At 63.1% G+C, this 54,799-nt stretch carries 58 protein-coding genes and 2 tRNA genes (2 of these 60 running past the window's edge); 21 read left to right on the top strand and 39 right to left on the bottom strand.

Going from position 1 to position 54,799, the window contains the following annotated elements:
- A protein-coding gene (locus tag ACYHH6_RS17375) for an amino acid ABC transporter ATP-binding protein (RefSeq protein ID WP_352592263.1) crosses the window boundary here: on the top strand, positions 1–22 show its final stretch. It extends 707 nt beyond the left edge of the window; only the last 22 of its 729 coding nucleotides appear in the window; the start codon falls outside the window, past its left edge; its stop codon occupies positions 20–22.
- Between the two features lie 55 nt (positions 23–77).
- Here the strand turns inward: ACYHH6_RS17375 and ACYHH6_RS17370 are convergent, their stop codons facing one another.
- The 4 genes from ACYHH6_RS17370 to ACYHH6_RS17355 form a co-directional block, all read right to left on the bottom strand.
- Positions 78–1,274, bottom strand: a complete 1,197-nt coding sequence (locus ACYHH6_RS17370; protein ID WP_352592188.1) for an NAD(P)/FAD-dependent oxidoreductase — start codon at positions 1,272–1,274, stop codon at positions 78–80.
- 128 nt (positions 1,275–1,402) lie between these two features.
- Positions 1,403–2,197 (bottom strand): amino acid ABC transporter ATP-binding protein, encoded by a 795-nt coding sequence (locus tag ACYHH6_RS17365; protein WP_352592191.1) that lies wholly within the window; start codon positions 2,195–2,197, stop codon positions 1,403–1,405.
- Between the two features lie 4 nt (positions 2,198–2,201).
- On the bottom strand, positions 2,202–2,942 hold the full coding sequence (locus ACYHH6_RS17360; RefSeq protein ID WP_352592194.1) for an amino acid ABC transporter permease: 741 nt from the start codon (positions 2,940–2,942) through the stop codon (positions 2,202–2,204).
- A 16-nt stretch (positions 2,943–2,958) separates the two neighbouring features.
- Positions 2,959–3,873, bottom strand: a complete 915-nt coding sequence (locus ACYHH6_RS17355; RefSeq protein WP_352592197.1) for a substrate-binding periplasmic protein — start codon at positions 3,871–3,873, stop codon at positions 2,959–2,961.
- A gap of 131 nt (positions 3,874–4,004) precedes the next feature.
- Between ACYHH6_RS17355 and ACYHH6_RS17350 the strand changes: the two genes are divergently transcribed.
- Positions 4,005–4,679, top strand: a complete 675-nt coding sequence (locus tag ACYHH6_RS17350; RefSeq protein WP_435053452.1) for a GntR family transcriptional regulator — start codon at positions 4,005–4,007, stop codon at positions 4,677–4,679.
- A 141-nt stretch (positions 4,680–4,820) separates the two neighbouring features.
- On the opposite strand, the gene ACYHH6_RS17345 is transcribed toward ACYHH6_RS17350, so the two are convergent.
- The 7 genes from ACYHH6_RS17345 to ACYHH6_RS17315 form a co-directional block, all read right to left on the bottom strand.
- On the bottom strand, positions 4,821–5,867 hold the full coding sequence (locus tag ACYHH6_RS17345) for a glutathione synthetase (protein WP_352592203.1): 1,047 nt from the start codon (positions 5,865–5,867) through the stop codon (positions 4,821–4,823).
- An 11-nt stretch (positions 5,868–5,878) separates the two neighbouring features.
- Positions 5,879–7,741, bottom strand: a complete 1,863-nt coding sequence (locus tag ACYHH6_RS17340; RefSeq protein ID WP_352592206.1) for a flavohemoglobin expression-modulating QEGLA motif protein — start codon at positions 7,739–7,741, stop codon at positions 5,879–5,881.
- Positions 7,738–8,553 carry an N-formylglutamate amidohydrolase gene (locus ACYHH6_RS17335; RefSeq protein WP_352592209.1) on the bottom strand — a complete coding sequence of 272 codons (816 nt, stop codon included), beginning with the start codon at positions 8,551–8,553 and terminating at the stop codon, positions 7,738–7,740. The genes ACYHH6_RS17340 and ACYHH6_RS17335 overlap by 4 nt, the downstream gene beginning before the upstream one ends.
- Positions 8,554–8,607: 54 nt before the next feature.
- Positions 8,608–9,009, bottom strand: coding sequence for a GFA family protein (locus ACYHH6_RS17330; RefSeq protein WP_352592212.1), 402 nt, complete (start codon positions 9,007–9,009; stop codon positions 8,608–8,610).
- 118 nt (positions 9,010–9,127) lie between these two features.
- Entirely contained in the window at positions 9,128–10,186 is a 1,059-nt protein-coding gene (locus ACYHH6_RS17325; protein WP_352592215.1) for a Gfo/Idh/MocA family protein, read from the bottom strand.
- 102 nt (positions 10,187–10,288) lie between these two features.
- Complete coding sequence (locus tag ACYHH6_RS17320; RefSeq protein ID WP_352592218.1) at positions 10,289–11,074, bottom strand: ThuA domain-containing protein; 786 nt, start codon at positions 11,072–11,074, stop codon at positions 10,289–10,291.
- A gap of 189 nt (positions 11,075–11,263) precedes the next feature.
- Positions 11,264–12,793 (bottom strand): tlde1 domain-containing protein, encoded by a 1,530-nt coding sequence (locus ACYHH6_RS17315; protein ID WP_352592221.1) that lies wholly within the window; start codon positions 12,791–12,793, stop codon positions 11,264–11,266.
- A 231-nt stretch (positions 12,794–13,024) separates the two neighbouring features.
- Here ACYHH6_RS17315 and ACYHH6_RS17310 point away from each other — a divergent pair, with 231 nt between their 5' ends.
- From ACYHH6_RS17310 to ACYHH6_RS17300, 3 genes are all read left to right on the top strand, one after another.
- A complete protein-coding gene (locus tag ACYHH6_RS17310) occupies positions 13,025–13,330 on the top strand; it encodes a hypothetical protein (RefSeq protein WP_352592224.1) in 306 nt (101 codons plus the stop codon).
- An 8-nt stretch (positions 13,331–13,338) separates the two neighbouring features.
- Positions 13,339–13,878, top strand: coding sequence for a cytochrome c (locus tag ACYHH6_RS17305; protein ID WP_352592227.1), 540 nt, complete (start codon positions 13,339–13,341; stop codon positions 13,876–13,878).
- A gap of 133 nt (positions 13,879–14,011) precedes the next feature.
- A complete protein-coding gene (locus tag ACYHH6_RS17300; RefSeq protein WP_488500452.1) occupies positions 14,012–14,434 on the top strand; it encodes a hypothetical protein in 423 nt (140 codons plus the stop codon).
- Between the two features lie 94 nt (positions 14,435–14,528).
- On the opposite strand, the gene ACYHH6_RS17295 is transcribed toward ACYHH6_RS17300, so the two are convergent.
- The 3 genes from ACYHH6_RS17295 to ACYHH6_RS17285 all read right to left on the bottom strand — a co-directional run bounded on the left by ACYHH6_RS17295 (position 14,529) and on the right by ACYHH6_RS17285 (position 17,518).
- Entirely contained in the window at positions 14,529–14,708 is a 180-nt protein-coding gene (locus ACYHH6_RS17295) for a hypothetical protein (protein ID WP_352592233.1), read from the bottom strand.
- A 252-nt stretch (positions 14,709–14,960) separates the two neighbouring features.
- Positions 14,961–15,893, bottom strand: a complete 933-nt coding sequence (locus ACYHH6_RS17290) for a dimethylarginine dimethylaminohydrolase family protein (RefSeq protein ID WP_112560964.1) — start codon at positions 15,891–15,893, stop codon at positions 14,961–14,963.
- Between the two features lie 32 nt (positions 15,894–15,925).
- Positions 15,926–17,518 (bottom strand): zinc-binding metallopeptidase family protein, encoded by a 1,593-nt coding sequence (locus ACYHH6_RS17285; protein WP_352592266.1) that lies wholly within the window; start codon positions 17,516–17,518, stop codon positions 15,926–15,928.
- A gap of 83 nt (positions 17,519–17,601) precedes the next feature.
- Here ACYHH6_RS17285 and ACYHH6_RS17280 point away from each other — a divergent pair, with 83 nt between their 5' ends.
- From ACYHH6_RS17280 to ACYHH6_RS17255, 6 genes are all read left to right on the top strand, one after another.
- Positions 17,602–18,486 carry a LysR substrate-binding domain-containing protein gene (locus ACYHH6_RS17280; RefSeq protein ID WP_352592236.1) on the top strand — a complete coding sequence of 295 codons (885 nt, stop codon included), beginning with the start codon at positions 17,602–17,604 and terminating at the stop codon, positions 18,484–18,486.
- A gap of 253 nt (positions 18,487–18,739) precedes the next feature.
- Positions 18,740–19,831 (top strand): ABC transporter ATP-binding protein, encoded by a 1,092-nt coding sequence (locus tag ACYHH6_RS17275; RefSeq protein ID WP_352592239.1) that lies wholly within the window; start codon positions 18,740–18,742, stop codon positions 19,829–19,831.
- An 84-nt stretch (positions 19,832–19,915) separates the two neighbouring features.
- Complete coding sequence (locus ACYHH6_RS17270) at positions 19,916–21,031, top strand: ABC transporter substrate-binding protein (protein WP_352558061.1); 1,116 nt, start codon at positions 19,916–19,918, stop codon at positions 21,029–21,031.
- Between the two features lie 22 nt (positions 21,032–21,053).
- Positions 21,054–21,887: an ABC transporter permease gene (locus tag ACYHH6_RS17265; RefSeq protein WP_352592242.1), complete on the top strand. Its 834-nt coding sequence runs from the start codon at positions 21,054–21,056 to the stop codon at positions 21,885–21,887.
- Positions 21,887–22,702: an ABC transporter permease gene (locus ACYHH6_RS17260; protein ID WP_352592245.1), complete on the top strand. Its 816-nt coding sequence runs from the start codon at positions 21,887–21,889 to the stop codon at positions 22,700–22,702. The genes ACYHH6_RS17265 and ACYHH6_RS17260 overlap by 1 nt, the downstream gene beginning before the upstream one ends.
- A gap of 60 nt (positions 22,703–22,762) precedes the next feature.
- On the top strand, positions 22,763–23,392 hold the full coding sequence (locus ACYHH6_RS17255; RefSeq protein ID WP_352592248.1) for a LysE family translocator: 630 nt from the start codon (positions 22,763–22,765) through the stop codon (positions 23,390–23,392).
- 105 nt (positions 23,393–23,497) lie between these two features.
- Here the strand turns inward: ACYHH6_RS17255 and ACYHH6_RS17250 are convergent, their stop codons facing one another.
- The 7 genes from ACYHH6_RS17250 to ACYHH6_RS17220 form a co-directional block, all read right to left on the bottom strand.
- Positions 23,498–24,559 (bottom strand): glycosyltransferase family 2 protein, encoded by a 1,062-nt coding sequence (locus ACYHH6_RS17250; protein WP_352592251.1) that lies wholly within the window; start codon positions 24,557–24,559, stop codon positions 23,498–23,500.
- A gap of 408 nt (positions 24,560–24,967) precedes the next feature.
- Complete coding sequence (locus ACYHH6_RS17245) at positions 24,968–25,858, bottom strand: alpha/beta fold hydrolase (protein ID WP_352585203.1); 891 nt, start codon at positions 25,856–25,858, stop codon at positions 24,968–24,970.
- Between the two features lie 9 nt (positions 25,859–25,867).
- Positions 25,868–26,206 (bottom strand): antibiotic biosynthesis monooxygenase family protein, encoded by a 339-nt coding sequence (locus ACYHH6_RS17240; RefSeq protein WP_352585202.1) that lies wholly within the window; start codon positions 26,204–26,206, stop codon positions 25,868–25,870.
- Between the two features lie 276 nt (positions 26,207–26,482).
- The gene (locus tag ACYHH6_RS17235) at positions 26,483–27,922 is read right to left on the bottom strand and encodes an FAD-binding oxidoreductase (RefSeq protein ID WP_352585200.1); all 1,440 of its coding nucleotides are present in this window, start codon (positions 27,920–27,922) and stop codon (positions 26,483–26,485) included.
- A gap of 279 nt (positions 27,923–28,201) precedes the next feature.
- A complete protein-coding gene (locus ACYHH6_RS17230) occupies positions 28,202–28,561 on the bottom strand; it encodes an ArsR/SmtB family transcription factor (protein WP_203278147.1) in 360 nt (119 codons plus the stop codon).
- Positions 28,562–28,924: 363 nt separating this feature from the next.
- Positions 28,925–29,001 (bottom strand) — tRNA-Arg (locus tag ACYHH6_RS17225).
- Between the two features lie 72 nt (positions 29,002–29,073).
- A complete protein-coding gene (locus tag ACYHH6_RS17220) occupies positions 29,074–29,379 on the bottom strand; it encodes an ETC complex I subunit (RefSeq protein WP_352585198.1) in 306 nt (101 codons plus the stop codon).
- 173 nt (positions 29,380–29,552) lie between these two features.
- Here ACYHH6_RS17220 and ACYHH6_RS17215 point away from each other — a divergent pair, with 173 nt between their 5' ends.
- The 4 genes from ACYHH6_RS17215 (at position 29,553) to ACYHH6_RS17200 (ending at position 31,985) form a co-directional block, all read left to right on the top strand.
- Positions 29,553–30,737: a flavin-containing monooxygenase gene (locus ACYHH6_RS17215; RefSeq protein WP_352585246.1), complete on the top strand. Its 1,185-nt coding sequence runs from the start codon at positions 29,553–29,555 to the stop codon at positions 30,735–30,737.
- Between the two features lie 51 nt (positions 30,738–30,788).
- Positions 30,789–30,865: transfer RNA gene (locus ACYHH6_RS17210), tRNA-Pro, on the top strand.
- Positions 30,866–31,039: 174 nt separating this feature from the next.
- Positions 31,040–31,348, top strand: coding sequence for a hypothetical protein (locus ACYHH6_RS17205; protein WP_352585196.1), 309 nt, complete (start codon positions 31,040–31,042; stop codon positions 31,346–31,348).
- A gap of 376 nt (positions 31,349–31,724) precedes the next feature.
- Complete coding sequence (locus ACYHH6_RS17200) at positions 31,725–31,985, top strand: hypothetical protein (protein WP_352585194.1); 261 nt, start codon at positions 31,725–31,727, stop codon at positions 31,983–31,985.
- Positions 31,986–32,200: 215 nt separating this feature from the next.
- On the opposite strand, the gene hdaA is transcribed toward ACYHH6_RS17200, so the two are convergent.
- From hdaA to ACYHH6_RS17185, 3 genes are read right to left on the bottom strand one after another with little or no spacing between them, the layout of a single operon-like run.
- On the bottom strand, positions 32,201–32,905 hold the full coding sequence (hdaA, locus tag ACYHH6_RS17195) for a DnaA regulatory inactivator HdaA (protein ID WP_352585192.1): 705 nt from the start codon (positions 32,903–32,905) through the stop codon (positions 32,201–32,203).
- Between the two features lie 2 nt (positions 32,906–32,907).
- Entirely contained in the window at positions 32,908–34,113 is a 1,206-nt protein-coding gene (locus tag ACYHH6_RS17190; RefSeq protein ID WP_352585190.1) for an AI-2E family transporter, read from the bottom strand.
- The gene (locus ACYHH6_RS17185; protein WP_352585244.1) at positions 34,085–34,642 is read right to left on the bottom strand and encodes a CDP-alcohol phosphatidyltransferase family protein; all 558 of its coding nucleotides are present in this window, start codon (positions 34,640–34,642) and stop codon (positions 34,085–34,087) included. The genes ACYHH6_RS17190 and ACYHH6_RS17185 overlap by 29 nt, the downstream gene beginning before the upstream one ends.
- 187 nt (positions 34,643–34,829) lie before the next feature.
- Between ACYHH6_RS17185 and purM the strand changes: the two genes are divergently transcribed.
- Genes purM through ACYHH6_RS17170 form a run of 3 tightly spaced genes read left to right on the top strand, consistent with a single transcriptional unit; the run spans position 34,830 to position 37,157 of the window.
- Positions 34,830–35,909 carry a phosphoribosylformylglycinamidine cyclo-ligase gene (gene purM, locus ACYHH6_RS17180; RefSeq protein ID WP_352585188.1) on the top strand — a complete coding sequence of 360 codons (1,080 nt, stop codon included), beginning with the start codon at positions 34,830–34,832 and terminating at the stop codon, positions 35,907–35,909.
- Entirely contained in the window at positions 35,906–36,613 is a 708-nt protein-coding gene (gene purN / locus ACYHH6_RS17175; protein ID WP_352585186.1) for a phosphoribosylglycinamide formyltransferase, read from the top strand. The genes purM and purN overlap by 4 nt, the downstream gene beginning before the upstream one ends.
- 28 nt (positions 36,614–36,641) lie before the next feature.
- Positions 36,642–37,157, top strand: a complete 516-nt coding sequence (locus ACYHH6_RS17170) for a SixA phosphatase family protein (RefSeq protein WP_352585184.1) — start codon at positions 36,642–36,644, stop codon at positions 37,155–37,157.
- Between the two features lie 51 nt (positions 37,158–37,208).
- Here ACYHH6_RS17170 and ACYHH6_RS17165 read toward each other — a convergent pair whose 3' ends face one another.
- The 8 genes from ACYHH6_RS17165 to ACYHH6_RS17130 form a co-directional block, all read right to left on the bottom strand.
- Positions 37,209–37,454 (bottom strand): DUF680 domain-containing protein, encoded by a 246-nt coding sequence (locus ACYHH6_RS17165; RefSeq protein ID WP_352585182.1) that lies wholly within the window; start codon positions 37,452–37,454, stop codon positions 37,209–37,211.
- A 193-nt stretch (positions 37,455–37,647) separates the two neighbouring features.
- Positions 37,648–37,872 carry a DUF680 domain-containing protein gene (locus ACYHH6_RS17160; RefSeq protein ID WP_352585180.1) on the bottom strand — a complete coding sequence of 75 codons (225 nt, stop codon included), beginning with the start codon at positions 37,870–37,872 and terminating at the stop codon, positions 37,648–37,650.
- Positions 37,873–37,920: 48 nt separating this feature from the next.
- A complete protein-coding gene (locus ACYHH6_RS17155) occupies positions 37,921–38,175 on the bottom strand; it encodes a DUF680 domain-containing protein (RefSeq protein ID WP_352585179.1) in 255 nt (84 codons plus the stop codon).
- 374 nt (positions 38,176–38,549) lie between these two features.
- On the bottom strand, positions 38,550–39,323 hold the full coding sequence (gene dapB / locus ACYHH6_RS17150; RefSeq protein ID WP_352585177.1) for a 4-hydroxy-tetrahydrodipicolinate reductase: 774 nt from the start codon (positions 39,321–39,323) through the stop codon (positions 38,550–38,552).
- A gap of 61 nt (positions 39,324–39,384) precedes the next feature.
- Positions 39,385–40,194 (bottom strand): agmatinase, encoded by an 810-nt coding sequence (gene speB, locus ACYHH6_RS17145; RefSeq protein WP_352585175.1) that lies wholly within the window; start codon positions 40,192–40,194, stop codon positions 39,385–39,387.
- A gap of 107 nt (positions 40,195–40,301) precedes the next feature.
- Positions 40,302–41,468, bottom strand: a complete 1,167-nt coding sequence (locus tag ACYHH6_RS17140; RefSeq protein ID WP_352585173.1) for a M20 aminoacylase family protein — start codon at positions 41,466–41,468, stop codon at positions 40,302–40,304.
- Between the two features lie 13 nt (positions 41,469–41,481).
- Positions 41,482–42,708 carry a Zn-dependent hydrolase gene (locus tag ACYHH6_RS17135; RefSeq protein ID WP_352585171.1) on the bottom strand — a complete coding sequence of 409 codons (1,227 nt, stop codon included), beginning with the start codon at positions 42,706–42,708 and terminating at the stop codon, positions 41,482–41,484.
- Positions 42,705–43,913: a diaminopropionate ammonia-lyase gene (locus tag ACYHH6_RS17130; protein WP_352585169.1), complete on the bottom strand. Its 1,209-nt coding sequence runs from the start codon at positions 43,911–43,913 to the stop codon at positions 42,705–42,707. Before ACYHH6_RS17130 ends, ACYHH6_RS17135 begins: the two co-directional genes overlap by 4 nt.
- Before the next feature lie 75 nt (positions 43,914–43,988).
- Between ACYHH6_RS17130 and ACYHH6_RS17125 the strand changes: the two genes are divergently transcribed.
- Positions 43,989–44,495: an Lrp/AsnC family transcriptional regulator gene (locus ACYHH6_RS17125; protein ID WP_352585167.1), complete on the top strand. Its 507-nt coding sequence runs from the start codon at positions 43,989–43,991 to the stop codon at positions 44,493–44,495.
- A gap of 6 nt (positions 44,496–44,501) precedes the next feature.
- Here the strand turns inward: ACYHH6_RS17125 and ACYHH6_RS17120 are convergent, their stop codons facing one another.
- The 6 genes from ACYHH6_RS17120 to ACYHH6_RS17095 form a co-directional block, all read right to left on the bottom strand.
- Entirely contained in the window at positions 44,502–46,610 is a 2,109-nt protein-coding gene (locus ACYHH6_RS17120) for a molybdopterin-containing oxidoreductase family protein (RefSeq protein ID WP_352585165.1), read from the bottom strand.
- 240 nt (positions 46,611–46,850) lie between these two features.
- A complete protein-coding gene (locus ACYHH6_RS17115) occupies positions 46,851–48,728 on the bottom strand; it encodes an ABC-F family ATP-binding cassette domain-containing protein (RefSeq protein WP_352585163.1) in 1,878 nt (625 codons plus the stop codon).
- Positions 48,729–48,862: 134 nt separating this feature from the next.
- Complete coding sequence (locus ACYHH6_RS17110; RefSeq protein WP_352558033.1) at positions 48,863–49,309, bottom strand: Ros/MucR family transcriptional regulator; 447 nt, start codon at positions 49,307–49,309, stop codon at positions 48,863–48,865.
- Positions 49,310–49,479: 170 nt separating this feature from the next.
- Complete coding sequence (locus tag ACYHH6_RS17105; protein ID WP_112560846.1) at positions 49,480–49,698, bottom strand: hypothetical protein; 219 nt, start codon at positions 49,696–49,698, stop codon at positions 49,480–49,482.
- Complete coding sequence (locus ACYHH6_RS17100) at positions 49,691–50,617, bottom strand: DMT family transporter (protein ID WP_435053274.1); 927 nt, start codon at positions 50,615–50,617, stop codon at positions 49,691–49,693. The genes ACYHH6_RS17105 and ACYHH6_RS17100 overlap by 8 nt, the downstream gene beginning before the upstream one ends.
- Positions 50,618–50,666: 49 nt before the next feature.
- A complete protein-coding gene (locus tag ACYHH6_RS17095; protein ID WP_352585158.1) occupies positions 50,667–51,500 on the bottom strand; it encodes a hypothetical protein in 834 nt (277 codons plus the stop codon).
- 111 nt (positions 51,501–51,611) lie between these two features.
- Here ACYHH6_RS17095 and ACYHH6_RS17090 point away from each other — a divergent pair, with 111 nt between their 5' ends.
- Positions 51,612–52,580 carry a LysR substrate-binding domain-containing protein gene (locus tag ACYHH6_RS17090; protein ID WP_352585156.1) on the top strand — a complete coding sequence of 323 codons (969 nt, stop codon included), beginning with the start codon at positions 51,612–51,614 and terminating at the stop codon, positions 52,578–52,580.
- 61 nt (positions 52,581–52,641) lie between these two features.
- Here the strand turns inward: ACYHH6_RS17090 and ACYHH6_RS17085 are convergent, their stop codons facing one another.
- On the bottom strand, positions 52,642–53,160 hold the full coding sequence (locus ACYHH6_RS17085) for a hypothetical protein (protein WP_352585155.1): 519 nt from the start codon (positions 53,158–53,160) through the stop codon (positions 52,642–52,644).
- Between the two features lie 192 nt (positions 53,161–53,352).
- Between ACYHH6_RS17085 and ACYHH6_RS17080 the strand changes: the two genes are divergently transcribed.
- Positions 53,353–54,799, top strand: partial view of a cupin domain-containing protein gene (locus ACYHH6_RS17080; RefSeq protein WP_352585153.1) — the 5' portion only. Its footprint extends 68 nt past the window's final position; the window shows 1,447 of its 1,515 coding nt (coding positions 1–1,447); its start codon is at positions 53,353–53,355; its stop codon lies beyond the right edge, outside the window.

Below are 54,799 nucleotides of genomic sequence, written 5' to 3'. Positions count from 1 at the left end.
GAGCAAGATCCTCAGACACTAGGTCGGCTCTCGAACAGCTGGCCGCCGTCGGCCCGAGATGGAACTTCGATCTGCGACTATGCATCAAGGATCGCACTTACCAGTCGGGCGGTGCGCGGCGCGAGCGTCAGCCCTATGTGTCCGTGGCCGAAGGCAAGGATCACATCCCGCCCACCTCTCGATGGCCTGATAACAGGCACGGAATTGGGCATTGAAGGCCGGAATCCGAGCCATGTGCGGCTCGGCTCCCCCAGGTCTGGAAAAACCCGACGCGAATTCTCCACCAGCGCCGCCAGCAACCGCTGATTGGCGGGAACCCCCAATCCACCGAGTTCTACAAGGCCTGCAACGCGCAACCGGCCTCGCATCGGGCAAAGATAGAAGCCGAGCGCTGTCGGGCAGACCGGCCGTTCAATCGGTGGGTGGGTCATGTCAAATTCAATGTGATAGCCACGTTCGGTATCGAGGCTGACCGGATCATCGATTTGGGCGGCGAGCCTTTGCGAGTGGGCACCGGCGGAGATGATAGCGGTCTGGGCGCGGATGTCGAAGGGCCCCGCGATGATCCGGATCCCATTCGCTTCCCGGGCGATCGTTTGTGCAGAGGCCTTGACGAATTGCACACCCGCCCACCGGACTGTTGCGGTCAACCGATGCATCGCTTCGCCCGGATCACTGAGATTGAGCGCGCCCGGAAAAAACAGCCCGCCACCTTCGAAGGGCGGTAGCCGAGGTTCGAGCCGATGCACTTCGTCGGCCGAAAGCAGTTCCTGACCAACGCCATGGAAGCGGCGCAGATCGATATCGGTGGCGGCCGCCTTGAAGGCCTTGGGCGTTTCGTAGAGATAGAGACAGCCCTTGGCGGAGAGCAGGTCCGATGCCCCAATTTCCGCTGCGAACTCCTCCCAAGCCGCCGATGCGTCCGATACGAGTTCGGCGATCCGGCGGGTGTTTTCCCTGAATCGGTGCGGCAGAGATTCGTATGCGAACCTCGCCAGCCAAGGGAAGAGGGTCGGCAAGGCGGAAGCGCGGATCGACAACGGACTGCGCGCGTTGAGCAGCAGGGAAGGCAGATTCCTCAGAACCGCCGGCGTCCCGACAGGGATTACCGCATAGTCCGCGATGGTCCCGGCGTTTCCGTAAGATGCGCCACTGCCCGGTTCGTTCGGTTCGATCACGACAACCTCGCGTCCGTCAGCGCGAAGCCGAAGTGCAATCGCCAAACCTATGACGCCACCGCCGATGACGGCGATGTCGGTCGAAATCCTGCTCATCTGGTCCACATGCGTTGAGGCAAAGACGGTGGCTGGCGCCCGAGACCCTGCGAAACGGCGATGGCAGTGCCGTGCCCGAATCGCACATGCGCCAATGGGTTCTGTCAGGACTGTTTGCTGGCTGGCGTTCAGGCAGGCGCGGCGTAGCGCGCGACATAGGCAGCCGTTCGTGCTTCACGCGGGTTGTCGAGCACGTCGGCCGCCGTTCCCTGCTCGATGATCCGGCCGCCGTCAATGAAGACGACCCAGTCCGAGACTTCGCGGGCGAAAGGTAATTCGTGGGTGACGAGGATCATGGTCATGCCGTCCTTTGCCAGTTCTCGCATCACACGCAGCACCTCACCGGTCGATTCTGGATCGAGCGCGGAGGTCGGTTCGTCGAACAGAAGCACAGTCGGGCCGAGGGCCAGGGCGCGCGCGATCGCGACGCGCTGCTGCTCGCCGCCAGACATGCGTTCCGGATAGGCTGTTGCCCGATGCGCGAGACCGACGCGCGTGAGCAGGCGCACCGCGCGCTCGACCGCTTCGCGCTCCCCAATTGCGGCGGCATGCATCTGGGCGAGAACGACATTTTCCACCGCTGTCAGATGCGGGAACAGGTTGAAGCGCTGAAACACCATGCCGACGCGCTGGCGCAGCTTGGCGAGGTTCCTGCACGTCACCGCACCCTTGTCGCAGATCGTCTCGCCATTTACCTCGATGACGCCGTCGTCGGGCTGCTCGAGCAGGTTGACGCAGCGCATCAGCGTCGTCTTGCCGCCGCCGCTTTGGCCGATGATGCTGATGATCCGACCAGCCGGCACGTCGAGATCTATGCCGCCGAGCACCTGCCTGCCGTCGAAGGACTTCCGCAAGCCACGGATGGTGACTGCCGGGCCGGAAGCCGTCTTGCCAAGCTCCCTATTGAGTGTCTCGTGTGCCATCGGTCTAGGCTCCGCCCGCGAGCAGCGTCTTCGCCAGCTTCAGCCGCCGCCGGCGCCCCAGCGACAGCGGTACGCCAGCCTGAATGGTCCGCTCCAGCCAGAGCAGGCATTGCGAAATCGGATAGCAGACGGCGAAATAGATAGACGCAATCACCAGATAGACTTCGAGTGCCCGAAACGTTTCGGAGGCGATCAGCTGCGCCTGGGTCATCAGTTCAACGGCAGAGATCGTCACCAGAAGCGACGTCGATTTCAGAAGGTCGACGAACATGGTGTTGGTGCCGGGCAATGCCAGCCTCAACGCCTGAGGTAGAATGACGTGGCTAAAGGTGGTGCCGCGGCCAAGGCCCAGCGCCTGCGCAGCCTCGTTCTGACCGGAATGGATGCCGGCGATCGCCGCGCGGAAAATCTCCGAGAGATAGGCGGCATAGAACAACATGAGGCTCAGCACGCCGGCGACGAAGACGCTGAGCTTGATGCCGACCGACGGCAGGCCGAAATAGGTGACGAAGATAATCGCGAGCAACGGGACGTTCTTGAATATCTCCGTGTAGATGGCGGCAGGCAGACGCACCAGACGCAAGCGATTGAGGCGCATCAGCGCCAGCACGAGGCCGAGGACAGCGGCACCGACAAAGCTGACGATCGTGTAGGTCAGGGTCCTGAGGAGACCCCAGCCGAGATTGCTTGCGTAGTCGCTCCAGGGAACCTGAAAAAACCCGGTCAGCGTGTGGAAAAGGGACATGTGCTTGCCCCGACGCTCAAGGCGCGATTGAGGGCGGCGACCAATCCGCGGGGCGATCCACGCCCCGGCGCTGAGCCGCCATCTCCGGCGAAGGAACCAGGAACTGTTTCGGATCGCCGCCCCATTTGGTGACGAGCGCGGCAAGCGAGCCGTCCTTGTACATTGCATCGATCTGGTCCGAGACAGCTGTCGCGAGCTTCGGTGCCTCTTTTGGCAGGTAAAATCCGGTCATGTAGGGCTGAAAATACTGATAGTCGGGATGGGCTTTGATCTCGTCGGCGGTTGGCGGCGCCAGATATGCGACGCGGAACTTCATGTCCGGCCGCTCCTTCTGCTGATAGATGATCAGCAGCGGGTCGAGAAAGCCGACATCCAGCCTGCCTGATGACAGGTCCTGAAAGACACTGTCGGCCGACGGATAAGTGTGCGGAGTGGCATCGGGCACCTGCGCTATCGATTTCGCCCAGACATAGCCGGTGACGGTTCCGAGATCCTTGCCTTCCAGGCTCTTGACGTCGGGATAGTCGGCAGCGCCCTGCACAGCCATCGCCGGGGGCGAATAGTAGGGCGGGTCGGTGAAGAGGCCGACCTTCTGGCGCGCATCCGACCAGGCGATGCCGCCGATCGTAATATCGGCACGGCGAGATTGGACCGATGCCAGCATACCGGGAAAATCAGTGACGCTGACTTCCATCTTGAGACCCAACTTGTCGGCGACCGCGGCGAGGATATCGCTGTCCAGCCCGACGAGCTTCTCGTCCTTCATCGCCGTGTAGGGCATATAGGGTTCGATCGTGACCTGCAGGACGCCCGGCTTCAGCGTCTCAAGCCCGTCCGCATGCGCCACCGTGGCCAGCAATCCAATTCCAACCCCTAGCAAGGCGGCAATGCCGACCTTGAATCGCGAGCGAGACAAAACACCCTTTTCCATCCCCGATATCTCCCTGTCACCGGATCAATATATTTGTGATATATTGATCAGTATATTATATGAATCCGTTGTCAAGTGATTCCTTGGCGATCGAATTCGATCCCTGTGAGGTAAGTTGGATGGATGCGCGGATGCCGGAAGACGATGCCGACAATGTCGAGGCTGGCTCGACATTGGCCGAGCGCACCTATCTGCAGCTGAGGGAGGACATCATCACGGTTAAGCTGGCGCCCGGCACCCTGCTTCGCGAAACCGATCTCATGCGGCGGCTGGACGTCGGTCGCACGCCGGTGCGCGAGGCGTTGTTGCGGCTGCAACGCGATGGCTTCGTCGACGTCAACGGCCGCCGCGGCACCTCGGTCAGCACGATCGACATCAGCGATCTATCGGCGATCTATGAGGCCAGGGCGAGAATTGAATCCTGGGCGACGCGACTGGCCGCCGAACGTCTGCGGGAGCCTGAGCGTCGGGAAGCGCGCGCGCTGATCAGCGAACTGGCCGCCTTTACAAACCCTCCGGAACTCGACCCCCTGCTTGCGCTCGACCGGCGCATCCACCGCTTCATCTACCGCGCCGCCAAGAACCCCTATTTGTTCGACACGCTCGACCACTACCACAACCTGTCACTCAGGATCTTGCATGTGGCGACACGCCGGTTTCCGGAGCTCATGTCGGGGCTCGACAAGGTCCTGCAGGAGCAAACCCTTATGCTCGAGGCGGTTTGCAGGGGAGATGGCGAAACGGCCGAGCGCATCGCGCTGCATCACGTCCTCAGCTTCGAACAGGATGTTCGCAAGATCATCTAGCCGATTTGGCGGAACAACGACCTCCAGCGTGACCGCCTGTCAGCGTCCAGAATGCGCGAAGGCTATTTGTGTGGCCGGCACGCGGCGTAAAGCAGTTATACGCGCGCCTTCACCTTTGAAAGGTCGCGACTGCCTCGCTCCTCAAAGCGTCGCCAACCGCGAATTTGTCATGGTCTTTCCATAGGCTTGCCGCAGCGTCCGCTTCTCCTCCAGCGCAGCGATGACGCTTGCGGCAAAATCCGTCGCGTACATGTCGGCCAGTCGGGTCAGCCCGCCTGGCGTGAAGACGTTGATCTCCAGAAGTTTGTCGCCGACGATGTCGAGACCGACCAGGAACATGCCGTCGCCGATCAGTTTGGGGCGCACCATTTCGGCAATGCCCAGCATCGTGGCCGTTACCTTGACCTTGCGAGCCGTTCCGGCGGCATGGATGTTGGAGCGGACGTCGCCCTTGGCCGGAACGCGGCGAAAGGCTGCGTGTTTGCCGTCGCGCACCAGCGGCAGGCCGTTCATCAGAAACAGACGCACGTCACCGGCCTTGGCTTCCGGAAGGTAGACCTGTGCGACAAGATAGCCGTCACCGCTGGCCGCCTCGAAAATCTGGTTGAGGTTGGAATCGGTGGGCTTGGCAATATGGAAAACGTTCTTGCCACCCGAACCTTGCAGCGGTTTGACGATACAGCCCTTCGGCTGTTTGTCGATGAAGGCGCGGATCTCGGCAATGCTGCGCGATATCAGGCTCGCCGGCCTGACCGCCTCGGGGAAAGACTGCAAATAGAGCTTGCTCCGTGCCTGCGCCAGACCGCCCGGATCGTTGACGACGATGGTGCCGCGTTCGGCTGCGAGCCGACCGAACATGATGCCGGCATTGGCCGCCCATGGCCGACCGGCGCCATCCAGCGACGGGTCGTTACGCAGAAACAATATGTCGATGTCGCTCATGGCGACGGTCTTCTTCTGCTTCGCGGCATCCTGCAGGGCAGCATGAAGCTTGCCTGAAGTCTTGTAGGCAGCATCGGGCAGAGCCGTCACGCTGACGGCCAGATCATCGTTAGGGCGCAGGATGAAATCGCCCGGCTCGACATAGACGACGGAATGACCGCGCTGGACGGCCGCCAGCGCCAATGCCGTCGTCGTGTATCCCGGCGTCTCGGTTTCAATGGAATTGACGAAGAACGCAATGCGCATTGTGGAGCCCCTCAGCTTTCAACCATATCGATCGGATCGATTCCCGCCATCGCTTTCCTGAGGCGCGGACGCGCCGCGTCGGAAGAAAGAAACGCAGGTTCGAGGCGCGGCGCCCGCAGCAGGCCGCGCGCGTTCAGTTCCTGGATCGCGCCGAAATGTGCGGCGGATATCTTGCCGATCCAGAACGGCGTGAGGCTGCCGCCATTCCTCAAGTGATCGAGGATCTGCAACAGGCCGCGCAGATAGATGGCGTCCTTGGCAAGGCCGCCGCCTCGATAGACGCGTAGCACGACATTGAAGGCCTCGCGATCATCAAGATCCCTGCGAAGAATGCGGAAGGTTTCCTCGAACGTTGCGCGGTCGAGCATCGCCTGACAGGCGATCACTCTTGCCGCGATCAGCCGCAAACGCGCTGCGGTCATCCCCCCGACCAGATACTCCGCCAGCACGGCCAGTCCCTCCTGCATGCCTTCATAGCCGGCGAGCCCGCAACAGAAGATGGCGAGCCCCTGCGCGGCACCATTGAAATACGTCAGCAGATGAACACCGATCTCGTGGCTGAGCAGCGCCGTCAGACGTTCCGGTGGAAGGTTGGTGTCGCGCGACACCAGCAATCGGCTTCGCGAGACCAGCAGGCCGGCCGGCAGGTCGCCGCGGATTTCGACGGAAGCATCGAAATCGGGATAGGCGGCGCGGTATCCGGCGATCATGTGGCGCGCGGCGGCGGCCACGGCGTCGGCATCGAGGCCCTTGCGCCGGGTCTCCGAGGCACTCCGCGGCAGCCTTTCGAGAATGGTGCGCGCCCTCGCCGCCAGGCTCGGCTCGACGCTGCCATAAAGGGCTCGCCCAAGTTCGACGAAGCGCGGCGTTTCGCGTGCCGCAAGCATCGACAGCTGGAGATCGAGCTCCTGCTGCTTTTCGGAGAGCAGCCTGGTCAGGAGCGTATCTTCCAGATGATCGAGCGAGATCGAATAGAGCCTCCGCTTCTGGTCGGCGACCTCGAGCTCGAGCGGCCGGTAAAGCAGTGCGGGCACACGCTCGAAAGCGCCTGCCTGGAATTCCCGCCAGGCGGGTTCGGCATTGATCGGTGTGACGGCAAGCAGAAAATCGAAGGTCGACGCGACATTGTCGATCGCACGGTCAGCGCGCACGACAGCGTCGATATAGGCGCGGCGACCGAGGGAACGATGGGTCGCCGGCTGTTCCAGGCTCGATGCCTTCAGGAAGGCACTGACGGCCTGAAGCGCGGAATCGACCATGTTGGCGACCACGAGGTCGTGGAGTTCGGGGTAGACGCGCTTGGTGCCGGCCACTCTGTAGATCGGTGCGAAGCGCACCGTCAGGCACGCCACATCACCGGGATCATCCCAGAGCCGTGCTTCGGCACGTGTGGTGGGACTGAGCTCGTCGACGCGGGGCGTGCGATATTTGGCTTCGCGCGCGGATGCAGCATCAGCGAAGCGCTTGCGTGCCGCCTTCTCCGCCGCGGTGTTGCCGCAAGCCAAAGCAATCTCGAAAGGCGGCAGGAACGGAACATCGTCGGTCAGGAACCGGTCTTCGGCCAACTCTCCGATGTCCAGCAAGAGGAATGCGCCGCAGTGATCGCGTATCCTTCGCGCCACCAGCCGCGCGACCTCGCCGGCGAACTCGATGTCGGCGGCGATCAGATAGGAAGCGTTGGCGGAGACGGCATGGAATGCCACATCCTGATGCGACCCGACATGGACACACAGAAAGGGCAGCGGCCGATCGATGTGCAAACGGTTGCCGTTGCCGAACTCGCGGCGGATCGGCTTGCCGTCGTGGAAAAGCGCGTCAAGGTCCGCTTCGATTTGCACCAGTGGAGATGGGGGTTCGACAAGCTTGGGCTTCATCGCATGGCCTGCAGCGCCTTTGCCAGGACAGGCACAGTCGACGCTAGTATGGCGCGTAGCTGATCGATTGCTGCCCAGTCGGGTTCGCCGCTCCATTCGTCCATGAAGATTTTCTTGAACTCTACCGCGATGGCGCAGCCGGTTTCCGGAAAATTGGTGTGGACGAAACGCGTCTGTTCGCCCTTGCCCTGGAAGGACACGTTCTCGCGCACATCGATTGGCTCGCCATTGATATGGTGGCCGCGAAGCGTCTCGGTGAACGCGTCGACGATAGGCGCCCAGCGCTCGCGGTCCATGGAAGACGTCCCGATGTTGATGTCGGGCGCGAGGTCGCGAGATGTCGGCACAGAATGCGGCCCATCGCGGCGGTGATTGTAGCTGTGGACGTCGACGAGAACGAACCGGCCATAGCGCTTCTCGATATCGGCGAGGACGCGCTTCAGCTCACTGTAGAAGGCGTCGTGAAAGGACAGAGACTCCTCCACGATGGCCTCGGCCGGCAACTCCCGCCAGACTTTGAGCCCCCAGGACTGGTCCGGCGACAAGTAGACGGCAGCGTCGCGCGCGCGGTTCAGATCGACCTGGAAGCGCGACCGATGAACGATGATCCGGGTCGGGAAATCGGCGATGAAGCGCTCGGTGAACGGGTCTTCTTCTCGAAGCCGGTCGGGATCAGAGAGACACATGAGCGATCGAGAAGCGCTGTCCACATCGGTGCCGCTATGGATGGCAGTACCGACGACAGGACCGTCTCCGAGCTTGATCGTCCAGCCCGACCTGCCCCGATCGGTGTTGGAAATCGTCTTGTCCATGCTCCGAAATGCGCGGAGCGTGCGGACGGTTCCGCTTCATGTCGAAAGCGGCCTTCAGTCGAACGTCGCCAGCGGCTCGGCTTTGATCTCCACCCAGTCGCAGCGCCGGCTGTCGTGGTAGAAGGACTGGAAGGGCGGCGGGAAGGATGGGTCGGCGAAGGCGCCGACGGGAATGGCGATGACGCCAGGTTGCGTGTCGATGCGGTAATGGACGCTGGCGCCACACTCCGGGCAGAAATTGTAGATGACGCGGCCACCCTGGTCGCCGGTACGGGTGAACTGCTTCGCCCGCCCCTCGATCGATACATCGCCTTCCGCAAACCGGACATTGTAGCTGAAGGCGCTGCCGGTGCGGCGCTTGCAGTCCAGGCAATGACAGACCGAGATGCGCACCGGCTCGCCCGCACAGACGACTGACAACTGGCCGCAGAGACATTGCGCGCGGCGCGTGACCATGGCTGCTCCTACCGAGCCTGTTCCATCCCGATGGATCGGGATGGGGCTCTATCTTCTTTTTGAGCATGCTTCTCCGAAAACCGGATTCCACTTTTCGGGATCATGCTGCTGAGACACGTTACTGCGTGTCGGCGCTGGCCCTCAACTCCGTACGCTTCTCGTCCGACACGACAGCCAGATCCAGCACCTTTTGCAGTTCGGCGGCATGATGGAATGACGGTTCGGTCTGCACGCCGCTTGCGACCGCATCGACGAAACGCTGGTAGTTGGTCGGCACCGTGCCGGCGTCGATCACCTGCCATTTGGCGGTCTCGATATCCTCGCCGATGCACGCCTTCAGCTCCGAGCCCTCGAGATTGTGCACGACCTCGATGCCGCCCTTGTCGCCGTAGATGCGCAGGCGCAGTTCGTTCATATGGCCGGTCGCCCAGCGGCTGGAATGCACGACGCCAAAGGCGCCGTTGGAAAAATCCAGCGTCATGGCGAAACTGTCATTGGCGTCGAGGTCGTATTCGCCGATGCGGTTGCCCGGTGCCTTGTCGAAGGCGCGCAGCCGGCAGAAGACGTGGTCGATGTCGAGTGCGGCGCCATAGCTGGCGAAGTCGAGGATATGGATGCCGACATCGCCGAGCACGCCGTTGGAGCCGTGGCCGCGCGATAGCCGCCACAGCCATTTCGGATCGGTGCGCCAGTCGCCCCAGAATTTCGACACCAGCCAGCTCTGCAGATAGGAGGCCTCGACGTGGCGGACGGTGCCGACCTCGCCGGCCAGCACCATCTGCCGCGCCTTTTGCAAGGGAGCAACGTTGCGATAGGTGAGGTTGACCATGTTGACGATGCCAGCGGCTTGCGCCGCGTCAGCCATCTCGCTCGCCTTGCCGAAGTTTTCGGCGAGCGGCTTTTCGCACAGCACCGGCTTGCCGGCCGCGATCAGCGCCATGGTCGTCGGATGGTGGATACGGTCCGGCGTGACGTTGGCCACCGCATCGAAGCCGCCCCAGTCGAGCGCTGCCTCCAGTGAGGTGAAGCGCTTCGGGATCTTGAAGCCGTCGGCGAATTCGCCGACGCGCTTCTCATCGACATCGACAGCGCCAACGATCTCGACGCCGTCGATGGCGCCAAAGCGGCGGGCATGCTCCTGCGCCATCCAGCCGGTACCCAATATCAAAAGCCGCATTTTTGCACTCCGAGCGAAATTGGTTCGATTCAATCATATGGGACGAATGCGGCCTAGGCGACTCTGTACGCAAGCCGCTACGCCTTTTTCTTGGATTTTGTTTTAGCGGAAACCAGCCTCGCCCGAGGCATGGAGCTTGCCGCCGCGCTCGACGATCGGCTCCAGCGCCTTGTCGACCGGCACGTTCGGCGCATCCAGAATAGCCGATTTCGTGCCTTGCGGGTTGTGCGCCCACTTCACCGCGTTGCGCAGCACCTTGTGCACTGCGGCATCGTGATAGGTCGGATAGGTCTCATGGCCCGGGCGGAAGTAGAAGACGTTCCCGGCGCCGCGCCGGTAGGTCAGCCCCGAGCGGAACACCTCGCCACCCTGGAACCAGGAGATGAAGACCGTTTCCAGCGGCTCCGGCACGGCGAACTGTTCGCCATACATTTCTTCATTCTCGAGCTCGAAGTACTCACTGATGCCTTCGGCGATCGGATGGCTGGGGCTGGTCACCCAGAGCCGCTCGCGCTCACCCGCCTCGCGCCATTTCAGCGTGCAGGGCGTGCCCATCAGCCGCTTGAAGATTTTCGAGAAATGGCCGGAGTGAAGCACGATCAACCCCATGCCTTCCCACACCCGGCGGGCGACGCGCTCGACCACTTCATCGGCAACGGCCCCATGGTCCTTGTGACCCCACCAGACCAGCACGTCGGTCTCGGCCAGACGGTCGGCAGGCAGGCCATGCTCGGGCTGTTCGAGCGTGGCGGTCGAGGCGGAGATCGCCTTATCGGCGTTCAGCGCCTTGGCGATGGTCGTGTGCATGCCCTCGGGATAGAGGGCGGCGACCACCTCATTGGTCCGCTCATGGATGTTCTCGCCCCAAACGACAGCGCGTATTGTCATGATGTCCTCTTGATTGTTTGAAGCTGGAGCCGCCGCAGTCCACTCATAGTATCCCCAGCCGGAATTGAAAACGCTTTCAATGCCGGCTGCTGACAATTACGGGGAACGTCGAGATCATCGATCTCGGAGTAGCCGTGCGAAAAATACCATTTTAAACAGGATGATAGCGGCTCATCCTGCTAAAACGATTCAGGCGCGGCTGCCATCCGAGGCGACTTGCTTCAGCGTTTTCGATATGCGCGGCACCACCACGAGGCGCTTGATCTTGCCCTTCTTGTAGGCGGCTAGGAAGCGCGCATAGTCCTTGAAGGCCACGCAGCCATGGGATTCCGCACGGCCGCCGCGCAGCAGGTAGGAGTGGGCGAGCAGGCCGTCCCGGCCATGGTTGTTGTTGCCGCTGGTTGGGGTGAGACGTATCGCCTCGACGCCGTAGAATCGCGATTCGCGCAGCTTCAAGTCATAGGTGCCGGGCGGTGTCGGGCCGACATTCTTGCGGTTGGCGTAGCGCGGCTGGTCGGCCATCGAGCCAATTCCCGAATGCGCCTCGAGCCGTGAGCCGTCCGGCATGTAGACGGTCTTGGCCGAGATGTCGTAAACGGCGACGCCACCGCCCATTCCGGGCGTAGCGAACAGATCCTTGAAGGCACGGCCGACACCACCAGCCGGGACATCCGGCTTGGCATAGGCCAGCATCTCACCGGCTTGCGCCTTCACGCGCTTGCCCGGCTTGGTGCGAATGGTCTCGCTGCCTGGCACGCCCGGCAGTGCGGCGACGTCCTGGGAATTGCGCGGCGAGCGCGGCGACACAAAGCCTGGCGACTGGGGTGCCGCGGTCCCGGCCGCCCTGTCGGTCTGTGGCTTGGCCGCCTGAGGCTTGGCCGCTTGCGCCTTGGGTTTGCTGGGCGCCTCGGCAGGCTGAGCGGTTTCGGCGCGCGGACGCCGACCCGGCAGTGCAATGCTGCCCGGCAGATCATCCTGCGGCGGCAACGAGGCGACCTGAACCTCGGCCTGCTCAGGATCTTGCGCTCCGACGATTGCCGCGACGGCCGGCGGCGGCGCCAGCATGTCGGCGCCCTGATCCGGCAAGGTGTTGGCCAGCGCCAGCGCAAGGCGGGACGAGCGTTCGATCTCGGCCACTTCCGGCCCAAAGCGCTCCGAGGCCGGGCCACGCTGGTCGGGCATGCGAACTTCGGCGAAACGGGCAGCGGCCGGAAGGCTGGCAAGCATGAAGGGCGCATTCGAGGCCTTGGCGAAGGCGGCAGCCAGCTTTTGCGGCGACAGCTTTGCCTTGGCCACCACGCCGTCGAAGCGCGCGTCGCGCGGGGTGACAAGTGCAATGCTGGTGTTGGGCTGGGCGTTGGTGCTTGCGGCGACCGCGTTCGGCGCGATGGGATGCGCGGCCGGCTTCAGTCGCGCCGTCTTGCCGTCATGCGCGAAGCTGGCGGCGGCGCGCCTGCAGCCGGCGTCGCATTGGCTGAGCAGCGAGGCCTGTAATTTTTGCGCCGAAAGCCGCGGCGCCCACGAATTGGCGAGGCTGCGGCGCGAATCGGCCAGCGCGGCGTTTGGCAGAAGCAGGCTTTGCGGCAAGGTGTTGGAGGCGGCGGTGAGCGACGTTCCCAGCGAATAGAGGCCGGCCATGGTCGCCACCGACCACAGCGCAAGGGCCGCGCCGATAACCGGCACCACCACCCAGCGCTGGCCGGATCTCTTCGAAGTCAAATCCCGTTCAGGATTGTCGCCCCGGTCTTTCAAACGCAAAAACGCCATACAACCACTCTCAATCGGCATGCAGGCTTGCGACCCTCGCATCCGTGACATCCACAGTTCGCTGGTGCCCCCTGCACCTTTCGCGTCTGTTGCCGATTGAATCAAAAGATGGACAAAGTTGGTTAACCAATCCCTCCACCGTTCGCACATTGTGCGGCGGTCGATACGAAAAAAGAGCCCTCCATGGTCTGCGCCACGGTAGAAATGCTCTCCCTCACCTGTGCTTTGCTGCCCGTTTTTGCGATCCAAGTCAAGGAAACGCTGCGTCAGGTCTCTGCAAGCCCGGCTGATTGCCCGCCGATCGGCTGTTTCAAGCAGTTGACCTTCCCGTGGCTGGAAGGTCTATCCGCCTCAGAGACAGAGGCCTCCGACCACGGATATTTACCGATGAGTATCGGCACCACGACAGAAGAATCCGACCTGAAGTCGAACCCCTGCCGCGGCTGGCTTATCACGGTTGGATGGGGCGGCGAGGACATTGCGCCGTGAGATGGACTGTGAAAGCGGCGCTGCTGTGGCTCGTCTGCGCCCTCACGATGGCCGCCTCTGCCGGCGATGGACCGATCGTGACGGCACGGCAGGCGTCGATGAAGGAGATGGCGGCGGCGGCGAAAACCATCGCCGGCATGTTCGACGGCAGACAAGCCTACGACGCCGCGACCTTCAAGGCAGCGGCGCAATCCCTTCGCGCGCGCACCGGCCCTGCCCTGATTGCCGAGTTTCCGAGCGCCTCGCTGGGGCCACCTTCGCAGGCCAGGCTGGAGATCGATCAGTCGCGGGCGGAATTCGAGGCGCTGGCAAATCACATCGGGACGCTGGCCGACGCGCTGGCCGCCAAGGCCGAGCACGCGCCCGACCGCATTACCGACGACATGCGCATGGGGGCCGGTCTGGCAATGGGCGGCGGCAGCCTGCTCGTCAAACGCGCGATCCCGGCGGAAGCCGATCCGGCCAAACTACCGGCGGAACATATCCTGCACCTCATCCTGCAGGATTGCTCGAACTGTCATTCGAAGTTCCGGCAAAAGGTCCAGTGAGACAACCTTGCCCGGCGGAGCAATCCCTCTTTGCTGACCCGCGCCACAGGCGCTTTGCATACAGATAAATTCGTTTGTGCTAATATATTCTCGGTCGTGCATATCCATGCATGACGAGCATCGGGAGGATGCGATGAAAACCATGAATCGTAGGTCTGCAATTGGCCTCGGTCTGGCGACCGCCGCGGTAACGCCTTTGTTCACCCTGGCGGCCTCTGCAAAAATCAAGAAATACGGCCCGAAAGAGGGCAAGGAGATTGCGCCCGGTGTCAGGATGGTTGAGGTCGGCACCGGCAATGCAGACATTCCCGCCTATAAGAGCATCGCAATTGTCGACGTGGTGTTTCAGCCCGGAGCACACGCGCCTCAGTCGGTGATGGACAACGACATGGTGTGCACCATCACCTCAGGTGCATTCACGATCAAGAAAGCCGACAGGGAATTCAAGCTCAAGGTGGGCGACATGTACACGTGCGCCAAGGGCAAGACCGACGAATTGACGAATACAAGCAAGGAGGTCGGCGTGCATCGCATCGCCGTATTGATACCTGCATAGCAGATGGGATTCCGGCCGGACGGGCGGTTGCACGCCGTCGCGAGTCCGGCCGGGCCAGACGAGGCGACCGCGTTCCGTCGTCAGCGCGGCCATCTCACGCCAGCCACTCCCTGATCGCCGGGCGGGCGAGAACGGCGCGCATCCGATCCTCGGCGTCCTTGACGGCTGGCGCCATCGGTGCGCGGGTTGGGCCGCAATCGACACCGATGACCCGGAAGGCCGCTTTCATACCCGGCAGCACGCCGGTTTCGAGCCGGCGGGCGGCATCAATCATACAGTTCGATCCGATTGTCGCTAGCCACGACAACCGAATGTCGGCCTGCGGCGGCCGCAAGCGCTCAGGGGGCGGGCTTCGACGAGATTGAAGCCACCACCGATCCGAGCTTGCCTGCTTTGGCCAGGCTCGGCTTTTCATAAGCTTTTTTCACAGAATCCCTCCTCGGATGACGGCATATGTTTCCCCTGCCGGCCCGTCTTGTCAAATGCGACAGCAGTACATCACAGGCCCCGGCAGCAACCCCCGCCCTTACGCCGGCTCGCGCTTCAACGCCTGCGCCATGCAGTGGATGCCGCCGCCGGTCTTGGAGATTTCGCTCATGTCTATCGCCGCGACCTCAAAACCGCGCGCCTTGAGCTGGCCGATCAGCGACTGGCTCGATGTCGGGGCGATGACCCTGTCCTTGCCGAGCGACATGAAGTTGCAGCCGAGCGCCATCGTATCCTGGAACGGCACGTCGATGATTTCGTGGCCCTTGCCCTTCAGCCAGTCGACGATGCCCGGCTCGGTGCAGGCGAGGCAGACGGCGGTGAGCTTTTCGGCGATCGGAACCACCATCAGGTCGATATGGACGTAGTATTCGTCGATGAAGGCTAGCCGTGTCTCCCAGCCCTCCTTGTCGAACCAGGACTGCACCTGACGGGCGCCCTCTTCCTGCGTACGGGCGCCGCCGCAGCCGATCAGCACCACGCCCTCCTCGATGACGTTGAAGTCGCCGCCCTCGAAGGTACCTGATGTGACCATGTCGTAGATCGGGATGCCGAGCTTTTCATAGGTGCGGATGGCAGCATAATTCTCGCCGCGACGCCACCAGTTGGCCATAGCGGTGATGAAGGCGCCATAAGGTGTCATGACGCTGGAATCACGGGAATAGACCTGCATCGGCAGTTCCGGCGTCGGCTCGTGCCAGTGGATGTTGACGCCAAAATGCTCGTAGGCGGCGACAAGGTCCTTGTGCTGCGCCTGCGCGATCTGGACGTTACAGGGCGCCTCGCGCAGATGTTTGCGCGACAGCGAGCTGGTCGACAGATGGCGCAGGAAATTCGGCGAGCCAAGCAGCACGTCGGTCAAGACATCGGTCTCGTTGGCAAAACCCCAGGCGGTGAGCGGCTTGGTGCCGCCGGCGGGATTGCGGCGCTGCAGCGAGAACGGTTCGGCGACGATGCGGTCATGGACGGTCATGGGGTTCTCCTCTTGGTGATATCGGTGGTCGATCATGCGGTGCCGGCGGACGGAATCCACCAGTCGAGCCCGCGCGCGGTGGTGACATATTCCGGCCAGCGGAAATTGATCGGCGGGTCGTAGTCGCAAAGCGGCGCGATCCAGTTCGAGCCGCCGATGCCGCCGCCGGTGCGGGTGGTAAATTCACCCATCGCCGCATCGCGCGCGGTCTTGTCTTCAAGCAAGCGGAGGGCTGCAAGCGCAACCGTCTTGGCGGCACAAATGACCATCGGATCGATGGTGGCCGATATGCCACCCAGCGCATTCATCGCCCAGGACGGATAGGCGTGGCCGTTCGCCGAGCGCAGCGCCGGGCGGGCGACATAGAAGCGGGCCGTCGGGGCGTGCCACGACATGTCGGTGTAATCGTCGGAGGTAGAGTTGATCTGCGACGGGGGCAAATCGCGGCGCAGGATGGCCTCGGCCTCTTGCGGCGCGACTAGTCGTTCCATCTCGTCGATGAACGGGTTTTCGGTCGCGGTGCCGCCGGCATTGACCTGCACCTCGCGGGCGACCGTCTTCGCTGCCTCATCCCAGTGCGGCGCGCCGACCGTGGACAGCGCTTCGTAGGCGATCCCGGCCATCGCGTGATTGGCGAGCCCCGGCCGCGACTTCGACACCCAATGGCGCTCGTAGCGGCAGCCGCTGATCGTAGCGGCGGCTTGCGCGTTGCGGTCGAGCACGGCGGTAACCTGTTCGGCCATGGCAATGGTCGGCACGCGGATCATGTACTGGATCTCGGAGAGCCCCGCCGGCAGATTGTCGGCCGTCGCCTGTCCTGCGGTGAGGATCGCCTCGCTGATCGACCAGCCGCCCTGGTGCGGCAGCATGGAATCGCGCAGCGCCTTGGAGGCCATGTACATCGTCATCAGCGCGTCGTTGGCGCCGGGCGCCCGCACGGCCGAATGCGCCTGTGGGATCGGCGCGCCATCACCCGCGCGCACCCAGTTTTCGGGTTCGTCGCAAACGAAACGATAGATCATCGCATAAGCGGCACCGCAATGCGTGTCCCAGCGCGCCGTGTTGCAGAGCGGCAGCATGTAGAAGGGGTGGAAGGAGATCATCCCGGCAAGGCCATCATAATAACCTTTGGCCGCATGGACCGGCTTTGAGCCCCTCACCTTTTCGGCCGGCTCACCGGTAAAGCGCAGCGTGCCCTCGATGCCGTGGCGCTGCATTGCTGCTTTGGTCGCCAGAAGCCCGCCGAGGCTGGCGACGCCAAGTCCGGAATGCGGATCGGTATGGCCGCCGGCCTCGCTGCCAAGACCCGGGCGCGGCCGCTTCACCGTTGCCGCATCCTGGCAATTGCCGGGCACGGCGTCGTATTCAGCGTACATGCCGATGGTCGGCCCCGGGCCATTCGTCCAATGAGCGCAAAAGGCGGTCGGCATGCCGGCCGAGCCTTCTTCGACCGAAAAGCCCTCATGCCTCAGACGCGCGACATACCAGGCGGCCGACTGGTATTCGCGCCAGGCGGTCTCGCCGAAATCGAAAATGATGCGCGTCCACGCCGACAGCGATGGCTGGATGCCATCGAGACAGGCAAGCGCGGTGGCTTGCGCCGAGGTCGTCACCGGTTTCTCCATGCAGCCCAAGAAAGCAGTGAAGCGGCTTTCCAAAAAGTGATATGTTTTCCCGGTTCGTGCAAATTCGGTTCACCTGAGGCCTCTTGCGAATACCCTCCACACAGGCGCTGCGCGCCCTTGATAGCTTTGCCCGCCACGGCAGCGTCTGGCGCGCCGCCGACGAACTGCACTTGACCCGCAGCGCGGTCAGCCATCAGTTGCGGCTGCTCGAACGCGACCTCGGCTTCGACCTGCTTGAGCGCATCGGCAAGGGCGTCGCGCTGACGCCACGCGGCCAGCGCTATGCCGCTGACGTGCGCAAGGCGCTGACCGTGCTTGGCGACGCGGTGACACGCCAGGCCGGCACCGGCCTCGGCGGCTCGTTCGCCGTCTCCTGCACGCCGGGCTTCGCCTCGCTGTTTTTATGCACCCATATCGGCGAATTCCGGCAGATGTATCCCGATGTGGCGCTGTCGATCCTGACGCCAAGGCGGCTGGACGATGTCAGCAATCCAGACGCCGACGCCTTCATCGCCTTCGGCGTCGGTAACTGGCCGAACCGGGCGGCAGAACTGTTGTGCGAAATCTCGTTCACACCGCTCTGCAGCCCGACCTTGCTCAACAAGGTCGGCGGCTTTTCCAAGCCGGCCGATGTGCTGCGCGCCAATCTTCTGCATCTCGGCGACACCGAGGACTGGGCGCGCTGGCTGACGTTGACGAAGGTGGAAAACCCCGACACCGAAGGCGGCATCTTCTTTTCCGACATGAACCTCGTCTTCTCGGCGGCGATCGCCGGCCAGGGCATCGCCCTGGGTGACGAGCTGACCAGCCGCCGGGCGCTGAGCGAAGGCCGTCTGGTGCGCCCCTTCGACATAGCAATCAGCTCGCCGCGCTCGTATTTCCTGGTGTCGGAACATGCCAAGGCCAGCCACCCGGTACTGGAGGCGTTTGCGAGGTGGCTAAAAGCGAAGTTGTCGGAGATTAGCTAATCTCCCCCCTCGAGGGGGAGATGTCGCCAAAGGCGACAGAGGGGTCGCCGCGCGTGAAGCGCCAGCCTCCGTCCGTAACAGGCCGAGCCCTGTCGAACCGCCCCCCTCTGGCCGCTTCGCTGCCATCTCCCCCTCAAGGGGGGGAGATTTGGCGCCATCCGTGAATCAAATTTGCCGATCAGGCGAAAACTATTCGGTTGCGGTGAGCCGGCGCCCTGCCCTACGCTCAAGGTACGACCAAGGAAGAGGCAGGATGCAGCAACCCGGCCGGGCCGCAGAGATCAAGGCAATCGGGATCGGCAAGAGCTTCGGCTCGTTCCGTGCACTGGACGATCTGTCGCTCAATATCGGCCGCGGTGAGTTCCTGACCCTGCTCGGTCCCTCCGGTTCCGGCAAGACCACCTTCCTGATGATCCTGGCCGGCTTCGTGCAGCCGACCGTTGGCAAGCTTTTCAGCGATGGCGTCGACATCACCGAGCGGCCGGCCGAGCAGCGCGCCGCCGGCATGGTGTTCCAGGGCTACGCGCTGTTTCCACATATGTCGGTCGAGGCCAACATCGCCTTCCCGCTCAAGGTGCGCAAGAAATCCGCCGCCGAGATCAAGCGCCGCGTTGGCGAGATCATCGAGCGCGTCGGGTTAAAGGGCCACGAGAAGAAACTGCCGGCACAGCTTTCCGGCGGCCAGCAGCAGCGCGTGGCGCTGGCCCGCGCTTTGGTGTTCGAACCCGGCGTGCTGCTCCTCGATGAGCCGTTCTCGGCGCTGGACAAGAGCCTGCGCGGACAGATGCAGGCCGAGATGAAGCGGCTGCACAAGGAGACCGGCACCACCTTCGTTTTCGTCACCCACGACCAGAGCGAGGCGCTGGCGCTGTCGTCGCGCGTCGCCATCTTCAACCACGGCAAATTGCTGCAGGTCGGCGCGCCTGACGAGGTCTACGACCGGCCGGACAACCGCTTCGTCGCCGAGTTCCTCGGCGAGATCAACATGCTGCCGCTGAAGGGCGTCAGGCCTGCCGACAATGGCTCGACGGGCCTGTGCGAAGACCGCGCGGTCAGCATGCACTGCAAGGCCGAGAAAGTTCGTGGCGACGCCATCCTGGCGATCCGCCCCGAATACATGTCGATCGCGCGCGAAGCGGCGTTGGGCGAGAACGGCGTTGCCGCGACCGCTATCGCCTCGACCTATCTCGGCGCTGCGACCAAGCTCGACCTGACAACGCGCCAGGGCGCCAAGGTGACGGTGTCGGTGCCAAACGAGGTCGCGGCAGCGGCGCTGAGCAAAGGCAACTCCGTCTGGCTGACCTGGCCAGCGGAAAAAGGTTTCCTCCTTCCGGACGGAGGATGACGACCAAACCGGCGAAGTCTTCCAGCAAAGAATCTGGGGCGCGCCACAACCACCGGAACTATCAACGAAAAAAGGGGAACCGACATGACAAACGAAACCAAGAAACAAGCCATGGACGGCCTGTCCGCCAGGGCAGCGCGCGGCGAGATTTCGCGCCGGCAATTCACGCAGCTTGCCGCTCTTGTGCTGGCCGGCACGCCGATGCTGTTGCGCTCGACCGGTGCCTTTGCCGCGGCTAAGGAGCTGGTGCTGGTGAACTGGGGCGGCGATGCCATCACGGCTTACGATGCCGCCTATGGCCAGGCCTTCACCAAGGAGACCGGCATCACCGTCAAGATGGACGGCTCGGGCCCGACAGAGGGCGCGATTGCCGCGCAGTTCAAGAGCGGCGCCCCGACCTGGGACCTCGTCGACGTCGACCCGTTCTCGGCCATCACGCTCGGCGCCCAGGGCGCGCTCGAGCCGATCGACTACACCATCGTCGACAAGAAGAAGATGCGTGAGGGCTTCGGCTGGGAATACGCGGCATCGACCTATTTCTTCTCCTATGTCATCGCCTATGACTCCGAGAAATACGGCAAGGACGCGCCGACCGGCATGGCCGATTTCTTCGACGTGAAGAAATTCCCGGGCAAACGCTCGCTCTACAAATGGGGCGTGTCGAGCTGGGAAGCCGCTCTGCTCGCCGACGGCATCGCGCCGGCCTCGCTCTATCCGCTCGATTTGAAGCGCGCGCATGACAAGATCGCCGCCTTCAAGGAAAACGTCGTGGCCTATTGGGGCGGCGGCGCCGAGAGCCAGAGCGTGCTGCTCAACGGCGAAGCCTCGATGGCGATCGTCTGGTCCACACGTGCCTCGCTGATCGAGCAGGACTCGGGCGGCAAGATCAAGTTCATCTGGGACCAGGGCCTGATCTCGCCCGGCGCGCTCGCCGTGCTCAAGGGCAACCCTGGCGGCAAGGACGCGGCGATGAAATTCATCGCCAGCGCTCAGGACCCGCAAAAGCAGCTGGTGATGTTCGACAAGCTTGGACAGGGCCCGGCCAATCCGGCCGCCGATGCGCTGATCCCCGCCGACAAGAAGCGTATCAACCCGGTCGATCCCGAAAACATGAAGAAGCAGATCGCGCTCGACATGGACTGGTACGCCAAGAACTACGGGCCGGCGCTCGACGAGTACACCAAGATCATCTCGGCCTGACTAAGCCGGGTGTGACCCTCAGATGAGAGGCACCCTCTCCGACAGGATGGGCGCGGCGCTGTTGATGGCGCCGCTGCTCCTGTTCCTTGTGCTGGCGTACGCCTGGCCGTTCCTCGGCGTCGTCAAATGGAGCGTCACGCTGCCGACGCCGGGGCTCGGCCAGTATGGCGCGCTCGCCACCGACGCGCTGGTGCAGTCGGTGTTCATCCGCACGCTGCGCATTGCGCTGATCGTCACCTTCGTGTCTGTCGCGGCGGCCTATGCAATCACCATGGTGTGGGTGCGCGGCAGCCCGGCGCAGCGCATAGTCGCTGAATTCTGCATTCTCGTCCCCTTCTGGATCTCGGTGCTGACGCGCGCCTTCGGCTGGGTGGCGCTGCTCTCCAACCGCGGCCTGATCAACACCTGGCTGCAATCGATCGGCTTCATCTCCGAACCGCTGGCGCTGGTGCGCAACGAATTCGGCGTCATCATCGGCATGACGCATTTTTTGATCCCCTTCGCGGTGTTTCCGCTGGCGTCGGCCATGCGCAGCCTCGACGAGCGCGTGCTGCTTGCCGCGCGCGGGCTCGGCTCCAGCCGCATGCGCACCTTCTGGACCGTGTTCGTGCCGATGACGCGCTCGGGCATCATCGGTTCGGCGATGATCGTCTTCGTCTTCTCGCTCGGCTTCTTCGTCACGCCGGCGATCCTCGGCGGCGGCCGCAGCGTGATGATCGCCGAACTGATCTATCTCAGGATCTTCCAGAGCCCCGACTGGGGGCTGGGCGCGGCGATCAGCGTCGTGCTGGTGCTGTTCGTCGGCGCGCTGATGGCGCTCTTGTTCCGCTATGTCAGACCGAAGCAGCTGATCTGATGCCGACCTATCGCCCCGGTCCCGTCTCGCTGATCCTCGCCGTGCTGGTGGCGCTGTTCCTGCTGCTGCCGCTGCTCGCGGTCATTCCGGTGTCGCTCACGCCAAGCCGCATGCTGGCGATGCCGACGGGCGAGCTGTCGCTGCGCCACTACCGCTCGCTGATCGAGGATCCGCGCTGGCTCGACGCCATCCTGCTGTCGATCCGCATCGGCATCGTCAGCAGCGTCATCTCCACCGTGCTGGCGCTCTGCTTCAGCCTTGGCGTCTGGATGTTCCAGCCGCGCTTTACCGCTGCGCTCGTTGGCTTCGTGCTGTTGCCGATGGTGGTGCCGCCGGTGGTGTCGGCGATCACACTCTACTTCCTGCTGACCTCGATCTCCGGCATGAGTTCGTTCTTCGGCTACGACACCTGGCTGGGTGTCGCCATGGCGCATTCGGTGATGACGGTGCCCTTCGCCACGGTGCTGATCCTGGTCTCGCTCAGCCAGCTCGACCGCCGCATCGACCTTGCCGCGCGCGGCCTCGGCGCCAGCGTGTGGGAGCGCGCGACGCGTATCATCATGCCCAACATCAAGTTCGGCATCGTCACCGCTGCCCTGCTCTCCTTCGTGCTGTCCTGGGAAGAAATCGGCGTCACTTTGTTCATCACCTCGGTCAACGCCATCACGCTGCCCAGGCTGATGTGGATGGGCCTGCGCGACAACATCGACCCAGCGATCGCCGCCCTTTCGGTGATCCTGATCATCATCACTGTGCTGGTGCTGGCGGTGCGCAGCGTTGTGGTCAAGGTACGCGGCGGGCACCAAGCCAAGTAGCAACAACAGCTGTGTGAACGACGTTACCGACGGAGAGCGCGGGGCACATTACGCGGCGGCATGGGAAACCTGCCGCTGGTGACATTCGCCTTCGTATCGGTGCTCGGGATGGCGGTTCCGGGACCGGACGTTGTGCTCGCCATCACCAACGGGTCCCGCTACGGGGCTCGACACGCATTTCTCGGCATTGCCGGCGTTGTGCTGTCGGATTTTGTCCTCATCAGCATCGTCGCGCTCGGCTTCGGCGCCCTTCTGCTGGCCTCGGAATTCTATCTCTCGGTACTCAGGATGTTCGGCGCCTTCTATCTGCTCGTCGTCGCCACCGGCACCCTGCGCAACGCATCTCGACCTGCGTTCAATTCGAACCCTCCCGAAACACACCATTCAGCCAAGGCCCTCATTGGGCGCTGCTTTCTGGTGGCGGTCACAAATCCGGCGGCCTGGCTGCTGTTTCCCGCAATCCTACCGCACTTTGTCCGAGCAGATGAGCCGATCGCAATCCAATATGCGATCCTGGCCACTATCGCCGCGCTTGCCGATGTCCTCATGCTGATGCTTTACGCGATGCTTGGCTCGCGGGCGACGACGCTTTTGGCTGGGCCAAACGCCGTCTGGATCGACCGCCTGTATGGCATCGCCCTGCTTGGTCTTTCGAGCACTTTGATCCTGCAGTCGCTCGGGCATCTCTGAGGCGCGTGCCGGCAAATACCGACGAGCCTGCGCACCGGCGAGCGCCGCCCTTTCGGTGGTCCCGATCGTCATCACCGTGCTGGCGGTGCGCAGCGCCGCCAGATGCTACCCCATTGCGTTGCGGATGGTCTTGGACAGGCGGGTAAGAAATGCCGGCCGGGATGAGGCGTCGAGTTTCCACGACAGCACGGCCATGGCCATTTTGGGCGGCAACATGCCTACCGACAGGAACCAGGCGGCAAGGACGGCACGCCGCCGCAAGGATGCAGTCATCTCCAGGCTGGCGACGGCACCCGCCGCCGCCAGCGCCAGCCGCGAATCGTCGGCCACCGGGTGCTGGTGGCTGTCCGCGCAGAGTGAGGCCAGCCGCTCCTCCAGATGGATCGGATCGCGGCGGACGGCATCCGACGGGACAACCGTCAGGCCGGTCCCGGAGACCTGCTCCGACAACGCCTCCAGGCGGCGGAAATCGTGCCTTACGCGCCAACGCGCCCGCTCGGCGAGTTGCTCGCCGAATATCGAATGGTTTGCGCCGTGAATCCGGTAGGCGCCGAGGCATTCGTCGATGGATTGGACGTATCCGTGGAAGGGTGCCAACGTTGCCAGATAGCCATCGGCGCCCTGGCGGAAATCCGGCTCGGGAATCGGCATGATCGTTTCCAGGGTCTCACGGTCAAAAGCCAGCCCGCTGGTCACGGTCGTCTGGTAGCGCCCCTTGTGCAGGAGTTTCGGCTTGACGTCGCCGCTGTCGAAGGGCAGTTCGGGTGGCGGAAAGACGTCCTTGATGCGCTGTTGTTCGTCGACGACATGCAGCCTGGATTGCACTTGGGCGGTTGCCGGATCCCAAGTGTCGACGATTTTGGAGACAGCAGGCGGATAGAGATAGTCGTCGGCGTCGAGGAACAGGACAATCCTGCCCGAGCTTGCGGCAAAACCGGTGTTGAACGCCGCCGCATGTCCGCCGTTTTGCGCTCGCGGGCAGGCGACGATCCTGTCGCCATAGGATTCCATAATGGTCGTGGAATTGTCCTGCGATGCATCGTCGACGACGATGACCTCGACGTCGCCGTAGTCCTGTTCCAGGGCGCTGTCGATGCTGCGGTTGAGGAAGCGCGCGTAATTGTAATTCGGGATGATGATGGATACCGGAGTTCCGTTCGACTGCATCGTATTCGACCTCGCATCTTGCTTCGGTTTCGGCGACAGCCCGCCCCATGGGCCCGCCCCCTCTCCAAGTGCCCGACGAGTTTCCCAGGGAAAAGCTGCGCTTTTCCTTCAGGAGACGGGTCACGTCTCTCATTGCGACTTCAGGCCGCCATCTGCCTTCGAGGCCGGCCGCCGAGCTGTGGTCTGCGGCAGCTAAGGCTCCGACGGTTCGACGCGGACGATGCCGCAGCCGAGCCCGGCTGCGGTCGCGATCGGATCGGACGAGCGGGCGGGCGGGCGGGAGCCGTGAAGGCATGGCGAATACTGACCTTCAAATGTGGCCGGAATAACCCCTCGGGCAGCACAGGCGATCCTGGCAGATTCGAACCTGCAACCGTCGGCCTGGTCGCCGCTTCGCCCAACCGGGCCTCACCCAGCGAAGGAATTCAACAGAATTTTCGCCGTCCCCTCGGGGTTTTCCTCCGGGAAAAAGTGCCCGCCCTCGACAGCGCCCCCCTCGACGCTGTCGGCCCATTGCCGCCAGATCGCCAGCGGGCCGCCCTCGTGCGCATACCAGTTTTCCAGGCCGCCTTCGCCGCTCCACAGCGCAAGCACCGGGGATGCTATGCGACGGCCGACGGCTTGATCCGCCGCATCGTGCTCGCGGTCAACGCCGGCGGCGGCGCGATACTCCTCGCAGATGGCGTGAATATGAGCGGCGTCGCGCAGCGCATCGATATAGGCGGCTCTGACTTCCTCGGGGAAGGCGTTCCCAGCCGATCCCCACTGCCTGATCGCATTGTCGACGATGGCGTCAGGCGCAGCGGCCAGCAGACGCTCCGGCAGCGGCTCGGGCTGGGCAAGCAGGCTCCATGGCCAGAAGGCAAGCGCCAGCCTGGCATCGGCGCGATCCCAGGCGGCGGCAGTGGGGATGACGTCGAGGACGGCGAGTTTCGACACGGCGTCGGAATGGTCGAGCGCCAGCCGATAGGCGACGCGGCCGCCGCGATCATGGCCGGCAACGATGAAACGCTCGAAGCCGAGTACGCCCATGACCTGCACCATGTCGCGCGCCATGGTGCGTTTGGAATAGGCCGCATGATCGATGTCGGAGGCTGGACAACCGCTCCGGCCGTAACCCCTGAGATCGGCGGCGACCACGGTGAAGCGTGACGCCAATGCCACGGCGATGTCGCGCCACATCACATGCGTTTGGGGAAAGCCATGCAGAAGCAGCAGCGGCGGACCTTCTCCACCAACCCTGACGAAGATCGATGTCTCCTCCACCTCCACGGTTCTGGCATCAAAACCTGTAAACATCAGGTGCCTTCAATCCTGCTGCCCGACCGCGCCGTGGTTGGAGCGGATGCGAAGCACTTGCACATCCGCCGGCAATTCGATCAGGAGCTCCTTGTCGCGGTCGAGATGGTGGATGCTTTTCGGATCGCCGCCAGTAAAGGCCGCCATCGCCTCGACGCTCTCCCAATAGGAGATGGTGACGAATTCCGAATGCGTCGGCGCGTCCTCGCGAAAGGTCTGCACGCCGAGCGCTTTCTCGATCAGCGGCTTGATGCCGACCTCGTAATTGTAGCGCTCGTAGGCGTCTGCTCTGTCGGGCAAAGTCCTGCCGCGCCAGATGCGGGCGATTGTCGGAGTGTTCGGTGCCATCTCCCATAAACACCTGAGCGCGAGTCACGTTCCAGCGGTCAGCTGAAGCTCATGACAAAAGGGCCGCAGGAAAAAAGGCGATCCTGACAGGATTGAACTTGTGACAATCAGCTTGCCTCAGGGGTATTGAGACCCGGGCCTTGAGTTCGGCCGTCCAGGCCGGCGCCATAGACGACAACCAGGCCTCAACCCGCTCCGAACCGAAGGTCAATGCAGCAAAATCGATTCCGACATTCGCACGCACGGATCTCCGGTTCGGGATCACGCGCTGCCGCCTCAAGCGGCGCGCTGGCTTTCTTTCGGCCGCAGATTCTGGTTCATGCGGAACAGATTCAGCGGGTCGTAGCGCTGCTTGATTTCCAGAAGCCGGCGATAGTTGCCGCCATAGGCCGCTTCGACCCGGTCGACTTCGTCCTCCGGCATAAAGTTCACGTAAGCCGTGCCGGCGGCATAGGGCTTAGTCGCCTCGTAGATACCACGAGCCCAATCGATGCAGGCCTTGTCCATTGCCGGTTCGCGCCAGCGGGCGTGAACGTTCATGACGAAATGCGAGTTGCGCTGCGGGAACGCCGTTTCATCTGCCGCCACACGGCCCGCCACGCCACCGACATGACCGAAGAAAATTTCACATTCGGGGCCGGGAAGCCTGGTAATCGCCGCAGTGGTGGCACCAATCGCGCCGTCCGAAAGCCCGGTCAGGTCATGGCTCTTCCAATAGTTGCGGGCGCCGGGCGCCAGCAGCGGGTCGAAGGCCTGCTGCCAGCCGGTGAACGGGCTGGGGCCGACGACATCGGCAATCGGTGTGCCGATGGCGCGAAGCTTCTGCGTGGCATTTTCGCCCGCCTGAATGTCGCCGCAATAGCACATGGCCAAAACCAGCACCTCCTTGCCATGCCATTCGGTCGGCAGGAACGGTAGCGGCGGTGCCTGCCGCATGACCACCCAGCAGGTCAGTTCGTCGGGCGCGGTTTCGAGCGCCTTGCGATAGTCCCGCAGCACCTTTTCGGCATCGGCGAAGGGATGGACGACGAGCCCCGACAGAACCTGCGGACCCATCTGGTGGAGTTGGAACTCGAACGCCGTGACGACACCGAAATTGCCGCCGCCGCCACGCAGCGCCCAGAACAGGTCCGGATTGTCCTTCTGGCTGGCGCGCAGCAACTTGCCATCGGCGGTGACCACATCGGCTGAAACAAGATTGTCGATGGTCAGGCCAAATTTGCGGGTGATCCAGCCGAAGCCGCCGCCCAGCGTCAAGCCTGATATGCCGGTGGTCGAGTTGATACCCGTCGGCACCACCAGGCCAAAAGCCTGTGTTTCCCGGTCGACATCGACGAGCGTGGCGCCGGGCCCGACCCATGCCCGCCGCGCCGCGACATCGACCCGCACCGATTTCATCGCCGATAGATCGATCATCAGGCCGCCATCGCAGACGGCACTGCCAGCAATGTTGTGGCCGCCGCCGCGCACGGAGACGAGAAGCCTGTTTTCCCGGGCGAAATTCACGGCACTGATGACGTCGGAGGCGCCGACGCAACACACAATGAGACCGGGGCGCCGGTCGACCGTGGCATTCCAGACGGTGCGCGCTTCGTCGTAGGCGGCGTCGCCCACCTGAAGCAGTGTGCCGCGCAATTGTGCCGAAAGCGCTTCAAGGACCGCAGCGTCGACGGTCGTCTTGCCGCGTTCAAGCGTGGTGAGGCTCATGCTGTTCATGGTTTCCTCCCGATTTTTTGTTTGTGAGCCGTTCTCCCCCCAACGCTTCGAACTGTGCTCTTATATTAGAAATCGCGCAAGTTTTGCACGGACCGGTGCTGCGCCCATGTTGGCGCCCAACAACGTGCGGTCTGGCCGGCATGGACGACCCAACGCTGGAGAGGCGCAGAAACGTTGAAAATACCGGCGATCAGCGCCGGGATGGCGCCGACATCGACTTCGCGTTAGCGACAATGAAGTCCGGCCTAAGGGTCAACCAATCCAGGCCGATGCCTGCCCTCAGGCTGCTCGCGCCCGGCGCAGCCTTTCGGCGACGTAATGCGGGCCTGGCCCCGTGAGCGGTCTTTCGGTCGCCAGGAAGCCATCCAGCATGGAAAGCAGTTCGCGCGCCGCACCGGACGAGCAGAAATAGTAGACCATCTGGCCGTCGCGACGGGTGTCAACAAGGCCGAAGGCGCGGAGCTTGGCAAGATGCTGCGACAGGGCCGATTGGCTGAGCAGAACTTTCTCGGCAAGAACACCGACCGAAAGTTCGCCGCCGGCCAGGTGGTTCATGATCAAAAGCCGCTTCTCATTTCCCATCAAGTTGAGAAACGCGGCGACAGTTTCTGCATTGGCGGCAAGTGTTCTCGAAATCATCGATTCCAGATCTTTTACTTTCGCGCTCACCCGGCGCCGTGCCAAACGCGACCTTTGGATACACCGTTGCGATGATTTCGTCGCATTTCGCCAACCGAGGCGACCTATGCGGCGAAAACCAGCGCCAAGTTCCAGTCGGCATAAACCAAGACTCCAGTCAGAATCATCAGACCAAAGTCCTAGCCAATGTCAGACCAAAGACTATCAGCGCTGCGCTCTTTCTACAAGACCATAACGATATCTGCCGGCGACCTGCTTTCAGGCAGCACGCAGAGATGGCGCTGACGTCCACTTCTCGCCCCGCGGAAACAGGGTGAGATGTTGGAACTTTGGAGCAGCGCCTGAGCTAAACCGTTGAATTATTGGCGATCCCGACAGGATTCGAACCTGTGACCATCGGCTTAGAAGGCCGGTGCTCTATCCAGCTGAGCTACGGGACCGCTGGCCGGACAAGCCATTTGATATCTTGGCCGGCTGATGTCTATGTGCCGGACGCTGCCCGGCGATGCCGGTCAATGCGTCCAGGGTATCCTGCGGTCATAGCGGAAATTTTCCGCATAGGAAATCTGCCGGCGCTTGGTCTCCTTCGGCTCCTCGACGCGGAAGGTCAGCCCCTGCTTTTCGGCATAAGCCACCGCCTCGTCCCTGGTGTCGAAGGTGAGCCGGATCTGGCTCAGCATGTCGCCCGATGTGGTGTAGCCCATCAGCGGGTCGATCTTCTTACGCTGGGCGGGATCGAATTCCAGCACCCAATGGCCGGTCTTGGCCTTGCCGGACTGCATCGCGGTTTTGGCTGGGCTGAAAATACGCGCGGACATGGGCACCTCGTGGCTGCGTTGGCGGTAGCGCCGCCTTATTTCAGTCAATACTGTGCAACACTGCCGACGGCAAGGCCGAAGCGGCTTGCAACCGCGCCGCTTCGGAAGCGGCATAGGCCCGATACACTGGCGTGGCATCAAAAGTCATGGTCATGATGGCGACGCATAGAGGCATGGACGCAGGGATTTTGCACGCCGAGGCCGGCCAGCAAGCGATTTTCAACGGCGTGATCGTCATCGGCGCCGGCGGGGCCGGGCTGACCGCAGCCCATGCGCTGCTCAAGGCCGGCGTACAAGTGATGGTGTTGGAAAAGGAGGCCCGGCTGGCCGAGCCATGGCACCGGCGCCACCCACAGCTTCACCTCAACACGCATCGCGATCTCTCGGCACTTCCGGGCGTCGCGTTTCCCGCCGGCACCCCTGCCTTTCCGCACCGAAGCGCAATCATCCGCCATCTCAACGAATTCCGCGCCATGCACCGGCTGCCGGTCGAGTTCGGCGTCTCGGTCGATGAGATCGCCTTCGACGGTGACCACTGGCTTGTGCAGACAAGCGTCGGGCCGCGATTGGCGCGCCATGTCATCATCGCCACCGGGCGCGACCGGCAGCCCGTCATTCCGGCCTGGAAAGGTATGAAGGCCTTTGCCGGGCGCGTCATCCATTCGGCCGAGTTCGGCGACGCCAATGACTATGCCGGCCGAAAGATACTGGTGGTCGGCGCCGGCAATTCCGGTTTCGACGCGCTCAACCATCTGGCGCGGGTGGATACGGCGCAGATCTGGCTATCAGCGCGAAACGGCCCGGCGCTGCTGCCCAAGCGCATCGGCCAGATCGCTGTCCACCGCTTTTCGCCGATTCTGGCGCGGCTGCCGTTCAAGCTTGCCGATGCGGTGATGGCAGCAACGCAGCGGCTGGTCTTCGGTGACCTCACCGCCTTCGGCCTGCCGCCGACGCCCTCGGGCGGGGCAAGCCGGCTGGCGTCGGATTATACCGCCATCGCCGCCGATGACGGCGCCGTCGACGCCATCAAGGACCGCCGGATCATCGTCGTGCCGACGGTGCGGGAATTCACCCGCGACACGGTCATTTTCGACAATGGCGTGACGATCCAGCCCGATATCGTCATCGCCGCGACCGGCTACCGCACCGGTCTCGAGGCCATGTTGGGCAAGCTCGGCGTGCTCGACAAAAAGGGCGTGCCGCTGTTCAACGGCGCCGACAGCGACCCGAAACTGCCGGGCCTGTGGTTCACCGGCATGCGGCCGAGCATCCGCGGCTGCTTCGCCAACGCCCGCATCCAGGCCAAGGCGATCGCTGCCAGGATTGCGCGGGAGCGCAAACCGCCGATACCGGTTTGACGTTTTAGGGGTTGCGCGGCAGGGCCCGGAACCTTATACGCCGCAGGGCCTCGGAGTGTAGCGCAGCCTGGTAGCGCATCTGGTTTGGGACCAGAGGGTCGGGAGTTCGAATCTCTCCACTCCGACCATTTTTCTCCCTGCAAAGTTTGTTTGTGGTCAAAGGTCGCCAACGGCTGCCTCGCCGCCGGCGCATGGCGGTGCGCGTTCGCACCCCGCAGGCCTGCATCGGTTACCCTGCAATTTGCATTGGAACGCGAACCTCTCCCGCGAGTTGAGTATTATTCGACCCAAGGAGAAATATAATGAAAACCCTGATAATCGCTTCCATGATCGCTGTTGCTGGAACGTCAGTTTTGATTGCACCGGCGCAAGCCGCCAGCGTGATCATCCAGTCGGATGACGGCGATCAATATTCACCCGACAATGATCAAATACAAATTCGCCGTTATCACGAACGCCAAAGAGTCTACGACGACGATGAATATAGCGACAATCAGGGCAATTACGGTCAGTGGCGCCGCCACCACCGCCACCACCGCTGCCATATCGAACTGGTCAAGCACTGGCGCCATCACCGCAGAGTCATCGAGCAGGTCAGGGTCTGCGGTTGATCCGATTGTCGCAGACACGCTCCGGTCGGTTGCCGGCCGGAACGCCAGGCTGACCTAGGCGCCGGCAATGAGGGCCGCACCACCTTCGCCAAGGCTGGTGCGCCCTTGATCGTCCGCTTGCCATTTCCCGAGAATGCGATCCTGAAGCCGTCGAGCATCCGCATTTGGGCAGAGGGGTCCAATCGTATCAGCGAAGGCCATGGCGCCGTCACGGACGGCATCGGCGTAAGATTTTGAACGCCGCACTGGCATCAAAGGGTTTTTGCTGCTCACCGCCCGTTCGGCCGGGTGGCGCTGAAGATTTGACGCAAAGCGCTCCGCTCGGATAATCCCATCGCTGCCATCGGTCTAGACTTTGGCAAAGGGGAGATTCCGGATGCTTGGTCTTGAGGCATGGCTGTCGCTGATAGGCCCTGCCTACTTCGCCTATATCGGCATCGCGATTCCGTTCGTGGTCGTCTGGGCCATTATTTGTGCTGCTCTATGGATCTGGAACAACCGGCCGAGCAAGAGGCAGCGTGCTCCCCGCTCATGGCCAGCCAGCCTGACATTCTTTGTCGTCGTTGCCGCCTGCTACGTGGCAGCGCATACGGCGGTCTACCTGCTGGTTCGGTATCTGGCCCCGTTGTGGGCGTGACAGGAGCGGGCGAACTTTACTGGGCACTCTGGCGACCATTCTGCCTGAAGGTAAGCTCGCCGGGCGAGAACCCCAATCATCACTCCCGGCGAGCCTACAACCCGATCAGGAACGCGATCAGGACCGGGGTCAGCCGGCAGGCGTAATGCTGCAAGATGGATGCCAGAGGTTTTTTCTCGAAATGGGACAGGAGCGGAGTCTTCTCCTTCCACTGCCTAAATTTCGAACTCCCCCTGACCTTCATCCATCGCACTGACGATCTCGGCGGCGAGTGCCCTTGTAATCGGCGTCTTGCGTTCGAGCGCGGTGCGATCCAGCCGTTCGACCACCCGCATGGCGGTGGCCAGCGAGCGCTCGATGCGGCGCACGAGATATTGCACGACATGCTGTTCGACCTCGACCTGGCGGTCGGCGAACAGTTTGGTAATGACGCCGGCCAGAAGCAGGTCGTCCGGTTCGTGGATTTCGACCGTCGCCGCTGCTTTCAGGCGCGAGGTGAGATCGGGCAGCGTCACCCCCCAGGCGGCGGGGAAGCGCCGCGCCGTCAACAGCAAGGTGGACCCGGCGCCGCGCACGTCATTGATGAGGTGGAACAGGCCCGCCTCGTCGATGGCTGTCTTGTCGACATCGTCGATCAGCGCCGGCCTGCCGCCGAGCCCGGCGATGGCATTGCCGATGCGCAGGGCATCGACCGCCACAGCGTTGGCCCGCGCCTGCCAGATCGAGCCGAGATGCGTCTTGCCGGAACCGGCCGGGCCGGCCAGCACGATCACCGGCGAGGGCCAATCCGGCCAGCGGTCGACCAGGGCCGCCGCCTCACGGTTGGTGGCCGACACCACCAACTCGTCGCGCGAATAGCCGGTGCCGTGGCCGAGATCGAGCGGCAGCTGGCGTGGCGGTTCGGTCTTTTGATCAGCCACGTTCAGCTGCGTGGCGAGCGGTGGCCCCCGCCGCGATCGGCGGGGAGCGGCGGGACGGGCTCAGTGGCGTGGCCCTTGTAGAGCGGCGATTCGAGATAGCGGGCGATCGCAAAGCGCACCAGCACGGCAACCGCCGCTGAGGCCGGCACGGCAATCAGCAGCCCAACGAAGCCGAACAGGGCGCCGAAGGCAAACAGCGCGAACATCAGCCAGACCGGATGCAGGCCGACGCTTTTTCCGACCAGCCTGGGCTGCAGGATGTTGCCTTCGATGAACTGGCCGACGAAGAACACGCCGGCGACCAACGCCACCATGGTCCAGTCCGGCCAGAACTGGACGAAGGCGACGCCGACGGCCAGCACCAGGCCGGTCAGCGAGCCGACATAGGGGATGAAGGAGATCAGCCCGGCGAACAAGCCGATGAGGATGCCGAAATTCAACCCGGTCAGCGTCAGGCCGGTGGCGTACATGCCGCCAAGCACCAGGCACAGCGTGCCCTGGCCGCGCACGAAGCCGGCGGTCGCGGTGTTGATGTCCCTGAAGATCGCCCTGACCGTCCCGACATAATCGCGTGGCACCCAGCTGTCGACTACCGCCACCATGCGGTCCCAGTCGAGCAGCATGTAGAAGGCAACGACCGGGGTGACCACGAATAGGCTGACCACCGAAACCAGCGCCACGCCGGAACTCCAGATCGAGGTAAAAACGGTGCTCAGCAGGCCGAAGCCTGACGTGAGCAACGAATTCAGACCATCGCGCAGGCCATTGGCGTTGACGCCGAATTTCTGCTCCAGCCATTTCGGGTCGAAGCTGGTGATCAACGACTGCAGCCGGGTCAGATATTCCGGCAGCTTGCCGGCGAAGTCGGCCATCTGCGTCGCCAGCACCGGAACCAGGATGACGAAGGCCAGCACCAGCAAGACGATGAAGGTAATGAGGATGACCACCGTCGCCATCAGCCGCGAGAGCCCGAGGCGCTGCAGCCGGTCGGCGACCGGATCGAGGAAATAGGCCAGCACCATGCCGGCGACGAAGGGTAAGAGGATGCCGGAGAAGATGTAGAGGAACAGCGCCAAGAATACGGCCGTGCCCAGCCAGAAAAAGATCTGGCGGCGGAACGCCAGGGACGCAGTTTCGCCGGCGGCCGCTGCCTCGGCCGCAACTTCGATGGATTCTCGATCAGGTGCCCGGGGTGGAGCCTTCGCCATAGCCGCTCATATGCCTCAGCCAAGCCACGAGATAGGCCGCGGCCGAAGCCACGGTCAAGACCCCGGACAGCAATATGAGGGCGGGCCTGAGCGGGTCAAGGTGGAGGCCAAGCGCCAGTTCGCCCAGCACCACCGCCGCCAGCACGATCTGGGCGGCGGTGTTGGCCTTCGACACGTAGAGCGGTTTCATCTCGACCGGATGCGCCATGACGGTGGACAACAGCACGGCGCAGATGATCAGCGCATCGCGTGAGACCATGGTGACGACCAGCCACAGCGGCAGTTCGCCAATGAATCCCATGACCACGAACACCGAGACCAGGAGCACCTTGTCGGCCATCGGATCGAGATAGGCGCCGAGTTTCGAATGCTGGTTGAAACGGCGGGCGATGAAGCCATCGACGCCATCGGAAATGCCGGCGACGAGAAAGCCGGCAAAGGCCCAGTCCCAGCGCATGTTCAGCATTGCCAGCACCACGGCCGGAACCAGCACGAAGCGCATGATGGTGATCAGGTTGGGAATGGTCAAAGGCATGTCCCGCTTTGCTTGTTGGGAGATAGATGAGGGAGATGGCGGGTGGGCGCAAGTCGCGAGGCGGCGAAGCATCTGATCTCCCCCCTTGTGGCCCCTTGTGGGGGAGATTGGCTGTCACCCTCCTTGCCCCCCGAAACCATTCATGCGAAGAGCCCGCAAAGGAAACAGGGATGCGCCGACGATGAGCAAGGGCGACCGGGCCAAGCGCAAGAACGGGCTCACCTATGCCGAGGCGGGTGTCGACATCGATGCCGGCAACCTCATGGTCGAAAAGATCAAGCCGCTGGTGCGAGCGACGCGCCGGCCGGGCGCCGATGGCGAGATCGGCGGCTTTGGCGGCCTATTCGACCTGAAGGCCGCGGGCTTTACAGACCCGGTGTTGGTTGCCGCCAATGACGGCGTCGGCACCAAGCTGAAGATCGCCATCGATGCCGGCAAGCATGACACGATCGGCATCGACCTCGTCGCCATGTGCGTCAACGACATTGTCGTACAAGGGGCGGAGCCGCTGTTCTTCCTCGACTATTTCGCCACCGGCAAGCTCGACCCCGACCAGGGAGCGGCGATCGTCGGCGGCATCGCAACGGGCTGCCGGCAGGCCGGTTGCGCGCTGATCGGCGGCGAGACGGCCGAAATGCCCGGTATGTATCACGACAAGGACTATGACCTTGCCGGTTTCGCCGTGGGAGCGGCCGAACGCGGCCAGCTCTTGCCCACCGACGACATTGTCGAGGGCGATGTGCTACTCGGCCTTTCTTCATCCGGCCTGCATTCCAACGGCTTTTCGCTGGTGCGCCGCATCGTTGGCGTCAGTGGGCTTGCCTGGAGCGATCCGGCGCCGTTCAACGATGAGGCGACGCTGGCCGAGGCGCTGCTGGAGCCGACGCGCATCTATGTGAAGTCGATCCTGAAGGCGATCCGCAACACGCACGGCATCAAGGCGCTCGCCCATATCACCGGCGGCGGCTTCCCCGAAAACATCCCGCGCGTGCTGCCGAAGGATTTCTCCGCCGAGCTCGACCTCAATGCCATCGATGTGCCGCCGGTCTTTTCCTGGCTTGCGAAAACCGGCGGCGTGGCGCCGGAAGAGATGATGCGCACCTTCAATTGCGGCATCGGCATGATCCTCGTCGTCGCCTCCGGCCAGGCCGCGCAGGTCGCCGCCGTGCTGCAGGAGGCTGGCGAGACGGTGACGCCGATCGGCCGCATCGTACCGCGCCGCGACGCCGGCGTCATTTATCGGGGCTCGATCGGCCTATGAGCAGGAAACGCACGGTTGTCTTGATCTCGGGACGCGGCTCCAACATGACGGCGCTGATCGCGGCGGCGAGCGATCCGGCCTATCCCGCCGAAATCGTCGGCGTCATTTCCGACCGGGTGAACGCCGCCGGCCTCGGCATCGCAGCCGCGCGCGGCATCCCGACCAAGGTCATCGTGCGCTCCGACCATGCCAGCAAGGACGCCCATGATGCGGCTATCGACGCCGCACTGGTTGCGTTCAACGCCGAGATCGTGGCGCTGGCCGGCTATTTGCGCATCCTTTCCCGCGGCCTGGTCGAGAAGTGGCAAGGGCGCATGCTCAACATCCACCCTGCCCTGCTACCGGCCTTCAAGGGGCTCGACACGCATGCGCGCGCGCTGCGGGCCGGCATGCGCATCCATGGCTGCACGGTGCATTTCGTCACGCCCGAGATGGATGACGGCCCGATCATAGCGCAAGCCGCGGTGCCGGTGATGGTCGGCGACAATGAGGACACGCTGGCCGCGCGCGTGCTGAAGGCCGAACACCGGCTCTATGCGCTGGCGCTCGGCCTCGTCGCCGACGGCAAGGCGCGCATGGAAGGCGGCCGCACGGTTCTCGCCCATTTCGCCGACGACGCCGACAATGCAAGTTCGGTTGTGATGGCGCCTGACCCGTTGCGCGAAGAGCGCGATCTCGAGCATCTGGCGCGGATCACGCCTTGAGGGCCTAGACCCACAACGAGCCGAACCTATGAAACAACTGCTCCTGCTGCGCCACGCCAAGTCGAGCTGGGACGATCCGGCGCTTGCCGATTTCGACCGGCCGCTTGCCCCGCGCGGACTGAAGGCAGCGCCGATGATGGGGCGCGAACTGGCCAGGCGCGACTGGCTGCCTGACCTGGCACTGGTGTCACCGGCACTGCGCACGCGCGAGACATGGCGGCTGGTCTCGGCAGAACTGCCGGCGAGAGTGCCGGTGGAGTTTGCCGAGGGGCTATTCGACGCCACAGCCGGCGACATTCTGGCCGAGGTGCAACAGGCAATCGCATCGGCCGGCTGTCTCCTGGTGCTTGGCCATAATCCCGGCCTGGAGGATTTTGCGCGCAGGCTTGCCGGTCCGCGATCGGATTCCGGAACTCTGAGGAAGCTTGAAGAGAGATTCCCGACTGGCGCCCTTGCCCGCTTTGTCGTCGACGATAACTGGGCGGACCTCGCCTTCGGCACAGCCCGGCTGACGCATTGCATCAGGCCGAAGGATTTGGACTGACGCTACCCAAAAAAGGCGACGGGCTCAGCCCCCCGCTTTTGGTGCAAATGATCAATTGCCCCAGATGCCCTGGCCAGGATCCGGCGAGGCTTTCGATCCTGCCGATCCCGTTGTCGTCGTATCGACGTTAGCCGCAGGCTTGGTCATCCTGTGCTTGCGGATCGAGGCGGTGAAGCCGCGGTCGACGCCAGAGGTCGGCTGGTTAGCGTTGTCGGCGCCATAGTGATCGCTGCCGGCAGAGGCGCTGCCCATGACAGCGACGAGCATCGCGGCCGCGACGAATGCAATCCTGGTCATTTCAGTGTTCCTTGTCTGTCGTTTCATTGCGCGGGCGCCTTGGGAGGATGGTCCGCTGTCAACAAGACCCGGAACGGTCGGGTTTTATTCCCGGGCGAAACGGATTACCTCGCGGAACCCAGCCGGCTGCACAAAAAAACAAGAGCGGCGGGCCAAGCCCACCGCTCTTTGTGGTCGTAAATCTCGCTGGAAATTAACGACCCCAGATGCCCTGGCCGGATTCACCGGGAACCTTGGCATTGGCGTCAGCCTGTGCCTTTTCGGACTTCAGGATCGAGCCGGTGAACATGTGGTCGACGGAAGTCGACTGGCTGGCAACCGGCTGGTAGGCGTTGTTCGAGCCATAGTGGTCGCTGCCCGCGAAAGCGGAACCCGTGGCGACGAGAATGGCGGCGGCGGTAAGAGCGATCTTGGTCATTTTAAATACCCCTGATTTGAGACGATGATCGATTCGGATGGAGCCGGCTTAGCGGCCCCAGATGCCCTGGCCGGATTGCGGCTGGTTAGAGTCGCCCTTGATCGTGAAGCCGCCGAGGCTGACGGGCTTGCTGATCGAGGCCGTATAGCTGTGGTCGATATTGCCATAGCTGTGGTCAATATTGCCGGTCGACGCGGTCACAGCAGGCTGGTTGACACCGTCAGAGCCGTAGTGGTCGCTACCTGCGAAAGCGGTGCCGGTGGCAACGAGGAGAGCAGCAGCGGTAAGAGCGATCTTGGTCATTTTAAGTACTCCAGATATCTGGTCCTGTCCGTCTAGTGGCGTGCCTTGGGAGGTATTCGCGTCGCTCGGACCACCCCGAGATGGGTCTGTCTTGCTGCCATTTCCAATCACTAAAATGTGTGAACCGAACCGTTCAGTTCGATCTTGAAATCCACCGAATGACGCGGCGGTTGCAATTTTCTACAGTGATATCAAATAGTTAAGTTATAGCACTTGCTATAATGCGCGGCCGACTCGTTGAGTCGACGTTCATCGATCACGATACAGTGCGTCAATGTGAATCGAACCGAACGGTTCGGCTTCTTTAGTATCTCGACTGACTAAGCGGCTCAAGGACCATCGCAACCGCCCCTCGCTGCCGTTACCATTGCATCTCAAAAGGCGGTAAAACCCAGCACGTCGCGCATGTCGTATTCGCCGGGCGGGCGTTCCACCAGCCAAAGTGCCGCTGCAATCGCGCCCCGCGCAAACATCGAGCGGTCGCCGGCTGAATGCGAGAGCGTGAGCGTCTCGCCTTGGCTGAGGAAACTCGCACTGTGCTCGCCGACGATGCTGCCGCCGCGCAGCACGGCAAAGCCGATCTCACCGGCAGGGCGAGGACCGGTGACGCCGTCGCGACCGCGTCTCGCCACATCGTCGAGGCCGACGCCGCGCCCCCTCGCGGCCGCTTCGCCAAGCATCAGCGCCGTGCCGGACGGCGCGTCGACCTTCAGACGGTGATGCGCCTCCAGGATCTCGATGTCGGCGTCGGGGCCAAGCGCCCGCGCCGCCTGTTCGACCAGCCCCGCCAGCATGTTGAGGCCGAGCGAGTAGCTGCCCGAGCGCACGATCGCGATAGACTTCGCCGCCTCGGCGATGGCTGCAAGTTCAGAGGCATTGAATCCGGTCGAGCCGATGACCAGTGCCGGGCCGCCGCGGGCCGCGCAGGCCTTTGCCAGTTCGACGGAGGCCGCCGGCGTGGTGAAGTCGATGACGACATCGGCAATCGCCAGCGCCTCGTCGCGTTCGACCAGGCCCCCGCCGGCGCCGCCAGGCCGGTGGAATCGCGCGACGAGCCGCAGTCGCGGATCGGCTGCAATGGCTTCGGCCATTTCCCTACCCATACGACCAAGCACGCCGGCTATGGCTATCTTGAGCGGCTGCAGCATCGCGGTCCCGTCGAAAGGCGAGTCAGAACAATCATCTAATACGTCGCCTTGCCAAATTGAATCATCCGGCGGAAGCGCCATTCGTCTTGATCATCATGCCGGCGATCTCTTTGACCAGCTTGGCGGCGACAAGCGCTGTCAGGTTGGAGACATCCTGGCTTGCATTGTATTCGACGACATCGGCGCCGACGATGAGCTGGTCGATCCCCTGGATCAGGCCGATCACTTGCCGGGTTGTAAGACCACCGGGTTCGCGGTGCGACACACCGGGCGCACAGGCCGGATCGAGGCCATCTAGATCGACCGAGAGGTAAACCGGCGTCTTGAGGTCGAACCGCAGATCCTCGCTGAAATGGCGCGCCTCGATCACCTCGACGCCGAAGTGTGTGAGCTGGTCACGAAGCTCGTCGTTGAGCGTGCGCAAGCCGATCTGGACCAGCCGGTCGGCCAGCCCTTCCTCCAGGATGCGTGCGAAGGACGAGGTGTGCGAGCGTTTGTTGCCCTGATAGGCATCGTAGATGTCGGGATGGGCATCGATCTGGACGATCGTCAGGCTGGGGTGGCGGCGCCGCACGGCGCGCAGCAGCGGCCATGCGATCGCGTGGTCGCCGCCGAGGCTGATCAGCGGATGGCCGTCGTCCAGCGCGCGGCCGACCTCACTTTCGATCCGTTCCCATGGATCACCGCCGCCTGAGAAGTCGATGTCGCCATGGTCGAGAAAACTGTCCGCCACATCGAACCCGGTTTCGCTCCACGAGCTGTGGGCGTCGCTTTTGAGCTCGCGCCGGATCAGGGCCGGCGCTGCGGCCGCGCCTTTGAGATAGGACGAGTTCTCGTCATGCGGTATTCCCAGAAGCGAAACCCTGGCCATTGGCGTACGATCTCCGGCTACAGGCCTGTGACTAAACCCGGGAGCTGGCTGGGACCAGCGCAGCCGCTTGGGCCAGCAGCGAAGGCGAACCGGCAATCAAGCCGTCGTCATTTGCCGGCCTCGCCGCCCAGTCTTTGCCTGACGATCGCGGCGTGGAAATTTGTGCCGTGCAGCAGCCCGTCATCGTTGAAGTCGTAACTGGAATTGTGCAGCGGCGCCGAAGCCTCGCCATTGCCAAGGAAAACGAAACAGCCGGGTACGTGGTCGAGGAAGCGGGCGAAATCCTCCGAACCGGTCATCGGCTCCGCCGCGACGCCAACGTCGGCCAGCACGCGTCTCGCGGCGACAAAGGCTTCGTCTACGAGTTCGGCATCATTTTGCAGCGGCACGAATTCCCTGGTGTAGGTGACCTCGGCGGAGACATTGTAGGCGGCGGCCGTACCCTCGGCGATGATGCGCATCTGCCGCTCGATCTCGGCGCTGACCTCCGGCCGAAAACTGCGGGCGTCACCCAGGATGCGGGCAAGGCCGGGCAATGCATTGCGCGTGCCATCGGTGATCAGTTCGGTCACCGAAACCACCGCAATATCGGCGGGGCTCAGCCGGCGCGAGACGATGGTCTGCAGATTGGTGACCAGCGCGCAGGCGGCAACCAGGGTTTCATTGCCGGAATGCGGCCGCGCGGCATGGCCGCCGATGCCCTTAAGCACGATCTCGAAATTATCCTCGGCCGACATGATCGGGCCGGCGCGGGTTTCGAAATGCCCGATGGGCAGGCCAGGCATGTTGTGCAGGCCGAAAATCTCGTCGAAGGGAAAGCGATGCATCAGGCCGTCGTCGAGCATCGCCAGCGCGCCCTTGCCCCACTCCTCGGCCGGCTGGAAGATGAAGCGCACAGTGCCATCGAACCCGCCCTCGGTAGCCAGCAGTTTTGCTGCGCCGAGCAGCATGGTGGTGTGGCCGTCATGGCCGCAAGCATGCATGAAGCCGGGGTTTTGCGAGCGATAGGCGGCCGTCGACTGCTCGGTGATGCGCAGCGCGTCCATGTCGGCCCTCAGCGCAATCGCCCGGTTGCCGCTGCCGCGCTTCAGCGTGCCGACCACACCGGTGCCGCCGACACCCTCGGTGACATCGTCCAACCCGAATTCACGCAGCTTGGCGGCGACGAAGGCAGCGGTGCGCTCTTCCTCAAAGCCGAACTCAGGATGCGCGTGCAGATCGCGCCGCCAGCCCGTCATCTCCCGTCTCAGCGCACCACGATCGAGTTCAGCCATTTTTCTCCCCGACCTATTTTGCAAGCTGGGTGGCGACATCAAGCAGGATGTTGGCGCCGGCGACAAGCTCGGCATCGTCGGTATGTTCGCGCGGACTGTGGCTGATGCCGCCGGCACTCGGCACGAAGATCATCGCCGCCGGTGCGATGCGGGCCATCATCTGGGCATCATGGCCGGCGCCCGATGTCATGCGCGTGACGCCGAGATCGCGATTTTTCGCGGCGGCCTCGATCAGTTCGACGATGCCGATATCGAACAGGACCGGCTCGAAGCGGGCCAGTTGCTCCGCAGAAATCGACACGTTCTCGACCACAGCAAGCTCTTCGAGGTATGCGGCAAGCGCCGCCTCATGTGCCTGCAGGCGCTGTTCATCGGGATCGCGCAGGTCGATAGTGAAGACGGCGCGCCCGGGAATGACATTGATGGCATTCGGCTCGAAGCGCATCGTGCCGACGGTGACGACCGTCGGCGTGTTCGAAACCTTGGCTCGATCGTGCAGGAAGGTGATGACGCGGGCGGCGGCGTGGCCGGCATCGCTGCGCATCGACATCGGCGTGGTGCCGGCATGATTGGCCGCGCCGTCGATGGTGATGCGCTGCCATGAGATGCCTTGCAGATTTTCCACGGCGCCGATCGGCACGCCTTCGCGCTCCAGCACCGGCCCCTGCTCGATATGCAGTTCGAGATAGGCGTGCGGCTTGAGGAAGCCGGGTTCGCGGTCGCCGGCATAGCCGATGCGGGCGAGTTCCTGGCCGAGCACGCTGCCATCCGTGCCGATGGCGGCCAACATCGCGTCCGCGCCGGCGCCACCGGCATGGACCAGCGAGCCCATCATGTCGGGCGTGTAGCGCACACCCTCCTCATTGGTGAAAGCGGCGACCGCGACCGGACGTGAGGGCGAGAAGCCCGAGGCCTTCAGCGTCTCGATCACCTCCAGCCCGGCAAGCACGCCATAGCAGCCATCATAGATGCCGGCATCGATGACGGTGTCGATGTGCGAACCGATCAGCAGGGGCGCCTGCCCGGCACTATCGGGGCTTTGCCAGATGCCGAAGATATTGCCGACCCGGTCGATCGCGACATCGAGCCCGGCCTGGTTGAGCCAGCCGACGAAGAGGTCGCGGCCTTGCCTGTCGGTATCGGACGCGGCGAGCCGGATCAGCCTGCCGTCATTGTCACGACCGACGGCGCCGAGTTCACGGATGCGGCCTAGCAGGCGCTTCGCATCGATGGCGATCATGATGCTGCCTCGGCTGCCATCTTGCCGGCCAGCACATCGGCCGGTGTCATGCCGACCAGTTCGGCATAGCGATGCGGGTCGGTAGCGCCTTCGGTATTGATCAGCAGCGCGCGGGATTGGCTATCGAGCCCTAGTGCGGCCTTGTTGTCGGTAACCGCCCGGATCAGTCCGGCAAGGCCGACGCCGCCGCTTTCGCCTGACACGATCGCCGGATCGCCGCCAACCGGCCGGGCAAGCCGCCGCATCACCGCAACGGCCTCGTCCTCCTCCACCGTCATGAAGGCATCGGCAACCCGCGCCAGCACACGCCAGGCGACTGCCGAGGCCTCGTAGCATTCCAGCATCGCCATCACGGTTGGCTGGTCGTGCGCGACCTTGACCACGCGACCCGCCTGGGCGGCCGCGACAACGCAAGCCGCGCGAGCGGGTTCGACCACGATGAAGATTGGCCTGACATCGCCGAGCACGATGGCGAGATGACCGGCCACCGCTGCGGCAATGCCGCCGACACCGGCCTGCACGAAGACATGGGTTGGCGGCTGCGGCAACTGGTGCAACGCTTCGCGCACAATCGCCGTATAGCCCTGCATAACCAGACCGGGAATGCGTTCGTAGCCGGGCCAGGAGGTGTCGGACACCACCGTCCAGCCCTTGTCGGCGGACACCTCGGCGGCCTGCCTCACCGAGTCGTCATAATTGCCGTCGACGCGGATCATCTCGGCGCCATAGCGGGCGATGGCCGCAATCCGCTCCTCGCTGACGCCGGCATGAACGAAGATTGCAGCCTTGGCGCCGACGAGTTGCGCCCCTTGCGCAACCGAGCGGCCGTGATTGCCGTCGGTGGCACAGGCCACCGTCATGCCGGCAGCGATCGCCCGGACGTCGGGCCAGTTGAGATCGGCTACGTCGACGGGCCGGCCGAGCGACCGGCTTGCCTCCTCCAGCACAAGGCGGAAGACGGCATAGGCGCCGCCCAGCGCCTTGAAGCTGCCGAGGCCGAGGCGAAGGCCTTCATTCTTGATGTGGATGGTGCTGAGACCGAGTTCGCCGGCCAACGCCGGCAAGGCATGCAGCGGCGTTACCTGGTGATTGTTGCGATGGGCCAGAAAGCGCTCGACCGTGTCGGCGCCGGCAACCCCCAGCGTTTCGGCATCGAGCGGTTCGAGCGGTTCGCGGTGCAAGGTATTGCTGTTGAGCAAGAACACGGATGGCCTCCTTGAGGGTCAGACGAAATCATATTGCAGTAGAGGCGCAAAGAGCGCTGTAATTGGCGCTTTAGAATGCAAGTTTGTTTCGCCGGGACAGCGCCTTTGCCTACATCGCCTTCACTCGACAGTTTCGACCTCGCTATCCTTGACATCCTGCAGCTAGATAACACGACGCCGCAGCGGCTGATCGGCGAAGCCGTCAATCTGTCGGCGCCGGCGGTGCAGCGGCGCATCAAGCGCATGGAGCAAACGGGGGTGATTGCCGGCAATGTCGCTGTCGTCGAGCCGGCGGCGGTCGGCCAGCCCATCACCATCTTCGTCGAGGTCGAGCTGGAGAGCGAACGCTCTGACCTGATCGATGCGGCCAAGCGGCAATTCTCGGCGGCGCCCGAAGTGCAGCAATGCTACTACGTCACCGGCGAGGCCGACTTCATCCTGGTCATCACCGTGGCAGACATGGGCGCCTATGAGGCGCTGACGCGCAAACTGTTCTTCGACAGCAAGAATGTGCGAAAATTCCGCACCTTCGTTGCCATGGACCGGGTCAAAGTCGGGTTGACCGTGCCTTTGCCGGGATAACCGATATCAGCCGACCGGTCGCAGCCAGACCTTGTTGTCGTGGAAGGCCGCACCGCCATAGGGTGCAGGCGCATCGGCGCCGGTCAAGACATTGATCCCTTCGCCGCGCTCATGGGCGCCGTTCGGCCAGATGCCCTCGGCGATCACCACGCCGCGCTTGATGCCTTCGAACAGTTTTGCGTGCAGCACCACCTCGCCACGCCGGTTGCCGACCTCGATACGATCGCCGTCGGCCAGTCCGAGGGAAGCGGCATCGTCCGGGTGCAGCAGGAGCTCTGGCCGACCCTCCTTGGCCCTCGACACCGGCGTTTCCGAGAAGGTCGAGTTGAGGAAGTTGCGCGCCGGCGATGTCGTCAGCCGGAACGGATGCTCGGCGTCCGCGACCTCGATCAGGTCGACATGGTCGGGGAATTCCGGCAGTTCTGACACCGGCCCGAACAGGCCCATGCTTTTCGGGGGCCGGTTGGGCGCCGCCTGCCCGCTCCAGTTGGCGCGGAAGTGGAATTTCTTGTCGGCGTGACCGAAGCCCTCGATGAAATGCGCGGCTTCGAAATCAGGCTGCAGGTCGACCCACTTGTCTTCCTTCAGGCTGGCGAAACTGCCCAGCCCGCGCTTGCCCAGGATGATGTCGATATGCTGCTGCTCGGTCAGGCCGAAGCCCGGGCGGTCAGCAACGCCGAGGCGCTCGGCCAGTTGCTCGATCACGAAATGGTTGGTGCGCGGCCCTTCCGGCGGCTCGATCAGCTTGGGGCCGAGCGTGATGTGCTGGTTGCCGCCGCCCTTGTAGACATCGTCATGCTCGAGGAACATCGTTGCCGGCAAAACGACGTCGGCAAGTTTTGCGGTGTCGGTCATGAACTGCTCGTGCACGCAGGTGAACAAATCGTCGCGCAGGAAACCCTGCTTCACCAGTCGCTGCTCGGGCGCGACATTCACCGGATTGGTGTTCTGGATCAGCATCGCCGTCACCGGCGGGCCGCCATAGAGTGCGTCCGCCGCACCGGTCAGCACCGGGCCAGTGCGCGACTGGTCGAGATAGCGGATGTTGGGATCGCGCATCGCGGTGCCTTCCAGCACATCCTGGTTGAGCTTGAAGATGCCGGAGTTGGAATGGAAGGCGCCCCCGCCCTCATATTGCCAGGCGCCGGTGACGGCGGCGATGCAGGACGCCGCGTGCATGTTGACCGAGCCGTTGCGCTGGCGGGCAAAGCCATAGCCGAGGCGGAAATAGGTTTTCTTCGTCGTGCCGACGAGGCGGGCGAAGGCCTCGATCTCGGCGACGGCAAGGCCGGTGATGGCGGAGGCCCATTCCGGCGTGCGCGTCTCCAGATGCGCTTCCAGCCCCTTGGGATCGTCAGTGTATTTTTCGAGATAGGCGCGGTCGGCCATGCCTTCCCTGAACAGCACATGCATGACCGCACAGGCCAGCGCGCCGTCGGTGCCCGGCTTCAGCACCAGGCCCATATCGGCCTGCTTCATCGTCGCGTTCTCGTAGACGTCGATGACGACGATCTTGGCTGAACGTTCCTTGCGCGCCTTGATGGCGTGGGTCATGACATTGACCTGCGTGACCACGGCATTGGTGCCCCAGATCACCACGCAGTCGGATTTGGCCATTTCGCGCGGATCGGGACCGCGCAAGGCGCCCGCCCCCATCATCCAGCCGGTCCAGGCCAGATTGGTGCAGATCGAGCCGAAGAAGCCGGAATACTTTTTCGCATGGCGCAACCGGTCAATGCCGTCGCGCTGCACCAGTCCCATCGTGCCGGCATAGTAGTAGGGCCAAACAGTCTCCGAGCCGTATTTTTCCTCGGCTGCGATGAATTTTTCGGCGACGAGGTCGAGCGCCGCCTCCCAGCTGGATTCCTTCCAGAGGCCGTCGCCCTTGGCACCGGCCCGCACCAGCGGCTTCAGCAGCCGGTCCGGATGGTGGACGCGGTCGGCATAGCGCGCGACCTTGGCGCAGACGACGCCGGATGTGTAGGTATTGGCCTTGGCGCCATGGACGCGGCCGATGCGGTTGCCGTCGAGCAGTTCGACCTCGAGTGCGCAGGTCGACGGGCAATCATGCGGACAGGCCGAATGGCCGATGCGGAGCTTGGCGTGCTGATTCATGGCGCCTGCTTAGCCGGTTCCGGACGCGGCGTGTAGGGCCAGATGATTAGCCAATCTCCCCCCAAGTGGGGGAGATGTCCGGCAGGACAGAGGGGGGCGCGAAGGATCGCCAACCTTTGGTATGAACCTGCTCTGACCAAAATCCTACGGTCGGCCGATTGCGAATAGCCGATAGCCGGCGGGATAGCGCCCCCCTCTGCCCTGCCGGGCATCTCCCCCACAAGGGGGGAGATTAGCCACTCACTCCGCCGTGCCTTCCTCATACTCGGCCGACATGGTCAGCCACTTTTCCTCGTGGCCAGCCAACTGTTGTGCCAGTTGCGAGCGCTCCTTGGCGAGCCTGGTCGCCGTCGACGGATCCTTTTCGTAGACGGCCGGATTGGCGAGTTCGTCCTCGATCAGGTCGATGCGCTTGCGGATACGGTCCATCAGCGCCTCGGTGGCGCGGATTTCCTTGGCCAGCGGCTCGAAGGCGGCACGGCGCGCGGCCGCATCGCGGCGGCGGTCGGCCTTTGATGCCTTCTCGGCCTCGCGCTTGCCGCGACGGTCGCCGGACACGCCGGTAACCAAAGTCTTGTAGTCCTCCAGGTCGCCATCATACGGATTGACCGCACCATCCTTGACCAGCCACAGCCGGTCTGCCGTCGCCTCCAAGAGATGGCGGTCGTGCGAGATCAGGATGACGGCGCCGGGAAACTCGTTCAGCGCATGGATCAAGGATTCACGGCTGTCGATGTCGAGATGGTTGGTCGGCTCGTCGAGGATGAACAGGTTCGGCCCCTCGAAAGCTGACAGGCCCATCAGGAGCCGCGCCTTCTCGCCGCCGGACAGGTCCTTGGCCGCCGTATTCATCTTTTCGGTGGTGAGACCGAACCGGGCGACGCGGCCGCGCACCTTGGATTCCGGTGCTTCCGGCATCAGCCGGCGGACATGCTCGTAGGCGTTTTCCTCCGGCCTGAGATCGTCGAGCTGATGCTGGGCGAAGATCGCCACTTTCAGTCCGGGCGCAACCGTCATGGTGCCGGTTTCCTGCTTCAGCCGGCCCGACAAAAGCTTGGCGAAGGTCGACTTGCCGTTACCATTGGCGCCGAGCAGCGCGATACGATCGTCGGCGTCGATGCGCAGCGTCATCTTCTTGAGGATCGGCTGGCCTTCGGTGTAGCCGACATTGACGTTGTTGAGCGCCACGATCGGCGACGCCACCGTCTTGACCGGCTCGGGGAAGGAGAACGGCCGCACCGTGTCGTTCACGATGGCCGCGATCGGCTTCATCTTCTCCAGCGCCTTGATGCGCGACTGCGCCTGCCTGGCCTTGGAAGCCTTGGCGCGGAAGCGCTCGACGAAGGATTCCATATGCTTGCGCGCGGCTTCCTGCTTGACGCGGCCCTTCTCCTGCAACTCCTTCTGCTCGGTGTACTGGCGCTCGAACTGGTCGTAGCCGCCGCGCCAGAAGGTCAGCTTCTTCTGGTCGAGATGGACGATGGAATTGACGGCGCGGTTAAGCAGGTCGCGGTCGTGCGAGATCAGAAGCACCGTGTGCGGATACTTCGACACATAGTTTTCCAGCCACAACGTGCCTTCGAGATCGAGATAGTTGGTCGGCTCGTCGAGCAGCAGAAGGTCGGGCTCGGCAAACAGCACGGCGGCGAGCGCCACGCGCATGCGCCAGCCGCCGGAGAAGGACGAGGCCGGGCGGCGCTGCGCCGCATCATCGAAGCCGAGGCCAGCAAGGATGGTGGCCGCGCGCGACTCGGCCGAGTGCGCGTCGATATCGGCCAGCCGCATGTGGATGTCGGCGATGCGGTGCGCGTCGGTGGCGGTCTTTTCTTCCTCGAGCAATGCGCTGCGCTCGAGGTCGGCCTTGAGCACGATCTCGATCAGCGGCTCCTCGGTGCCCGGCGCTTCCTGCGCCACCTGGCCGATGCGGGTGTTCTTCGGCAGGCTGATCGAGCCGGTCTCGGAGGGGAAATCGCCCGTGATCGCCTTGAACAAGGTCGTCTTGCCGGTGCCGTTGCGGCCGACGAGGCCGGCCTTGGTGCCGGCCGGCAAGGTCAGCGAGGCATGGTCGAGAAGCAAGCGTCCGGCCATGCGGAGCGAAAGGTCGTTGATGATAAGCATGCCGGGGCTTTTGCACGGGAGGGCGGCGCTTCGCAAGGGCTTGGAGGGCCGGCGGGGGCATAAGGCATGAAAACGGCGCGCCTGAAGCGCGCCGTCCATGACTGCAAACTGCTAACTTTCAGAGACGACCTAGGTCAGGCCTTCGTCTTGCGCTTCGTCACCTTGGCCGTGGCGGCCGGAACGGCCGGCTTGCGGCCGAGGCCCGAGGATTTGGCCAATGCCGAACGGGTCGCGGAATAGTTCGGCGCCACCATCGGATAGTCCGGCGGCAAGCTCCATTTGGTGCGATACTCGTCCGGGCTGAGGCCATGATCGGTCATCAAGTGGCGCTTCAGCGACTTGAATTTCTTGCCGTCCTCGAGGCAGACGATGTGGTCGGGAAACACCGAACGCTTCGGATTGACGGCCGGGTTAAGCACAGGGCTCTCCACGGCGGCGGCACTGCCCAACTTACGAACCGAAGCGCTGACGCTTGCGATCAAGTCCGGTAGACTAGAAGCTGGCAGTGGATTGTTGCCGACATAGGCCGATACAATGTCGGCGGTCAGTTCAATAGCAGTCTTGTTGTCGAGAGTTTGCAATTTGTTTTTCTCCCGCCGGTGATGCAGTTGCCGGCTTTTTTTTGAAGAGTGTTCTCGATGTATCCACTTAACAGCACCCCCCCAGCGGGTCGTTAAGCGTGAGTAAATCATCAAGAATCGGTACAGGAGGATGTTTCCACATCCAGTTGCAACGTTGCAAATTAGAAAATCTAATACTTCGACGCGGCCGATTTCGCCGTTGCGGAGCTGACGGGTGTGGAGTCGGCCAATATCTCTAGAATACGTTTCCAGCGGGCGCACCGCCCGAAATCCTTTTGCTCGATCGCCTTTTCGGCTTTCATCGCGGCATAGAGCGGCGCCTCGGCGCCGAACTCCTTGATCAGCCAGTATGCTTCCTGTCTGGCGAGGCGTTCATCGTCGTCAAGCATGGCTTCCAGCCTCCGAGCGTTCTATGCCCACCGCAATGCAACTGCCGATGACGAGGACCGCACCGGCAATCGCGGTCAGCGTCAGGCTCTCACCGGACAGCGTCAGCAGCAGCGTCGAGGCGATCGGCGTCAAATAGGCGACAACCGCAACCTTGCCGCCGCCTTCGAGCTTCAAGGCGCGCGACCAGAAATAATAGCCAAGCCCCATCGGACCGGCGCCGAGATAGAGGCCAAGCAGGACGTCCGCGCCAGATGGCCAGGCCGCGCCGTCGTGAACACACCACAGCAAGGTCAGGCCGACACCGACCAGTGCCGAAGGCAAGAGCAAACGTTCCGACGGTGTGGCCAGGCGAGCGACCGCGATCGAATAGAACGCCATGCACAGTGCTGAACCGAAGGCGGCGAGATAGCCGACGATGCTGCCCTGGAGAAAAGGCTGGCCGCGGCCACCCGAGATCACCAGCGCCACGCCGACAAAGCCGAGCACGGCAGTCAAGCCAAGAAGCACGGGGCGCTGCGGCTTGCCCAGCACGATGACCGCCGCCGCAACCATCAGCGGCCAGGTGTAGGCGACGAGATTGGCCTCGATCACGGGCATGGAGGCAAAGGCGATGTATTGCAGTACCATGGTGCCGACCAGACCGATGATGCCGACCGCGACCGCCCGCGCACCCGTGGCTGCGTTTTCCGGCACTGCCTCCTTGCGGCTCGCCAGATGGATGACGGCGAACACCAGCGCCGCTCCGCAAAACTGCAGCAACTGCACCAGCGACACCGGGTGGCTGGCCAGCAGGGATTTGCCGACCAGTGCGTTTGTCGACCACAGCGCGACCGCGCCGGCAGCGAAGACCAGGGCCGATGGCGAGCCCGATCCATCCCGGAACCGCCGGGATGGTGCCCTGCCCCTATCGCCGACCATGATTTCTTCCGAACCGACGGTCAAACCGGTGTCCACTTCTATGCTCTGGCTACCATGATTCCCTTGAGCCGCCCGGGAACGGCGCATCGGCCGCCACCGCAACCAGACGCTCTTCCTCGAAGCGGCGATAGGCCGGCAGCTGGTTTGTCCAGACGTCTTCGGCCAGTTCGTTGACCCATTCGCGATCATGATCATTGTCGGCTGCGAGATAGAACATGCGGTTGTCATCGACATAGGGCTTGGCCACCGAGCGCTGGTTGAGCACCAGCGTGACGCGCTCACCGAACTGGATCGGTGCCGTCCGGTGCAGAACGCCAAGAAACTGCCCGAGCGTCGCGTAGTTCATCTTATGGTCGATGCGCATGATCCGGTTGCGCGGGATCTCGCGGCCGGATTCGAGGACGGCGCGACCGGTCTCGGAATCGTCGCAGTAGATTTCGAGATGGCCGCCAACCAGCGGATTGCTGATCGACAGCGGAATGAGTTCGGTGACCGGAACACCGTCGCAATGCCAGTCGACCGCGCCGTCCTTGGGATTCATGAAGGTGACGGTTGAGCCGACGATCGACAGCGGGTAAGGCTCGAGCTTTGTGCCCATCATGTCGGACAGCCGTTCCAGGCGCAGCTTGTCATGCAGCAGTTCTTTGATCTCCGGGATGAAGCGATCGGCGCCGGTGATGAAGGTCAGATCGAGATGCTTGTGCACGGCGTGGCTGGACTTGAGCTTCAACGCCGCCTCCTCGATCGCCGCCAGCAACGCCGGGTCGTAGCCGTGCAGATACTGCGCAACGCCAAAACTCGACACTTTCCAGGCTGTTTCGTGACCGATAATGGCTTCACGGCTCATCGCACAGCGCAAATCGGGAATGGTATGGGCGTTCATTCTACTTCTCCAGGGTGGGGGCATCACTTGGTAAACAGTCGATTAATTCGCCCACCCCTGTAAAATTAGGAATGCTGGTGCTAGTGTAAGCCCAGCTTAAGGTCGAAACCCGTGCGTCTGCTCAGTCAGGTCAACCTCAATTCGCTGAAGATTGTCGAAAGTGCCGCCCGGCACCGTAACTTTACGCGCGCCGGCGAAGAGCAGTTTATTACTGCTTCCGCGGTCAGCCAGCGCGTCAAAAGCCTCGAGGACCAGCTGCGCTTCAAGATCTTCCAGCGTGGCGGCAATGCGGTTTCGCTGACGCCCGAGGGCGAGACCTATGTGTCGCGCGTTCGCGAGGCATTGGAGCGGATCGTGGCGGCCAGCATGGAAGCGACCGGACAGTCGCAGGCGCACGTGCTGAAGATTTCGGTGCTGCCGACTTTCGCCGCGCGTTGGCTGTTTCCGCGGCTGCCGCTGTTCCAGCGGCAATATCCCGAAATAGAGATGCGGGTCTCGACCTCCTACGCCACCAATGAGTTCGCCACTTCCGAGTTCGACCTTGAGATCCGCTATGGAGACGGGAACTTTCCGGACCTGGCGGCGGATCTCTTGTTCAAGGAGGATTTGACGCCGGTATGCAGCAGGAGGCTGTTCCACGAGATTCTCGGCGACAGGCCGCTGTCAAAGGTGACGCCGGACGACCTCAGGTATTTCACCCTGCTGCATTCCGACACCTGCACGCAGAACTGGCAGTCGTGGCTGGGTTTTGCCGGCGCGAGTTCCGTGCTCGGCGAGGCCAAGAGCATCTATTTCGATTCCTGCATGATGTCCTATGAGGCGGCCAATGCCGGCATGGGCTTTGCAGTCGCCAACCGCGCCTATATGGCCAGTGACATCCGCGCCGAGCGGCTGGTGGCGCCGTTTGCCGTACATCACCCCAACAGCGCCGGCTGGTATTTCGTCAGCCCGGTCACCGCGCCCTATGCGCGCAAAGTGGAACTGTTCAAGCAGTGGATCATGGCCGAGGCGGCGCTGACGCAGTGCCAGCTGGACGCCGAGATCGCCAGCGGCCCGGTGCTGCGGCAGGCTATGGCCTGAGGTCGCTCCTACTGAGAGTTCTTGCCCAGCGCTGCTATCTTTCGCACGTCACCGTAGTTGCCTACCAGCGGCTTCGGGTATTTTCCTCAATGCCCCTGGTCTCCAGTATTTTGCCATCGGCGTCGATTGCGAATTCTTCCAAATAATACGCCTGGGATATTCCGCCGATCATGTAGCTCATCTGCACCACCGAGAGGCCGTCCTCGTACAGCCTTGCCGGGAACCTCAACCATTCATGGCCCAAATGCCGGACAATGCAGCATCCCGGATTGAGCCTCATCAGCTCGTTGGCAAAACTGTATATGATCGGGCCATGTGCAGATTTTACAGCATTGGCAACCGCCATCGCGATGAGCCGACGATCGCTGAGCCGTTCCCGATAGTTGTAGACCACAGTCCACAAGACTAGCGCCGCGATTGTGATCGTGGCCAATATGAGGGCACCGGACAGAAACTTTTTCATCTTTCCGGCAGTAACCGCGCGGAGCGGACCAGTTGTGGCAAGATGCTGCAGGATTCCAGGGTTTTTCCGTTGATTTTGTGTAGAAGCGGCCGTCATGAAGCAGTCGATGCGGCCCACCTCATGACGCAAAGGAAAGACTCAGCTATCTTCGGTCACGCGGCGGGCCTGTTTTCCCGCTTGGCCGGCGCTTTCAGCTTCCTCCCAAGCGGCGCCGGCCTTCTTCCCCGCTCTTGTTTTGCGATGCGCGCCTGTCGTACTCTCGGCTCAGGCAATCGGTTCCGATTGGGTTCACCTGAAGCGAGCTGATTGATGATCGACGACATTGAGCGCGACGGTTTTGCTGGCCCGTTTCCGGTTCTAAGCCGAAAGGAACGTGGCCGCCTTCTGCCCAAGCTGATCAAGGAACGCCAGAAAAAGAAGGTTTGGAGCAAGGCGTCCGCTGTCTCCAATCATCACTACTACAAGATCGCCAGCGACCCGCGCATCCTTGAGCTGGTACGCCCGGTCCTCGGCGAAGACATCATTCTGTGGGCCGCGCATCTCGTCATCAGGCATCCGGACACGGAGCATCCGTTTCACTGCGATGTCGAATCGTCATCGGCCGATGGCGGCTTCCTGACCGTGTGGCTCGGGCTGGAGAACACAAATTCCGCGTCGGGCCTCAAATTCGTCAGGGGCTCGCACCGCTATGGCGCAACGGTTCAGGAGATCAAAGCCAGGCTTGGAATGAATGCGACGGAAAATTCCGATGCGGCTGTGCTGGATGCAGCGCGGACTTTTGCTCAAGACGCAACAATCGTTCAGCCCGACGTTTGCGACGGTGCCGCGCTGGTCTTTGACGGCAGAGCCTGGCATGGCTCGCACAATCCGTCGACGACCACTCGCGTCGCCTTGCTGCTGCAATATGCCCGCGCCGACCGCCCGGTCTTCATTCCTGAAGCCTTCGAATGGCCGTTTCGTTTCAAGACGGAGCCACGGCCGCCGGTACTGGTCGTTTCCGGCCGCTCGCCGATCGGTGTCAACCAGATCGCCAGACCGCCCGGCGCGCGCAGGCTTGCCGCAATACCGAACGCCGCGTTCGATCTGCCCGAACTGCCGGCCAAGCCGGTGGCACATTTCGCCTCGATGCCACACTTTCGCGGCCGCACGGCTAAGATCGAATTCATGGACGCGCACTCATCAGTACTGGCGCCCGGCGCCACGCCGCATCCGCTGCACGCTCATATGGAAGAAGAGATCCTCATCGTCATTTCGGGACAAGCAGCGTTGATAACCGCCGACGATGTCGGGTCTGAAAGCGTTCGACGCGAGACGATGAACGCAGGCGATTTCGCCTATTACCCCGCCTTCCAGCCGCACACGCTGGTCAATGCCAGCGACAAACCAGTGCTCTACACGATGCTGAAATGGCGCAACGAGCGAGGCCATGCGCCGGGCGAGGCGTCGAGGCTGGCCTTCGTGCGGGGCTCAGACACGCTGTTTGCCGCGGCGGATCTCGGCAAGCGCAACCGGGGAACGATCCTCAACGCGAGAACCAGATGGCTCGATCGACTGCACTGTCATGTCTCGATCGCGATGCCTGGCGTCGGCTACGCGCCCCATGCCGACCGTTATGACGTGGGCATTGTCCTGTTTTCCGGTGCGATTGAGACGCTGGGCAAGAGGATTTCAGCTCCTGCGTTGCTCTACCACCCTGCTGGTGCAATGCATGGGCTGAAGTCCATAGGCGCCGAACCCGCGCGTTATCTCGTGTTCG

The organism is Mesorhizobium sp. P171375 (assembly GCF_057786075.1).
The sequence above is the reverse complement of the archived record's forward strand: the minus strand, read 5'-3'. Positions and strand labels throughout refer to the sequence as shown.

Excerpts from the sequence above, each read along its gene's own strand:
- ACYHH6_RS17370 (WP_352592188.1), bottom strand. The coding sequence starts at position 1,274 with ATGAGCAGGATTTCGACCGACATCGCCGTCATCGGCGGTGGCGTCATA.
- ACYHH6_RS17365 (WP_352592191.1), bottom strand. The coding sequence starts at position 2,197 with ATGGCACACGAGACACTCAATAGGGAGCTTGGCAAGACGGCTTCCGGC.
- ACYHH6_RS17360 (WP_352592194.1), bottom strand. The coding sequence starts at position 2,942 with ATGTCCCTTTTCCACACGCTGACCGGGTTTTTTCAGGTTCCCTGGAGC.
- ACYHH6_RS17355 (WP_352592197.1), bottom strand. The coding sequence starts at position 3,873 with ATGGAAAAGGGTGTTTTGTCTCGCTCGCGATTCAAGGTCGGCATTGCC.
- ACYHH6_RS17350 (WP_435053452.1), top strand. The coding sequence starts at position 4,005 with ATGCCGGAAGACGATGCCGACAATGTCGAGGCTGGCTCGACATTGGCC.
- ACYHH6_RS17345 (WP_352592203.1), bottom strand. The coding sequence starts at position 5,867 with ATGCGCATTGCGTTCTTCGTCAATTCCATTGAAACCGAGACGCCGGGA.
- ACYHH6_RS17340 (WP_352592206.1), bottom strand. The coding sequence starts at position 7,741 with ATGAAGCCCAAGCTTGTCGAACCCCCATCTCCACTGGTGCAAATCGAA.
- ACYHH6_RS17335 (WP_352592209.1), bottom strand. The coding sequence starts at position 8,553 with ATGGACAAGACGATTTCCAACACCGATCGGGGCAGGTCGGGCTGGACG.
- ACYHH6_RS17330 (WP_352592212.1), bottom strand. The coding sequence starts at position 9,009 with ATGGTCACGCGCCGCGCGCAATGTCTCTGCGGCCAGTTGTCAGTCGTC.
- ACYHH6_RS17325 (WP_352592215.1), bottom strand. The coding sequence starts at position 10,186 with ATGCGGCTTTTGATATTGGGTACCGGCTGGATGGCGCAGGAGCATGCC.
- ACYHH6_RS17320 (WP_352592218.1), bottom strand. The coding sequence starts at position 11,074 with ATGACAATACGCGCTGTCGTTTGGGGCGAGAACATCCATGAGCGGACC.
- ACYHH6_RS17310 (WP_352592224.1), top strand. The coding sequence starts at position 13,025 with ATGGTCTGCGCCACGGTAGAAATGCTCTCCCTCACCTGTGCTTTGCTG.
- ACYHH6_RS17300 (WP_488500452.1), top strand. The coding sequence starts at position 14,012 with ATGAAAACCATGAATCGTAGGTCTGCAATTGGCCTCGGTCTGGCGACC.
- ACYHH6_RS17295 (WP_352592233.1), bottom strand. The coding sequence starts at position 14,708 with ATGATTGATGCCGCCCGCCGGCTCGAAACCGGCGTGCTGCCGGGTATG.
- ACYHH6_RS17290 (WP_112560964.1), bottom strand. The coding sequence starts at position 15,893 with ATGACCGTCCATGACCGCATCGTCGCCGAACCGTTCTCGCTGCAGCGC.
- ACYHH6_RS17285 (WP_352592266.1), bottom strand. The coding sequence starts at position 17,518 with ATGGAGAAACCGGTGACGACCTCGGCGCAAGCCACCGCGCTTGCCTGT.
- ACYHH6_RS17275 (WP_352592239.1), top strand. The coding sequence starts at position 18,740 with ATGCAGCAACCCGGCCGGGCCGCAGAGATCAAGGCAATCGGGATCGGC.
- ACYHH6_RS17270 (WP_352558061.1), top strand. The coding sequence starts at position 19,916 with ATGACAAACGAAACCAAGAAACAAGCCATGGACGGCCTGTCCGCCAGG.
- ACYHH6_RS17265 (WP_352592242.1), top strand. The coding sequence starts at position 21,054 with ATGAGAGGCACCCTCTCCGACAGGATGGGCGCGGCGCTGTTGATGGCG.
- ACYHH6_RS17260 (WP_352592245.1), top strand. The coding sequence starts at position 21,887 with ATGCCGACCTATCGCCCCGGTCCCGTCTCGCTGATCCTCGCCGTGCTG.
- ACYHH6_RS17255 (WP_352592248.1), top strand. The coding sequence starts at position 22,763 with ATGGGAAACCTGCCGCTGGTGACATTCGCCTTCGTATCGGTGCTCGGG.
- ACYHH6_RS17250 (WP_352592251.1), bottom strand. The coding sequence starts at position 24,559 with ATGCAGTCGAACGGAACTCCGGTATCCATCATCATCCCGAATTACAAT.
- ACYHH6_RS17245 (WP_352585203.1), bottom strand. The coding sequence starts at position 25,858 with ATGTTTACAGGTTTTGATGCCAGAACCGTGGAGGTGGAGGAGACATCG.
- ACYHH6_RS17240 (WP_352585202.1), bottom strand. The coding sequence starts at position 26,206 with ATGGCACCGAACACTCCGACAATCGCCCGCATCTGGCGCGGCAGGACT.
- ACYHH6_RS17235 (WP_352585200.1), bottom strand. The coding sequence starts at position 27,922 with ATGAACAGCATGAGCCTCACCACGCTTGAACGCGGCAAGACGACCGTC.
- ACYHH6_RS17230 (WP_203278147.1), bottom strand. The coding sequence starts at position 28,561 with ATGATTTCGAGAACACTTGCCGCCAATGCAGAAACTGTCGCCGCGTTT.
- ACYHH6_RS17220 (WP_352585198.1), bottom strand. The coding sequence starts at position 29,379 with ATGTCCGCGCGTATTTTCAGCCCAGCCAAAACCGCGATGCAGTCCGGC.
- ACYHH6_RS17215 (WP_352585246.1), top strand. The coding sequence starts at position 29,553 with ATGGACGCAGGGATTTTGCACGCCGAGGCCGGCCAGCAAGCGATTTTC.
- ACYHH6_RS17205 (WP_352585196.1), top strand. The coding sequence starts at position 31,040 with ATGAAAACCCTGATAATCGCTTCCATGATCGCTGTTGCTGGAACGTCA.
- ACYHH6_RS17200 (WP_352585194.1), top strand. The coding sequence starts at position 31,725 with ATGCTTGGTCTTGAGGCATGGCTGTCGCTGATAGGCCCTGCCTACTTC.
- ACYHH6_RS17190 (WP_352585190.1), bottom strand. The coding sequence starts at position 34,113 with ATGGCGAAGGCTCCACCCCGGGCACCTGATCGAGAATCCATCGAAGTT.
- purM (WP_352585188.1), top strand. The coding sequence starts at position 34,830 with ATGAGCAAGGGCGACCGGGCCAAGCGCAAGAACGGGCTCACCTATGCC.
- purN (WP_352585186.1), top strand. The coding sequence starts at position 35,906 with ATGAGCAGGAAACGCACGGTTGTCTTGATCTCGGGACGCGGCTCCAAC.
- ACYHH6_RS17170 (WP_352585184.1), top strand. The coding sequence starts at position 36,642 with ATGAAACAACTGCTCCTGCTGCGCCACGCCAAGTCGAGCTGGGACGAT.
- ACYHH6_RS17165 (WP_352585182.1), bottom strand. The coding sequence starts at position 37,454 with ATGACCAGGATTGCATTCGTCGCGGCCGCGATGCTCGTCGCTGTCATG.
- ACYHH6_RS17160 (WP_352585180.1), bottom strand. The coding sequence starts at position 37,872 with ATGACCAAGATCGCTCTTACCGCCGCCGCCATTCTCGTCGCCACGGGT.
- ACYHH6_RS17155 (WP_352585179.1), bottom strand. The coding sequence starts at position 38,175 with ATGACCAAGATCGCTCTTACCGCTGCTGCTCTCCTCGTTGCCACCGGC.
- dapB (WP_352585177.1), bottom strand. The coding sequence starts at position 39,323 with ATGCTGCAGCCGCTCAAGATAGCCATAGCCGGCGTGCTTGGTCGTATG.
- speB (WP_352585175.1), bottom strand. The coding sequence starts at position 40,194 with ATGGCCAGGGTTTCGCTTCTGGGAATACCGCATGACGAGAACTCGTCC.
- ACYHH6_RS17140 (WP_352585173.1), bottom strand. The coding sequence starts at position 41,468 with ATGGCTGAACTCGATCGTGGTGCGCTGAGACGGGAGATGACGGGCTGG.
- ACYHH6_RS17135 (WP_352585171.1), bottom strand. The coding sequence starts at position 42,708 with ATGATCGCCATCGATGCGAAGCGCCTGCTAGGCCGCATCCGTGAACTC.
- ACYHH6_RS17125 (WP_352585167.1), top strand. The coding sequence starts at position 43,989 with ATGCAAGTTTGTTTCGCCGGGACAGCGCCTTTGCCTACATCGCCTTCA.
- ACYHH6_RS17120 (WP_352585165.1), bottom strand. The coding sequence starts at position 46,610 with ATGAATCAGCACGCCAAGCTCCGCATCGGCCATTCGGCCTGTCCGCAT.
- ACYHH6_RS17115 (WP_352585163.1), bottom strand. The coding sequence starts at position 48,728 with ATGCTTATCATCAACGACCTTTCGCTCCGCATGGCCGGACGCTTGCTT.
- ACYHH6_RS17105 (WP_112560846.1), bottom strand. The coding sequence starts at position 49,698 with ATGCTTGACGACGATGAACGCCTCGCCAGACAGGAAGCATACTGGCTG.
- ACYHH6_RS17100 (WP_435053274.1), bottom strand. The coding sequence starts at position 50,617 with ATGGTCGGCGATAGGGGCAGGGCACCATCCCGGCGGTTCCGGGATGGA.
- ACYHH6_RS17095 (WP_352585158.1), bottom strand. The coding sequence starts at position 51,500 with ATGAACGCCCATACCATTCCCGATTTGCGCTGTGCGATGAGCCGTGAA.